Here is a 56,085-nt window from a genome sequence, read left to right as displayed (position 1 = left end):
ATCGCCAAGAATTTCGCAATTAACAGGGATGCCCGGTGGCGGCAATAGCGGGCGTGACAATGTAACCAATGCCATTGCCAAGGCTGATAAACTGCGCAGTCTGTATTACGAAAAGTTTGGCGCGCTGGTAGGGTTGCAGATGGATATTGAAAAGGCCATCGAATCGCTGCCTGCAGAAGACCAGATGATGCTGAGAATGCATTATTTCAGCAACTACACGTGGGAAGAAGTGGCTGTACGCATGGGAATCAACTGGCGCAGCGTGCACCGCCGTCATGCAGCCATCTTGGAAAGGCTGGCGCATGATGAAGAAGAAAAGAAAGAAACTGAACCTGAAAATCAATGACTGCTGCGGCATGCAGCCAAGGTGTGCATTTAATAAGCAAGGCGTTTTAGGGATTTACTGCCCATGCTGTAAAAGATTTGAGCTGGCGAGAGACGGGGAATTTTTCCTTGAAATAGTTCAGAGATGGAATGAAAAATTGTAAAAATATATGTTGTGACATTGTTTGACAGTATCCGCTGATGATATAATTATAATAAGCGGAGAAGAAAACAAGAGACGCAAGGGAGTAAAGCCCTGCTGCTGTAATGGCGGTGGGGCTTTTACTATGCCATGGAAAGGGAGGCGCACAGTGATAAGTAAAAATGCAATATTTTTAATAATAGCTGCTGTGCTTGCCTTTGCCTGCGGTTTCGCTCTGCACGGCGTTCTGCATACCTGCCCGGTGGCTGACACAAAAGTAGTTACCCAGGTTGAATACCGGGACAAGGTGAAAACGGAAATCGCTTATGTGCCTAAAGAAACTGTTATCTACAAGTCTGCTGACGGCAGCACTAAAAGCGAACCGGAAAAAACGGATATTGACGTGAAGCTCAATAAGCCGGTGCTGAATGTTAAGGTTAATGACAAGGCCTTCGTTGTGGCCAAAGCAGAGAATGAACAGTACCTGTTTGACAAGAATAAACTGACGCTGACGCAGACCAGCAGTACGGATCTTAATATAAAGATACCGGTAGTGGATAAAACGCGGCGCTGGGGCATTGGTGCTGGCATCTCTAAAGATGGCGCGGTAGGCGTTATTAACTTCCCGCTGAAAGGTAATGCTGGTGGTTGGGTAGCCGGCAGAGCTGATAACGTCATGGGTGGCGTTATGGTAAGATTTTAAAGATACCCGGGTGCAGGGGCAAGGTTCCCGAATGGGAGTAGATGCAAGTTGCGAATAGGACATTGCAAATATTCGCAGCGCAGCATAGCTGGCGTCAAGAATCCCTTTACCCCCTGCTTTTATATGCGTAGGTGAGCCGAGTAGCGAAGGCAGCGGACTGTAAATCCGTGACGTAAGATACAACGCTGGTGCAATTCCAGCCCTACGCACCAATAAGAATAACGAAAAGCCTGCGGGCGAAGTAGTGAGGGGCAGAAGCTGCGGTGACTGCCCTTATATATTTTCTGCCTTTGCCGGGCGTGGGTTTTTGTAAATTTTTACCACGCCGGAATAGAACACCTTCTTTCCGGACGCAAGGACACCGCACTGCAATGCGGCGCGTCCGGCAAGGGTAGAAGAAATTAGAGGTTTATCATGGAGCACAGTAAAAAGTATAGGTTAATAGCTAATAAGCTGATACGCACTTTGCCGGAATTCGCTGATATAAAGGCTGCTAAGGTGAAAATAGCCTACTTATCCAGCCTGGAAGAAAAGAAGCGCAATAAGCGGACGATATTTGCTGACTGCAACTTAGTGAGCGACCGCTACAGCTGGTGCTGCCCCTATGATTTTTTTATTGTGGTTTATGAACCGAATGTAGTTGGCTTTAGCGAAAAGCAGCTGGAAACATTGCTGAGGCATGAGCTGCATCATGTGGGGATTGATTTTGAGAAAGACGAAACAGGCTTCTATATTGTGCCGCATGATGTGGAAGAATTTTGGGATATTATTGATGATGTGGGATTAAGGTGGTGTGAGATGGATGCCAAGAGGGATGAACCCAAAAAGTCGGGCTAATTTAATATCGAACTCCGATAGAACTCCGAAAGAGCGAAAAGAGCTAGCTGAAAAAATGGGGCAGGCATCCGGTGAAGCACGCCGCCGCTTGAAGTCGTTCCGCGAGCTGGACGCTGACTTCACGACCGACGATGAGCGCAAGGAGATGCTGGACGCGCTGAAGCTGAAGGCTAAGCGTGGCAACATCAAGGCTTTTGAAATTTATCGCGATACCGTAGGCCTAAAGCCTAAAGAAAATGTGGAAATCTCCGGTGAGCTTGCCAATCCGTTCGCAGGGCTGACGGATGCAGAACTGAAAAAGCTGGCTGGTATGGATGGATAAGCAGCTGATAACATTGGGAGCAAAGATAGAACTTGCAAGACGCAGGTTCTTTTTTTACGCCCAGCTGAAGAACCCGGACTTCTACCGGAGCGACCGCAAGTACCTGCAGGAGCTGTGCGATGCCTTGCAATGGTTCTTGACCTCAGATAAGAAGATACTTGTACTGAACATGCCTCCGCGTCATGGCAAAAGCTACACGGCCAGCAATTTCGTGGAATGGGCGCTGGGCAGGGATAACACCTTGCAGGTTATGATTGGCTCTTATAACGAAACACTGTCGACGCGCTTCAGTAAGAACGTGCGTGACAGCATCAGCGAGGCTAAGGCGGATATTTATAAGCCGGTCTATAGTGATGTGTTCCCCGCCACCAAAATTAAGCGTGGCGACGGCGCTATGAACCTGTGGAGCCTCGAAGGACAGCAGACAAGTTACCTTGCTACATCGCCAACCGGTACAGCGACAGGCTTTGGCTGCAGGCTGATGATCATAGACGATTTAATCAAGAATGCGGAAGAAGCCTATAACGAAAATGTCAAAGAAAAGCACTGGGACTGGTTCACCAATACCATGCTGTCACGTGGCGAGGGCGATTATAAAATCATCGTCATTATGACGCGTTGGGCTAGTGATGATTTGGCAGGCAAGGTGCTGGAATATTATCCGGCAGAAAAAATCGTGCATATCAACATGAAGGCAGTGCAGGATGACGGCAGCATGCTGTGTGATGGCGTGCTGGATGCTGAAAGCTGCATGGAGAAGAAGCAGCTTATGGGGCTTGATATATGGAGTGCCAACTACCAGCAGGAGCCGATAGACATCAAGGGCAGGCTGTACAGTAGCTTCAAGACCTATGATGGCGCGCTGCCTGCCTTCAAGCAGATTCGTGCTTATACGGATACGGCTGATACAGGTGCCGATTACCTTTGCTGCATCATTTATGGGCGCACCTTTGCGGATGAAGCGTATGTGCTTGACGTTTTATACACGAAGGAGCCTATGGAGGTTACTGAACCGGCAACGGCGAGGGCACTGGAACGCAACAGCACGAATGTGGCACGCTTCGAAAGCAACAATGGCGGGCGTGGTTTTGCCAGGAACGTGAAGAAGCTGCTGCATAGCAACCATACAACCATTGAAACCTTTACGCAGCACAAGAACAAGGCTGCAAGAATCTTGTCTAATGCTACGTGGTGTATGGAGCATATTTATTTCCCAAGCGATTGGAAGAACCGCTGGCCGGAGTTTTATGCAGCACTGAGCAAGTACCAGAAGGAAGGCAAGAACACACACGATGATGCTCCGGATGCTTTGACCGGCGTGTGTGAGGACATCGTGGAGGTGGCAAGGCCTAAACCGATGCGCGTCAACTATTAAGAGAGGTGAAAAAATGCGTAATGATAAACATGGATTATACAAAATGCTGGAAGATGGCTATGAAGGCTGCGGAGGCTTTCTTGACGGCAGCTATTTAACCCAGCACCCGCGTGAGGATGCAGGAAAGTACGGCATGAGGCGCGAGCTGGCGTACTACCTTAACTATCTGGCACCCTGCGTTAATGCTCATGTAGCGCCAATCTTCAAAACACTGGCTGTGCGTGACTGGAGCGGCGCAGGCTCGGAGCTGTGGGAAACCTTCAGCAAGGACGTTGACTTCTTGGGCACCAGCATCCAGAACCTTATGAAGCAGGCTGCCTGCAGTGCGAAGCTGCAAGGCGTCGCTTATATCGTTATGGATAAGGCGCAGGGCGATGCTGAGGATATGCGCGTGGCAGACCTGGAAGCGGACCGCAATAACCTGCCTTATGCTTTTGTAGTGAATCTTAATGCCGTAAAGGAAATCTGTCAGGATAAGCTGGGACGTATCACAAAGTTTGTTTTTATGGAGCCTGATGCATACCAGGAACAGACGATGGCGACACGAACACTGACGGCAGAAGGCTGGGAGCTTATCGACAGCAAAGGCAAGCACAGCGGAACCTGGAATCTTGGGCGCGTGCCGGTTGTTCCTTTGGTTAGCAAAGTGAGGAATAGTCACAATCCTTTCCCGCCTAGTGAATTCCTTAGCATAGCAAAAACAAATCTTGCTATCTACAATATGTGCAGCTGGTTGGCTGACATCTTAGTCAATCAGACCTTCAGCGTTCTGTGTTACCCTTCGAGTGACCCAGACAGTATCAACATCGGCACCAATAATGCCTTGGGATATCCTCCGGAGAGCAGCCACGCGCCTGCGTTTATCGCTCCGCCTGATGGTCCTGCAACGGTGCTGGCAGCGCAGATTGCTACACTGCAGCAGGAGATTTACCGCATGGCCGTTGTTGTCAACGTAACAGGCTCCAGCAAGCAGCAGAGCGGGCAGGCGAAAGCGTGGGATTATGAGGCAACCAATCAGATTCTATCCGATTTTGCAGACCTCGTGGAAGCAGCGGAAGAGAATCTGGCAAGGCTGTTCAGTATCTGGACCGGCGTGCCGCTGGAATACAGTGTGAACTACCCGAATGACTTCAAAATCAGTGAGGTTGAGCAGGAGCTTGCTAATGCTGAAATTGCTAAAGGCTTGAACTTTGGCGATGAATTTAACATGGAAGTATTCAAGCGCGTTCTTACCAGCTATCTGCCGGAGCTTAAGGTTGATGACTTTGACGCGCTGGTGAAGACCTACGAAGAGCACTTGGAGCAGGAAAAGCTGGATTATAGCCATGCTTTTGGTGATAATGGCGGTGGCGATGATGACGACGACGGACAGGCTGGCGCAGCTGATTAAGAAACTGAATAAAAGCTGGCGTAAGGATGCTAAAAAAGCAGTAGCTTACTTACAAAGGCTGATTGCTAGTGGCATGAAGTTTGAAGAGGCACTGGATAATGTGCAGCGCCACTATGGTAAGCTGTTTACGCTACCAGAACTGAAGCCTGCGCTTGTAGAGGCTGCAGCTTATGCTTATGGTATTGTTCCGACTATGCTGACTAAAGCGCAAGTAGAAAGCATGGGTGAAGAGCTGGCCGATAAGTGGGATGAAAGCGGCATGACGCTGTCTGAAAAGCTGCATGGCGTAGGCGTGAAGATGCGCGGTGCTATTGTAAGCACCCTGCAGGAACAGATGCGCCGGAACAAGACCTGGACTGAGGCTGCAAGGGCGTTGTATGACGGTTATGGCGAAGATGGTCGGAACGTATATAACGGTGGCAAGGATATTATCAGCAGGCAGGACCTGCCAAAGTATCTGCAGAAGGTAAGGGAGGCTACAGGCAACGACCTGCAGGCATTGGCTGAACAAAGGCAGGCCATTGACAACATCAATCGTCTGGCTAAAAATGGCGCACCTAACAAGGCGCTGCAGGCAGCCTATAATAAATTGCTGGAAGCAGTGCAGAAAGGCAATGAAAAGGCTATTGAAAAGGCCGTGGAAGTTGCTGTCAATGAAAAATCCCGCTATGTAGCCGAACGTATCACCCGAACTGAGATGGCGAGGGCATGGGCTGATGGCTTTATAGCTAAGATGAAAACAGACGCTGATATTGTGGCTGTGAAATTCAAATTAAGCAGCCGTCACCCTGTTTTCGACATCTGCGACATGTACGCCAAAGCTGATATGTATGGCTTAGGTGCAGGCATATATCCCAAGGATAAGCTGCCGCCTTTACCGGTACACCCGCATTGCTTATGCCGGTATGTGGAAGTCATTGAAGGTGAAGTTGATATGCAGCAGCAACGCGACCAGGTGCGGGGAGCTGGCGACAAATGGCTGAATAGCTTGCCAGAGTCACGCAGGGCGCAGGTGCTGGGGCGTAAAGGCTTAAAGGCGTGGGAAGACGGTGAAGACTGGCGTGCGACATGTACGCCAAAGCTGATATGTATGGCTTAGGTGCAGGTATATATCCCAAGGATAAGCTGCCGCCTTTGCCGGTACACCCACATTGCTTATGCCGGTACGTGGAAGTCATTGAAGGCGAAGTTGATATGCAGCAGCAACGCGATCAGGTGCGGGAAGCTGGCGACAAATGGCTGAATAGCTTGCCGGAGTCACGCAGGGCGCAGGTGCTTGGGCGTAAGGGCTTGAAGGCGTGGGAAGATGGTGAAGACTGGCGCAAGTATATGCGTGGGTATGCTGGGCTGCGGGAAGCAAAGAACAGGCTGCAAATGTACAAACCTGTAGAACTGAGCGAGAAGGCTAAAGCCGATAAATATCAATCGCCACAAGGAACTATCAAAGAATTTCAAACTAGAAAAGTTGAAAATGCTACTTATGACATTCATGTTTCAGAAAATGTCAACTTGAAACCTAAGATGTTGGCAGAAGTCAACAGACAGATAAATAAGTGCATTGATTTGCTAGGTGTTCGAAACAAAGAAGCGTTACCGAAAATAGTAATAGCAAGTAATGATGACTTGAATGACGCGTTAGGTTCTTATGTGGCCTGTGAAAATAAACTGTATATAAATTCTGAGACTCTTCATCGAAAGGCCTATGAAAAGTATCTTGCTACGCTGAAAAACCCTGCTTCAAGAAATCCTTTGATGACAATGCTACATGAAATGATACATTGGCAGGATGCAAGAAAATATGTTGCTAAATTTGGAGAAATAACCCAACAGGACGAATATATGGCACATATAATAGAAAAACATAGGAGTTTTGTAGACAAATTAGTGCAAAAGAGGTATAATTTTGCTGAGATAAGTGACTATGCATCGAGAATGTACATAGGCGGTAGATATGATGAGGTAATGACTGAATATAGGGTTAAGAAATTATTAGGGTGACTAGTATGAAATTGGAATTTAGTGATGAAGTAGAAAAATTATTTGAGGAGATTTCGCCGTATGTTGTGGGATGCGGTAAGTTGTCGGATGACGCGCCAGCTGATATAAAAGATAAAATGCAAAGGTATAAAGAATTGATAGCGGATGCAGCCTGCTATTGATTTACCTTTAAAGAGCAGTCGTCTAATAAAGAATATCGATATTAAGCAGTTATTCGGGATTAAGCAGTTATTCGGGCAATCCGAACAGCTGCTTTTTTGTTAGACTAATTTAACATCGTTAATCAAGCACGTGTAACAGCGTGCTTTTTTATTGCCCAGGAGAGGGCACAATATAGGGCGGAGGCCCATTATGGAGGTATCAGAACAATGGAAATGAAACAGGTTTACGAAGCACTGGAAAAAGTTGAGAACGGTGCTGACCTCATCGCTGATATCAAGGGCGAAATTAACACTCTCAACAACGAAGCTAAGAAGCACCGCACGGCAGGAGAGCAGAGTGCGACAAAGCTTAAAAGCATCTTGGAGGCTATTGGTTTGGCAGATGGCGACGATGTGGTAGACAAAGCCAAAGGACTTAAGACTACATTAGACCAATTTGCCCAGGGCGGCAAAAAGCCTGATGAGGTCGCAAAGCAGATTGCTGACTTAACCGCACAGGTTGGCAAGGTCACTAAGCAGCTGGCTGATATGACCGAAACCGCGAAGGCAGAAAAGACCAAGCGTCTTGACGGCATGAAGATGGCTAAGGCTGTTGAGCTGCTGACCAAGGGCAACGCTGCGAGCCCGCAGAACATGGCTAAGCTGCTGGAAGGTAGTATCGTTGTCAAAGACGATGAAAGCCTTGCCTATACCGGTACTGATGGTAAAGAAATCAGCCTGGAAGATGGTGTTAACGGCTGGCTGAAGGAGAACAGCTGGGCAGTTAAGGCTAATGGTGCAGGCGGTGGCGGCAGCAATGGCGGTGGCAGCGGTACTGATGATCCGTTCCTCAGTGGCTTTAATTCTTAATGACGAAAGAGAGGAATTTTTATTATGGCTATTAACTATGCAGACAAATATAGCGCAAAAATTGATGAGCGCTTCAAGACCGGTGCGCTGACCGCTCCGGCAATCAACAACGATTATGATTTTACCGGTGTGCAGACTGTAAAGGTTTACTCTATCCCTACCGCAGGCATGAATGACTACACTTCTACCGGTGCAAACCGTTATGGTACCCCGGCAGAGCTGGAGGATTCCGTACAGGAGCTGACTTTGACTAAGGACCGTTCCTTCACCTTCACCATCGACAAGAGCAACTATCAGGATACCGGTATGCTGAAAGAAGCCGGTGCAGCATTACAGCGCCAGATTGACGAGGTAATCATTCCGGAGCTGGATATTTATCGTCTTGCACAAATCGCTGCAGGCGCTAAGAACAGCGCAACCGCTGCAGTTACCAAGGCTAACGCTTACAGCGCCTTCCTCGACGGCACCGAGAAGCTGACCGACGAGAAAGCACCTTTAGGCAATCGTATTGCTTATGTGGCTGCTTCTTACTTCAAGCTGCTGAAACAGGATGAATCCTTCATCAAGGCTTCTGATCTGGCACAAAACATGTTGGTAAAAGGTCAGGTAGGTATGGTTGACGGTATTCCTATTATCGTGGTGCCTGCATCCTACATGCCGGCGAAAACCGCATTTATCATTACCAATCCTATCGCCTGCTGCGCTCCTGTTAAGCTGGCAGATTATAAGATTCATGACAACCCGCCTGGCATCAACGGCTGGTTAGTTGAAGGTCGTGTGCGCTATGATGCATTCGTTCTGGAAAATAAGAAAGGTGCTATCTACGTACATAAGACTGCTGCAGAATAATGAAAAGCGTAGAGATTACGCGCGAATTTGAAAAGCTGGTGCGTGCTTTCGAGGCCGCACCGATCCAAACGCGCGACATGGTACGCAGACAGGTGAAGATGGCCGTCAGAGATGTCAGGGAATATGCACGTGACCATCATCGTTTCGTTACCAGAAGCGGTATGACTGAAAAAAGCATTATGAGCGAAGTGAAGGAGAACCAAGGTACTGTTTATCTTGGAAGCAGCACAGCTGTATTCCAACATGAAGGCACTAAGGCGCATTTGATACTGCCACGCAGTAAAAAGGTGCTGCGCTTTGCCATAAACAAAAGCTTTGTCTTCAGTAAGCGTGTGCGTCACCCCGGCATAAAGGCGGACCATTTTCTTTATACGGCAGCTGATGTTATGCAGCCTGTTATTGTCAGCAGATTTGCCAAGGCTTTAGACAGTCTGCTGGGAGGTTTATAATGGATTACATTGATTTTGGAGATATACAGGACGCGGTGCTGGATTGCAAATATGAGGATATTGTCTATGGCAATGAAATCATAAACAGCCTGGCAAGCAGGCTGAAGGTAACCGATATTCCCGAGCCTGTACCCTACATAGTCAAGCGCTTGGGCGTTGTGGCAGCCTGCTATAACAGATGCCTGCTGCAGACCGGCACAGACCCTACGACTGTATTTAACGGCGCTGGCGGTGTAGAAAACAGCGACATATACGCACAGAAGCTGAAGCTGTACAAGGCTGAGATGGAACGCCTTATGGCAAGTCTTACAGCTGCTGATTTCGGCGTCACCGGAGGGCAGGGGCGAGCTAGTATTCCTCTGTATCGTTCATGAGCAGGCGTACTGAAATTACAGATGTTATCATGGGACTTTTGCAGGACCAGATACCGGAAGTGCATTGGAGCAGCCTTGTTACCGGTGCCAGCCGTGGCAATAAGCTGGAAGGCACTGTGAGCTGTGACCGTATCACCTATGTGGAGATGACTAAGAGCGGGCGCAAGGGCGTACTGACATACAGCATCTACCTGCTGGATACGGCAAGCATTGAAGGCGTCGATGCCTTGGCTGATAAGCTGGATGCCTTGCTGACGCATTATCACGATTTAGGTGGCTGGTGCATTGACAGCCAAGTGAAAGAAATCGTTTTTGGCGTGGCGCAGGGCAAGGCTGATGCAGGCATGGCGCTGATTACCTATGAAGTTTATTTTGATTGTTAGGAGGAACAGATATGAGTGAATATACTTTCCCAACCCGCACCGATGCGACCAGCACTGCGACTGCGGGCAAAGATTATTTGATTTACCTGAATACCGGCACTACCGAAGCAGCGCCGACCTGGACTCTGCTGGGTGGCCAGCGCAGCGGTGATTTGAACCGTGAGGCTGATGAGATTGATGCTTCCCACAAGACTTCCGGTGGTTGGAAATCTACCCTGCCAGGTTTGCGCAGCTGGTCTATCGACCTTGAAACCGTTTACCTTGCGGGTGATACCGGTGCCAAGTTCTTGGAGGCTGCTTTTTTGGCAGGCAAGCAGGTGCATGTTAAATTTGAATATCCGGATAAGAGCTTTGTTACCGGTTGGGGCTCTATTACTGAATGCTCTCTGAGCACTCCGCATGATGATGTTGCTACTCTTAAAGGCACCATCAGCGGCGATGGTCCCCTCAGCGAACAGAGCAAGGGCTGATTCTTAAAATAAGGCTGGCACTTAGCTGGCCTTTTTCTTATATGGAGGATAACAAATGAAAAAGATTGACATTAAGGCTTTTGGTGAAGGTCAGCAGATTTGGTTTAACATCGGCCGCCTGCGCCGTGTAGAGGACATGTTGAAATGTCCGATTGGCGAGGTGCTGCAGGACGCTGACAAGCTGAGCCTGAAAAATCTGCTGGTACTGCTGAGCGTAGGCATGAGCCAGAACGGCAATAAGACTGAACAGTATTATGCTGAAAAGATTGACGAGGCCATGGAAAACGGTTACAGCATTGCCGATATCCAGCTGCCTGTTGTGAAGGCTGTGGCTGCCAGCGGTATTTTAGGCGTGGGAGCTTATTATCAGCTGTTCCCGGACGAACTGACCGATGAGCAGAAGGCTGATATTGAATACGAAAAAAACTAATTAGCGAGGGCGGTGGCTGCGTATCTATGCGGACTTGGTACAATGCAGCCAAACCCCTTGCTTTTGGTGAATTAAGGCTTAAACCTTGGGAGCTGGACAGGCTTTCGGTGTTTGAGTTTAACGATATGGTCGATGCATGTAATGAAATAAGAATGGCAAAGCGGTGGGAAACGGCTTACTGGGTAGCCAACATCATTTCCCCGCATCTCCGCAAGCCTGCCAAAGCAGGTACACTGATGCGACCGTTCCTGAAGCAGAAGACCAAAGAAGAGCAGGCAAGGGAGCGGGAACGCTTCTATGCTGATTTTGAGCGTCAGAGGAAGGAGGCAGGCAATGGCAAATAAAGAAATATCCGTCAAAATTACAGCGGATAGCAAACAGGCTGAGCAAGGCTTCAGCAGAACTGCAGCAGCAGTAGAAGCTGCAGGCGATGCTGCCGACAGAATGTCCGCAAAAATGAGCAAATCGACAGCTATTCTTACCGATATTGCCAAAATGTTTCAGCAGCTGAATTCTGACGTGAAAGCAATGCGCAAGAGTCTGGACAGTATCGACAGCAAGAATGTCCGGCGTGTAGGTGATGATCTGGAAACTGTCAGCAAGCAGTCCAAAAAGGCAACCAGCGGAATAAAAGGCTTTGCTGATAAATGCAACAAGATGAGTGGAGCGCTTAGCGCTATTGCTGCAGTGCAGTTAGGCAGCGTCTTCACCGGGATGGCGGGCGGTATCCTTAATATGGGCATAGCGTCTGTACAGGCTGCAGCACAGATGCGTCAGTATGAGATTGCCTTCCAGACCATGCTGAAATCTGCTGAGGCTGGCACGCAAATGCTGAGGGATTTACAGCAGTTTGCTGCAGAAACACCCTTCGACGTACCCGGTGTTGTAAGCGCAGGTCAGCAGCTGATGGCGTTCGGTTTTAAAGCTGAAGAGATTATCCCTATGCTTACCAACCTAGGCGATGCAGCCAGCGGTTTAGGTTTAGGCACGGAAGGCGTTAGCCGTCTTGCATACGCATTAGGGCAGATGCAGACTAGCGGCAAGCTCAATGCGCAGGACATGATGCAGCTTACCAGCGCAGGTATTTCGGCATGGGATATGCTGGCGCAGGCTGCAGGCAAAACAGTAGCTGAAATGAAGGACCTTTGCTCTAAAGGCGCTATTGACTCTAAAGCGGCAGTGCAGACCATTGTAGCAGGCATGAACGATCAGTTCGGCGGTATGATGGCCAAGACTTCGGACGAAGTTGCCGGTCTTCTGGCTAACATCGAAGAAACTGCCGGCAACACTTCCGCTGCTGTAGGCAAATATCTGACGGAAGCCTTTAACATTAAGGGTATCTTAAAGGATGTGTCTGACAGACTGGGAGAGTTTCAGCAGAAGATGCAGACGGCGACAGAGCAGGGCAAGAGCTTGCGAGACGTTATAAAAGAGTGCGTGCCTGCTCCTGTTATCGCTGCAATAGGTGCATTTGCTGCAGTGCTTGTTGTTGTATCGGTTGCAGCCGTAGCGACGTTAGGCGCGGTGCTGGGACTTTCTGCAGGTATTGTGGCTGCTGGTGCTGCAATCGGCGCTGCTATTGCGCTGATAATCACCTATTGGGATGATTTGGCTAATGCGGTAAAGGCAGCTGTGCAGGGTATACTTGATGCCGTTATTATCATCGGTACTGCTGTTACAGAAGCTATTCTGGGCGTTGTACGGTGGATTCTTGATACGATAGGCGATATGTGGGCAGATATTACAGGTGACCATAATAATTGGTTTAACGATTTTGCCGATATGCTTGGTGATGCCATGGATGCAGTGGAAGATTTCGCCAGAAAGGCTATAGCTTGGTTTGATAAAGTTTTTGCAGCAAAGCAAAGAGCAACAGCTACAGAAAGTTCGGCTGATGATGGTCATGGTGGTGCCGGTGGCAGCTATGGTGATGATTCTTCTGCTGAAAAGCCTGAAAAACGACCTGCGACACCAAAAAGGCCGCTTATAATCCCAAGCAGAGATACCAATGTAGCTAGAACAGGTGGCAATGGCCGAAATGAGAATTTTGCACTGAAAGCTCTGCAGAAAGAAAATAAGATTAATCAAGAAAGGCGCAAAATTGAAAATGAGTACGTACGCTTAAAATTAAAAAAGGAAAAAGATTTGTTTGAAGCTCAAAATGCTATTGCAAAAAAGTATGGCACTGACGCTCAAAAATATCAGATTCAGCTCAAAGAAATTGAGTTCAACAAAAAGCAGGAGCTGCAGGAAGAGGAACTGGCCTACACGGAACAGATGCTTGCTGCTGAAAATGCACTTAAGGAAGCACAGCTGCGTGGCGCGTCTCAGAAAGAATTGGACATACTCAAAGAGAAGCTGGCCTTGCTTAAGAAGACTCACCAATATACGATTGATAATATCAATCAGTCCGCTGCTGTTAATACTGAAAGTGCTAAATTTGATTATAGCAATAAGCAAATCAGCTGGAAGGCTGATTACAATGCTTCTGACGCCGTCGGGAAGATGACTATGAAGAATGACAAGTGGAAGGAAGAAGCTACTGAGTCTGTGACAAATAGTCCTTTTCTGGACGATAAACTGAAATTGGAAGCACTGACTGCAATCAATCAGAAGTACGATGAGCAACAGCAGAAAATCAATACCATCAGCAAGATTCAGCAGACCAGCAATCAGCTGGCAAAGGATTTTTCCGGCGCTATAACTGACTGGATTACCGGGGCTAAGAGCTTCGGCGATGCTATGAAAAGCGTCCTGCAGCAGCTTATCTCCCAGCTTATCCAGGCAGCTCTTTACGCAACCATTGTAGCTGCCTGCACTGGCGGTGGTGGTGGCTTTGCTGCGCGTTGGAAGGGTGCTTTCGGCAAAGTCTTTGCTTCAGGTGGTTCTGTCGCTGGTCCCGGTACCGGTACGAGTGATAGTGTTCCGGCAATGCTCTCTAATGGCGAATATGTCCTGAATGCTCAGGCTGTAGACCGTTTGGGCGTACCGTTCCTTAATGGCCTGAATACGGGACGTTTGAGAGGCTTTGCCAGCGGCGGGCTTGTCGGTTCCGGCGGTGCTTATAACCGTCCTGCCAGCGTTGGTTCCTCCAGCAGCTCTACGAGCAACAGCATCACTCTTAACGTATCAGCGTTGGATGCATCCAGCTTTGCTGACTTTTTGGCGCGCGGAGGCATGCAGGTTCTAAAGCAGGCAACATTAGACGACAACCGCAACTTCAACGCGGCGTTTGATACTTTTTAAGGAGGATGCATATGGCTGAAAGAATATTTCCTCTTGACAGCGGTGAAACAGCATGGAGCAGTACACTGCAGCAGGCGTGGGAGGTCACACAGACAGAAACCGCCAGCGGCAGGCGTAGGGCTATTTGTAGCCAGCTGTATCCTAAACTATCTTTTAATGTGAGCTTTACAGCTTTAGACGATAAGAATCTGTCGCTACTAATTGGCTTTTATGCGAAATGCAAGGGTACTCTTTTACCCTTCTTTTACAAGGATTATGGCGCGCGCGTCGAGCTGCAGGAGCTTAGTAGGGATGAAAGCGGTAAATATCAGCTGTTTATTAAAAATGGCGGCTATGTACTGCCTTGCGAAAAGGCTGATAATGTAAGTGTTTATATTGATGATAACGAGACTGTAGATTTCAAATTAGACGGGGACATGCTGACAGTGCCAGCTGCGACGGCAAAAAGCGTTGTTATGGCAAGCTTTGACTATTATTGGCGTGTACGCTTCTCAGATACGCTTTCTGTCACTCAGAATTTTGAGAATGTAAACAACGTTAACTTGAAATTGGTTACAGTGAGGTGATGAAGATGAAAAACTGTACGTTAGCCCTTGCTCAACACCTGAATACAGATAATGAATTTGTCTGCTGTGATTTGTTTACGCTAAAGTTGGCGAATGGCAGTATTTACCGTACTGCCGAATTTGACAAGGACATCAGCTTTAACGGCAAATTATACAAGGCTGACCGCTTTATTATGAAACGCGAGCAGACGAAAAGTTCTGGCGCGCCTTCAGTTGAAACCTTGAGCGTGACGCTGAATACTGACCGCCTGCATGATGATAAGGTTGATGGCAAATATCTGCTGCAGGCAGTGCATGATGGCACGCTGGATGATGCTTATCTGACGCTTGGACGCGCCTTTCTGGACGCGGAGACAGGAGCTGTCTTAGGTGTGCTGGAGCTTTTCACAGGCCGATGCGAGATATCGTCTTGCGGCGGCATCAGCTGCAAGCTGTCAGTAAAGAGCGAGACTGTTGGGCTAAATGCGTCTGTGCCCTTGCGCACCTTTGCGCCGCAGAACGTCTACCAAGAGGCGGACGGGGTGGTCAGCACGGCTAGCAAAGACACTTACACATGTATGATTCCACTCAAACCATCGAAGAATGTGCTGGTGAAGATATGAATAAACTCCTTGATTTAGCAAAAACCTATATAGGCACGCCGCATATCAATGGTGGTGACGTGAAGGGCGCAGGGCTTGACTGCTGCACCCTGGTGACAAATTTTTATGCTGAGTTGGGGCATAAGAAAATAAAGGTCGAATTTGGTTACAGTGCAGACTGGTATTGCCAAAAAGGCTGTAAGGAACTGCTCTTGCCTTATTTAGAAAAGCATTTTGTGCGCACTAAGTGCTTGATGCCTGGCTATTTGCTCAGCTACCGTTGGGGACACAGTAAATATGCACATCTTGCTATCTATTTAGGCAAAGGCATGCTGCTGCATTGTGACGCTGATGATGGTACGACCATTACCAATATTGATGATCCGAAATTTACTGACGCCCTTGGTAAAAGCAGAATAACAGGATTTTGGAGGCCTAAACATGGGGTTATTTAAAAAGACAAGCTTTACAAGCCGCTCAAATAAAATAGATGCTTTTCAAAGTACAGTCTGTGAGTTCGGAACTCCGGTTCCGCTGCTTTTTGGTACATGTAAGGTTTCACCGAATCTGATTTGTTACCAAGATTTTACGACTAAAGAAAAGCGCGTGACGCAGAAAAGCGGCAAGTCCAAAAGTACAACAATCACTTATCTTTACTATGTTTATGCAGAGCTGGCTTTAGGCGAAGGCGTAATCAAGGACGTAAGCAAGGTATGGGTAGGCGATACAGCATATAATTCTTTAGCAGCACTTAACGCCAACGGCCGTAACGAAGGCGCGGGATTATCGTTGAATCGCGGTGATAATAATGCACCAACAACGTATATGTCTACAAACCATCCTGAGATAGCTACAGGATATACTGATCTTGCTTATCTTTATGGAAAAATCTTCTTGGGAGAAGACAGCGCTTCCATGCCGTCCTATAGTTTTGAAGTCAAGGGAACGCTTATAGACAGTAATGACGGGACTGATGCCAATCCGGCCGGAGTTATTAAGAGCATATTAGGAAGCATTGGCCTTGGCGATTATGTTGATATCCTGAGCTTAAAAAATTATGCCAGCTATTGTAAAAATGCTGACCTGCTTATCAGCACTTATAATGACGCTTTCTCCAATCAGAAAAAAGCGCAGGAAGTCATTGCTGAGCTGTTGGAGCTGACGAATACCTACATGTTCTGGAGCGTGGACAGGTTTAAATTTGTTCCGCGCGACGATATTCCACGCGGAACGTGGAAGCCGAATACAGAGATTATCTATGATATTGATGCTGATGAACTGATTAGCCAGGGCGGTGCCCCTGTTGTTTTCAAGCGTAAGGACAGTACGGAGATATACAACTATGTTACTGTTAATTTCCTGAACCGCGCTAATGACTATGAAGAGGAGAGCGTGAGCTTCCAGGACATCGCAAGCATCAAAACTTATGGTGTGCGGAGCGTGAGCTATGATGCGAAATGGCTGCACACGAAGGAACGCGCTCTGAAGTACGCACAAATGAAAACGCGCCTTGCGCAGACGGAATGCAACCAATATACGCTGAAGCTGCCTTGGAAGTATTGTCGCCTTGAGCCCGGTGACCTTATCCGCATCACAGATGATGCGATTGGCATTAAAGGACAGGTTGCAATGGTCAGCGAGGTTACAGAAGCAAACAACGGCTTGATAACAGTTACTGCCCTGCAGCGTGCTCCTGGTGATTACAGCGAGGCTAAGTATAAGGTAGACAATAAATACCAATACCAGGACTTCAACGTGAATCCAGGCAACACTGCAACGCCGCTCTTCATTATCCCTCCTTCTGACCTGGTGGCGAGCAGCAGCGGCTGCGAGCTATGGATAGCCTTGCATGGCGACAGCGAAGATTGGGGCGGCTGTGACGTTTATGTATCAACCAATGACGGTGATTACAGCTACAACGGCACGCATGGCGTGAGCAGCGTTTATGGCTGGCTGGTATCTGATTTGTCTTATGACGGAGATAGTGTTGATATAGAGCTGGACAACCCTCGTGCCGTAGAGCTTTTAACTGGCAGCGCTCAGGATGCTAAAGATGGCAATACGCTGATTTGGATAAACGGCGAGTGCATGAGCTACAGCCTTGCAACGTTGCAAGGCTCAAATATTTATACTCTGAGCGGCCTTGTTCGAGCACAATGTGGCACCAAACAGGGCGAACATTACTATGATGACGACGTTGCTATACTTGACGGCAATATTTACGCTGTGTCTTTGCCTAAATCATATATCGGTAAAACACTGTATTTTAAGTTCCCAGCGTTTAACGCCTTCAAGGCAAACGGCCAAGATTTAGCTGACGTTGACTGCTATACGTGCGTTGTTGGGGTGGGCGATTTGCCTAACTGCACAAACATTATGGCTTACAACAAGTATCGTGATGTTGATGGTGTTATTGTGTACCATGACATTATTGTGGAGTGGCAACCACCGGCAGGATTGGAAAACTATCAACAGGCGCAGGTGTGGTACAAGGCATCTACGGAAAGCAAGTGGCAATATGGCGGGCAAGGGTATAACAAGGCTACATTGCCTCAGGTTGACATTGGCGTGACATACGATATTGCCGTATGTACGCAGGATGTGTTTGGAAATATAGAAACGCCTGACAGCAGCGCCCAAACAAGTATTCTGGTGGCGCTCTCAACAGAAATACCAAATACTCCGGAAAACATCAGCATTGCCATAGGCGATTATTTTACAGTTAAATGGGATGAAGTTCGTAATGCTGACATCAAGTATTACGAAGTCCGGTTAGATAATCAAGCTGGCGTTGATAACAGTAACTTTATCGCTCGCGTGAGCGATGCCAGTTGCACGACTAACGCTGTACAGGAGCGCAAAGGAAGTGTGTATGTTTTTGCTGTAAGTGCTTATGGCAAGGTTTCTGCCCCGGCTAAAGCAGATTACAGCTTTGAAGCACAGAAAGTACCTGAAATAATTGTCGATGCGAGATTCCAAGGCCTGGAATGCCATGTGAACAGTATCCCGGCTAACTGCATTGGTGTTCATTGGTATATATCAGGAACGCAATATACTTACGATGAAAAAACCAGTAATCTTAGCTTTTTCAAATCGTTGAGTGCCGGTGTATATGATGTAAAGGCCTGCTATTATGACTATTTTGGCAATGGACCATTTAGCGGACAGATTATGTCGAGTGTGAAAGCTACTATTGATAACAGCCTTTTGGCTGCAGAGGCAATAAGCACTGATAAGCTTGACGCAGCAACGAAAAAGGCGCTTGAAGATGCCAAAGAAGCAGCAAAACTTAACGGCAACGTCTACACGAAGACTGAGACTGATAATCAGATTAGCAATACAATGGCTAATTTTAAAAATGGCGAATTGAAATCGTATGCTACAATCACCCAGATGAACGATGCCATAAGCCTGGCAGTCAAAGATGTTGATGTTGACGGCAACACTGTGCTGACAAAAATCAATCTTGCTGATGGTACGATACTACTTGATGGCAAGTACATTCATATCACTGGTAATACTAAAGTTGATGGCAGCATAATTACAAATGATATGCTGGCTGGTGGTATCACCGCTGATAAGATTATGGTTAATAGCCTGTCAGCCATCTGTGCGACCATCGGCACGCTGCGTACTGCTACGAGCGGTGCACGCACGGAAATCCAAGATAACTTAATTGAGGTTTACGACAGTAATAATGTGCTGCGCGTAAAAATGGGGGTATGGTAAAATGCCGCAAGGAATAGAGATATATAAAGGTGGCAGTCCGACGATAAGCGTTACCACGTCGCTTTGCCGTGTGTTGGGCAAAGTTGATTTGACCGACTCTCAAGGGGCTATTGTCTGTGAAGATAGCAGGCTATGGGCTTATGTATATCGCATATCTAGCGGCGGTTCCTACCCGGTTAAAATTACAATTAATGGTAATACGATTAATTGGATATATCTGGAGGATGCTATTTATGGAGCAGGCACAAACAAATACGCAAAGGGGATGAGGCTTGTTTATGGCAGTTACTAAATACATCGAAGTCAGAAACAATGATAACATTGTTACGATTGACGATAATTATCAAAACCTTGTGCGTGATGGCAAAAGCTTTAGAGTTAGAAAATATAAAAAATGTAATTCGAGATCAGAATTTGTCCCTAGCAACAACGAGATATATCAGTATTTTAAAGATGAAAACCATTGGGACATATTAATTACATTTGACGTTGATGAGAGCATAAACGAGATATTGGCTTTCAGTGCGCCTGCAGATGAGCTTGTTAAATTCTTTCCGCTACGGATACGAGACAGATATATGATTAATATAATCGTGCCGCTTGACGCAAACTATGGCGACAGTGAGTCAAGTTTACAGGTGTATTTGGGAAGAATCAGCTTTGCAAAATATAACAATCGCGATTTAACTGCTCCGGAACACGGCGCAGGTTTGATGATTTATAACAAAGACGGCAAGCCTATATTTAGTTCAGAAGAACAGTATCTGCGTGTGCTACATTATTATTTTAAATGCACCGAAAAATTGCATGATGCACAACAGGTTTTTGAAAATACTATCTTGGATTTTGATGAAGGAATAAAAATTGCACCGTTCTCAGCCTGCAATTTTTGGCGGTACACGCCACAGGTTACAATAAATTACAGGCTCTATATCACATTTTTGTCAATGACATCAATCAAAATCAGTGTGCATGCCTATGGTGGCTTTTTCAACCAAGGCGAATTCGGCATATCTGGAGCCATAGAGGTAACAACATCGTTTATGGTTATCGGGTAATTTGGGAGGAGGTGATATAGATGTTTTCGGTTCAGGATAACAACATTGCAATGATTAGAGGAGATAGCGGTATTTTTAAAATTGATGTCACTGATGTAGCAGGCAATGCAGTAGCGTTGGATGACAACGATGTATTGACGTTCACTTTGCGCAGAGCAACACGCAGTCCGACTATTGTTCTTCAGAAAACTATTACGGACGGCATGTTAACAATTCATCCGGCAGACACGGAGAAAATGGAGTTTGGCATGTATGCATATGATGTTGAGCTTAAACGTATCAACGGCTTCGTTGATACGATTATCCCGCCACATAAATTTCAGCTTTTGGAAGAGGTGACATACTGATGAAGCTTATCGGTACATTAACCTTGGCTAAAGCTGCTGTGCTGCAGGGTGAACTTGTATCAAACGCTGCTGTCCTACATGGAACACTTAGTGCAGTGCGTGAAGGATTTGGGGGCTCGCCGTATACCGGTGATTATGTTGCTCGCTCCCGAATCAACGATGATTATCTGTTGCCGACGGCCGAACGCTATCTGCAGCGGGATATTACAGTAAAAAAGATACCTTATTACGAGACCAGCAATTTATCAGATGGTCTTACTGTGTATATTGGAGAGGAGATTGAAATCAATGGCTAACAAAAATATTTCTAAGGTTGTGTATGGTGGCAAAACCCTTATCGACTTGACAGCAGATACCGTTACGGCAGATAAAGTCTTAAAGGGCTATACTACCCACGATAAGAGTGGCGCACCCATTACCGGTACCTGTACATTTAATGCTGACACCAGCGACGCTACTGCAGCTGTGGCGGAAATTCTTACCGGAAAAACTGCTTACGTAAATGGCGTCAAACTGACCGGTACCATGAAAAATAACGGTGCTGTTACTGGCACTATCAGCACCAAGGGCGAGTCCTACACTATTCCCGTCGGTTACCATGACGGCTCTGGCAAGGTTGCTATCAGCTCCACCGAGCAGGCTAAGATTATTGCCACCAACATCAGAAGCGGTGTTAAAATTTTGGGCGTAACCGGTACCATGAGCGGCACCGAGGGCGCTAAGGCCGAATCCAAAACTGCGACTCCGTCTACTTCTCAGCAAACCATTTTGCCGGACAGCACAAAAGGGTTTAATTACATCTCCCAAGTCGTTGTTGAGGCGATTCCTTACAACGAAAGTGATAACCCTCAGGGCGGCGTTACTGTAACAATCGGTTAAGGAGATTACTTATGGCAGTGAACAAAGTTGTATACAATGGTGCAACGCTGGTCGATTTGACCAGCGACACTGTCACTGCCGACAATTTGGCGGCAGGAGTTAAAGCTACAGGTGCTGATGGCAACCCCGTTGTTGGGTTACTTCCTATGGTTACTATTGATGCAGAATTGTCTGATGCTAGTGAAAATCCAGTACAGAATAAAGTGATTAATGCTGCTTTTTCGGGATTGGGGACTAAAATGAAATATGGCTTCCAATCTCTTTCTGAGTGCATACCTGAAAAATTAACTGATTTGGAAAATGATGCGGACTATGCGACAAATGACATGTTACTTACTAAAATAAATTCGCTAGCTAAGGTAGCAACTAGTGGCAACTATGATGATTTAATAAACAAGCCCCATAAAGTATCACATATAATGATGGGGCAGACAGTACAGGGTGGTGTTATTCCTATCCCTCAAGGAGCTAACCGCGAAAATTGCTATTATGCGGTATGGATATCCGACTTAAACCAAGAATTAAAGAATGTTACACGGATTGTATGTAAGGTTAATCAAGGCTCTGGAAGAGTAATTTGCCGCGCAACTATTGAGGATGCTGAAGGAAATGTGACAGACTATAATCCTACTGTTAACTATTTATGCATAGTATATGAATAAAGGAGTAAAGATGTATTATATTTTTAACGAAAAAGGTGAAATAGTAAGTACCAGTACTGCGGCCCCAGATTTGATTGATTTGGCTACTAGAACAGAAGTAGCTGTTGAATCTGCGATAGATTACGATTTGAATGAGATTTGCTTGAAGGATGGCAGCATTACTCTTAAACCTATTGATATTGAAACAGTTAAGCAACGCAAAATCCTCATGCTCAAACAACGACGTGATAAAGCTGAAGTTGCTCCCGTTGCCTACAATGGAAATACTTATGACTACGACAGCAAGGCTCGTGAACGCATAGCGGCTGCAATCGTTGCTTTAGACCTGCAGGGTGAGGACGCGAATATTGCTTGGACTACTGCTGACAACCAGGATGCCATTGTAACTGCTGCGGACCTGCGTGCTATCGTAGCAGCGGTCGCCGTACGCTCCAATCTCCTGCATATTGCTTACCGCAAGGCAAAGGCGCAGGTGGAAGCTGCAGGCACAGCGGAAGAAGCCGATGCTGTTACATTAGAATTATAGGAGGTAAAGAGATGGATTTCTTAGCTTTACGTATGGCCGTTTATAACGCGGCGCACACTTTGACTCATGGTTTCACCTATAAATCGGTGATTGGAGCTATTTTGGCCGTCTTGCTGCACAAACACGCGGTGCTGTTTATGGTTTTTACCGCGTTGGTATTTTTGGACTGCTTCACTCGCTGGATGAGCCTGTCATACAAACGCCTGCAGAGCATGGGTCAGACTCCGTCTGTAATGCAGATTATAGGCGGCATTGAGGCAGCACGTGCGGAAGGATTGATTTCCTCGGAAGTGATGAAGCATCGCTTTGTTGGCAAGGTCATCGTGTACATCCTTTGTGTGCTTGCCGCTGTGCTGGTAGATTTGGCGATGATTACGCTGCATCAGCCTGTATGGGCTGTCCCATTGGTGGCAGGGTATCTGGTAATCACGGAGCTGCTGTCTATTTGCGAGAACCTCAATGACGCTGGTATTGAGGCAGTGCAAGGTCTTGTTAATGTTATCAAAAAGAGAAGAGGTTGATTGTTATGGCTATGTTATCTGCTCATTTTTCTGAGTCCGAATTTGCTTGCAAGCATTGCGGCGAGCTGCCTGCTTATGGCATTAGCTCTGCATTGCTGACTGGTCTGGAACGCTTGCGTGCACGCTTAGGTCGTCCCATAAACATCACCAGCGGCTATCGTTGCCCGGTACACAATGCCAATGTAGGCGGTGTGTCTAACTCTCAGCATGTCGCTGGTACTGCTGCAGATATCTATGTTGAGGGCGTATCTACACGCGAGCTGGCCCGCATCTGTAAGCAGATTTTTGATGGTGTTGGTACTTATGTATCGCAGGGTTTTGTGCACGTCGACATGCGTGCTGGCGGCTCCGTGCCGGGCTATTATCTGTGGGAGGGCTAAGATGTGGAAAAAATATTTCGCAGTTACTGCAGCTACATTGTGCTTGCTGTTGCTTGCCTCTGCATCGGAGGCATCATCGGCTACAACTTACACGATGACGGCGGCGGAAATGTCAGCACTCGACAACAGGTTGAGTCTGCTGCTGCAGCAAACCAAGAGCACCAGGCAAGCGCTGGCAGAATCACAAGCAGCGCTGAACGAGTCGAGAGCAGAATTGAGCAAGCTCAAGACGGAATCAATAAAGCTGCAGATAGAGCTGCAAGCTCAGAGCAGCTTATTGGAGAGTGCCAACAAATCCTTGCAGGCATCCGCGCGCGAGGAGAAGCGCGTTAAAAGACAGCGGCTGCTTTGGCAGATTATTGCCGGCGGTGTAGTTGTAGTTTTAGTCAAGGAAAAGCTGTAACAAAAAGCCGGGGCAGGAAAAAACAAGGGAACGTCGAATTTATTATTAATAGCTTATTAAGTAATGTTCGATTTGAATAGCTTGAACAATGGGTACATTGTGGCCGTTTTGTGTCCGCTGACAAAATGTACCCTAAAGCGATTTAATTACAATAGATGTAGCTTAGTTGCTTCAATCCCTTATTTAAGGCAGTTTTCAACTAATATAAATGAAATCTTATGGCTGTAAAATACCTATGATGAAGCTAGTTCTATTGACTAGCCATGTGGAGTCAGTAGTATTGATGACTAAGGTACAGAAGTAAATATAAAAAAGGCTTAAAATAAAGCATTTTCGGGTATTCGATAACTTCATGTGAGTTGAACGGATGCCCGATTTTTACTTTGTAGGAACATAACAAGTGCAGAAATCCGAGGTTTGAGTTGACAGATGGCAATGTAGTCCATTACGGATACATTGAGAAATTCATCGAGTCCCTAGGTTAGAAATATAACATCCGTGAAATTGCCTATGACCGTTGGGGTGCTGTGCAGATGGTACAAATTCCTGTGCATATTGAATTGGGGAACATTTCAATGTGATTTGTTAAGAAAATGTTCCCTAATTCATATTGAATATTGGGGAGCATTGTACTATAATAATTATACAATTTGTTCCCCAAAGGAGGAAATGCTATGGCAGTACAATATCAAGATATACAGGAATTACTAAGAAGTCGAGCTGACCTTCATGTAAGACTGAATCTGATGCCTTATGATGGGACACCTGAAATTAAAGAGCGTGGAGATGGGAAATATCTTTATGTCAGAAAGCGTGTGGCAGGTAAACAGACATCGACTTATGTAGGCGCATATACAGAAGAATTATATAATCTGCTTCTTCGTAACGCGAGAGAAGCCAGAGAAATCAGAAAAGAACTTCGTAGTATAGAAAAGCAGCTTGCTGCCGCCGGATATTCGGAAGATGAACTTTCTTCTGATGTGATAAACAATATTGCATTTGCACGAGCAAATATGAAAATGAATATCTATGATCAGGCTGTTTTGGAGGGTGTTGCTACATCGTTCCCACAGACAGAAGAAATCATAGAAAACGGAAAAGTATCTGGTATGACAGCTACTGATGTTCAAAAGATTTTGAACTTAAAACACGCATGGGAGTTTATCCTCGACCGTGATGTGGTTGCCAGTCTTTCCGACTACTATATGCTCAGTCACATTGCAAGGCTTGTTAATGAAGGTTTCTTTGCCGAGGGTGGCCGTATTCGTGGCGTGCCAGTCACGATTGGTGGTTCATCCTATGTTCCGCCGTTGCCTAATGAGTTGGAGGTAAAAGACAGAATCCGCGAGATTGCCGAAGAAAATGATGAGGCTATCAATGTTGCTATCAAACTGTGTTTGTATTGTATGAAAACGCAAGTATTCCTGGATGGTAATAAACGAGCATCTGTAATTTTCGCAAATCATTATCTGATTGCACACGGTGGAGGTTTTCTGGTAATTCCCGAAAAGGAAGTGCCGCAGTTCAAGCAGTTGCTTGTAAAATATTATGAGGGTAAAGATATTTCTGTTATCGCCACTTTCATGAAGGAACGCTGTTGGAAAACGATGTAAATCAAATAAGAATCCTATCTTGGGGAGCATATTCTGTTATTTGTGATGAAATTTGCTCCCCATATTAGGGTTGATGGATTGAAAGAGGGTTTAATGCCTGTCACACCACATATTCTTATGACGCAAGGAAGATGTAGTGAAGATGCCGATAAGTATTTTCTTTCACATATTTCAGATGATGCGGTAATGAAATAATTAGAACCAATGCTAATGAGTTTGTAATTCATTTTGACACGGTTCAGTCAAGTGAAAGCACGTAGATATATTCCCGCAAACGGCTCAAACACGAAAAAGGCTATGGAATTGTTCCCATAAACGGCAAAACAGCCAAGTAATTCAGCCTATCGTATCGTTTTATGTTGAGTGCGTCACCCTGCTCACTAGGAGCTGAGCGACGCGGTGAGCAGCCGGTGCGCGCCATGCGATAGCCGTCCAAGAATGCGAGCGTGAGCGAAGCAAGATTGGGGACGGCGAACCGCTGAAACTGTAGTGATCTTAAACCGCATGAATACGGCATTTTAAGGGTTTTGCAAGGGTGAAAAACGGCAGTGGCCGCCAGTTTTGAATGGCTTGCGAGCTGAATTCGTAATCTAAAACATCCCCTACATAAGCATAGGCTTGTGCAGGGGATGTTTATAATTTACACTCTTTATTTTTCAAAGGTGCCTTTGACAAGCGCTTCGCCTGCTGCCACCATAATCTGACCTTTGGCAATTACAGTATCTACGTCATAGGTGTCACTGTAAATAATCAGGTCAGCATCACTGTCAGGCTGCAGGCAGCCCTTTTGCGGATACAAGCCGTTGGCCTGCGCCGGATTGCTGCTGACAACCTTTGCCACAACCTCCGTGGGAATGCCTGCAAGCAGAGCATCCTTAACCTCCTCCTGGAAGGAATCAGGCGATACAGCAAGCTGCTTTTGGCTGCCATCGGGAAGCGTTACGCTCATGCAGCCGTTAGCATCTGAGCTCATGGTGATTCTATCCAGTGGCACGCCTTCTTCGTAAAGAATCTTGATGGCGTCACTGGGCTTGACGCAGGCAGGGAAGCCATCCTGCTCCCTGATGCCGGAGGTGATATCCACATAACCGCCTAAGCGGGCAAACTCCTTGGCCTGCTCAAAAAGATGGAAAGCGCGGTTGACGTGGGTGGGGATAAAATGACGGGCGGGGATTTCTGTTTCCTTGACAATTGTCAGCAGAACATCCATGCCACGCTTGCCTACGCCCATGTGGAACTGCACAACGCCGGCCTTGCCGGAAAGCATACCGCCCAGGCGAGCCTGCGTAAGCACCTTTTCCAGCTCTTCGCGCGTAGGCTGCGAGCTTCTGTGGTCAGATAAGGCAACCTCGCCGATGCCAAGGCATTCGTTAATCAGGATGATGTCGCGGCGCACATCACCGGTCATGTTATGCAGGGGGATTTCGTAGGAGCCGGTGAGCATGTACGCGGTGATGCCTTCATGCGTCAGGCCTCTGGCCTTCGCCAGCAAGCTTTCGTTGTGTCTGGAGGTGCCGTCTGTACCCAAAACGCCTACTACGGTTGTAATGCCAACCTTCGTCAGCTCGCTGAGGTTGATTTCCGGCGTGCGGCTGTAGGGACCGGATTCACCGCCGCCGCCGATGATGTGTACGTGCTGGTCAACATAACCGGGGACTACCTTGCGCTTTTGGGCGTCAAGGATTTGGCAGTCTAAGCCTTGCGGTGCTGCAAGCTGTTGGCCTATTTTGGCGATTTTGTCATTGATGATCAGGATGTCGACGATTCCGAGGGGGTGCGGAGCGTAGACGTCCGCGTTTTTAATGAGTAAGCATTTCATGTGAGGATTCTCCTTTTCTGAAAAATTATTTATGCTTTAATTATACACTGAATTGTTGAAAATGGTATATGAGAAAAGGAAGCTTTATGGAATTTAATGGTATCATATAGCTAATAAATAGCTGAAACGCTTGCGGAATCCTGATAACGTATAAGAATCCAATAATTATTTCATAAAATTCCCCCCTCTCCCTACCCGAATTCACGCTTTCGGGTGGGGCGCTTTGCTTATTTTCACGCTACAATATAATCAGAAAACAACTGCCCGTAACGCAGATGGCAGGAATAGGAGGGATGGATATGCAAAAGAAATTATTCTTAAGCGCAGCGCTTGGTTTGGCAATGTTTGCCAACACTGCCTTTGCCGAGGTCAACACAGCTTATTTGGCCAACGAGCTCAGGTCTTATCCCGGATGGCCGCTGGAGGTATATTGCAACGCAACAGATGTGAATGTCAGAACGCAGCCTAACACTGATAGTGAAGTTCTTACTATGCTGCAAAAGGGAGATAAATTTTATGTAAGCAGAGTTGTGGACGTAGTAAACAGTGAATACACATGGCTTCTTGGTACTACTGAAAAGGGTCATGTTGGCTTTATGGCAAGCAAATATCTTGATTTAACACCGAAAGCTGCCAGCGCAGCAGGACGCTTTAATGCTGCCCTGGAAGCAGATTGGATTATGGAGCCTGAAATTTTTGCTTCAGGTGCCTATTACCCGGGGCCTGTGGAGCAGAATACGGATGATACTATCTCCTATGCCGATAAGAAGCTGCAGGTCGGACCGCGCTTGTTCTATATAGATTCGTCAAAAAACAGAGTTAGTGAGGTGAAAATCAATAAGCTTCATGGCATGATGGCAGGCTATGCTGTCGGCCAGCTGCTTAATACTGACAGCCAGATTCGTTTGGACGGTTACCTGAAAATGAACGGCTGGGAGTATGATTATATGAGCAGAGGCCGTTCTGATACGCATCATATGATCGGCTGGGTAAAATATGCCTATAACGCAAGGGGGCAAAAATTCCTGCACAAGAGCTTTTATGTGAAATTGGATTCTAAAGAGGTGATTTCGGAAATTATTTACTGCGAGCATGACGTTCATTAAGCAAAGTAAAGGACAAAGCAATTTTTTGCTAAAGCATCTTTTGACAGGAGGTGGCGTAATGAAGCGGAAGCTGTTTAAGAGCATGTGTCTGGCAATGCTTCTGGTGGCGTTTGCCGGCTACGGTGCGAAGGAAAATACCGTATTACCGCAGATGAATTTGCCTAAGGCGGAGGCCGCTGCCAAAGCAGCGCCGGTCTATGAGCAGGAATATACGAAGGTTGTAGACAGCGTTTATGAATTTATCGCTGACGGTATGAGTGATAACCTGCCGGAGCAGGGAAAAACAGGCATCTGCGAGGTGCGGGATTTCGCCAAGCGGGAGGCGGCCCTGCAGCAGCTTGGCTACACGCTGCAGGATATCAGCGGCGACGGTGTTCCGGAGCTGCTTATCGGTTGGATTAGCCAAAAACGCGGCGCGGGGCATTACGGTAAGGAGATTTATGCGATTTACACCTTTGCGGACGACAGAGTGAAATACGTTGCGGAGGGCTGGAGCCGCAGCAGTCTGCAGCTTATGGCAAATGACAATCTGGTGACACGAGGCGGCACCGGCATTTCGCATCAGGTGCTTGCTGTGGAGCATTTGCAGCCTGACGGCAACCTCGGATGCTATGAGCTTTATTTTACCTGGCCAAAGGATGACGGCCTTGGCGTTTACCGCAACATGAACTGTAGAAGTGAGGCAGATGCTGCGCAGGAAACAGATATGACTGTGGAAGAGTTCAATGAAATGAGGTCTGAATACGCTAATAACAGTGTTGAAATTGAATATTTGCCGTTGAAGGACTTCAAAAAGCAGGGCTTTAAGGGTCTGATGAGGCAGTATCTTTCTGCAGGAAGGTGAATAGAAGCGCTGATGTGCAGAGCCTGAAATATTATGGCAGTCGGAATTTAACCGGCTACCGTTTTTTTGAGGTGAAATAAACAGCGATATATAGTATAATATACATAACTGTAACTGATATACGCTTATACCGGCTTTATATCAAATATTTTTATGAGGTGAATTAATAATGAGCAATGAATTAACCGGACGTAATGTAGGAAAAACCTGTCGCGTACACTATAAAGGTACCTTTAATGACGGCAAGCAATTTGATTCTTCTTATGATCGTGGCGAGCCGTTGGAATTTGTTTGCGGCGCAGGCCAGATGATCAAAGGCTTTGATGCAGCTGTTGCAGACCTGGAGGTTGGCGCTGAAGTTGACATCCATCTGCTGCCGGCAGAAGCATATGGCGAGGCTGACCCGAAGGCTATCTTCACCATGCCGATTGCCCAGCTGCCGGGTTCCGAAAACCTGACCGTTGGCCAGAGAGTTTACCTGCAGAACCAATTTGGTCAGCCCGTACCTGTACTGGTAACCGAAAAGGATGATACCAATATTACCTTTGATGCTAACCATGAAATGGCCGGTAAGGAACTGAACTTCCATATTGAGCTGGTAGAGGTAAAATAAAGCTTCAGTCTTGTTTGCGATAAAATATTACTTGCTCTTATAGTCTATGGAACTTGCTATATGAATATGTTATAATAACTTATGTACAATAGCATATTATAGGTACAACTAATATTTGGGAGTGTATATTTTGGATTATAAAATTGTTATGCCCAGTGGTATTGTTTTTGACTTCAGCAACATGGTTGGAGCGGGCAGACTGCAAGCGCAGGAAGTGGAGCAGGCACTGCAGCAGCAGGGAGCCGCAGCCGAAAAGGCTGTGTGCGAGCTGCGCCGTACCGGTTTTTCCAAGAATCATTTATCTAAGGATGGCACGCCGGAGCATGTTTACTTTCCACGCATGCCATATATTGCTGACGGCAACCCCAATACGGAGCAGTCGATTATTAAGCTGATGCGCTACAGCAAGCATCTGCGCAGCAAGGATGTCGTAATCTTTTTGGGCGTTGGCGGCTCCTACCTGGGCAATAAGGTGCTGTTTGATGCCTTTGGCGGTTATCATTGGAATACCAGTGCAACGCTGCGCCAAGGCCAGCCCTGCATTTATTTTTCCGGCAACAATCTTGACCCGGTGGACTGCAATTCACTGCTGTTCAAGATGCGCCGTATGGCTGGAGTAAGTGCGCAAGCAGGCAAGAAGCTAAAGATTATGCTGGTGCCGATTTCCAAATCCGGTACTACGCTGGAAACAATTTCTGCTTTTACGTATTTCTATGCTAATCTGTCTCAAAACGCAGATATCGACCTTGACTGCACGGTAGTTACTGATTTAAAGGCTCCGGTGGAAAATGCGCCGCTTTTGCAGCTGGCGGAAAAATTTGGCTGGGAGCGCTTTGACATCAAGGAGGGCATTGGCGGACGCTTCTGCATTATGACTGACCCGGGACTCGTAACGATGGCCGCTCTTGGCGGTGATATCGAGGAGTTTTTGCGCGGTGCGCGTGATATGGATATCTATTGCCAGCAGGCGGAGCTTGCGGAAAACCCGGCGCTGCTCAACGCTTTACTGAAATTCATGGCCTATGAGCGAGGACGCGATATAGAAGTGTTCATGCCGTACAGCATGCGCTTGAAATCGTTGAGCGAATGGTATGTGCAGCTGCTGGCGGAATCGCTTGGCAAGCGCCGTAACCGTGAGGGTGCAACTGTTTACTACGGCAGAACGCCGATTGTTGCTGTCGGCACAACGGATATGCATGCACAGACACAGCAGCATCAGGACGGTCGTCTGAATAAGGTGGTGCAGTTCCTGGAGGTTGCCAATCCTGAGGTTGAGGCAGTTTTGCACAATCCCTTTGCCGATGTACCATTCTTCGATAAGTACGAGGGAATGGATATGGCGAAGGCTCTTAAAGCGGCGCTGAATGCCAATGAAGCGGCGCTGACGGGTGATAACCGTTATAATGCGCGCTTTACACTGCCGAAGCTGAATGAGTATTATCTTGGTCAGCTGATGTACTTTTTGATGCTGACGATTGCCTACGAGGGCGAGCTGGCGGATGTGGATGCATTTGACCAGCCCGGCGTTGAGGTATATAAGAAATTAATGAAGGCTCAGCTGTAAATTTTAAAAGAAAAAATTAGACGTTGTGTGCTTGAAAAAGCACGCAACGTCTTTTTGCTTTGTATTGAATTCACCGTTTGCCTGTAAACAGCAGCTTTGCCGTACTGCATTTTGCAAATGCCTTCGACAGCAGGATGCTGAGGGCCAGCGAGCAGAGCACCAGCAGCACGTAGGAAAGGGCTACCTTTTTAACGGTCATGATGATGCCGAAATGGTTATAGGCGCTGCTGAGCCAGTCCAAGAGCAGCGGATGCACAAAGTAGATGAGCATAGAATAAGCGGAAAGGATGCTGATGGCCTTGTAGATTAAAGTGGTTATAGAACCCCTCTCAGTCACCTTGCGGTGACAGCTCCCCGACGCTAAGACCCAGCTTGTCGTGAGCTTGCGCGGCGACAAGCTGTTGGTCGTGCTAATGTCGCTTGCGACGACAAGGGGAGCCTCTGTATGCGATGCTGCTTGAGGGATAGATTGCAGTGCATTGGGAGCCTCTGTATATGCTTTTGCCTGCGCTCTGCGCTCCAGCCAGTCCAGTGCCAGGCAGAAGAAGAGCAGCGAGCCTACAGTGTAGCAGAGTCCCTGCGGGCTGAGCTGGTGATAGGTGTTGGCCAGATCAATTAGCGTATAGCCTTTGACAGTAACTGCTTCGTAACAGCTTTGTACGTCCCAGGCCACGCTTGCAGCAAAAATTACGCATACCATGGTGCTGTATCTGCGCAGAAGGGCGATGAATTTTTCCCAATAGCAGGCTGCCAGGCCGCCGCTTATAAAAATAAGCAGATAATGCAAGGGAAGATAGTTGAGGCGATAATCAAAGAAATTTTTAGCCAAGACGCTCCAACCCGCTGTGTTCAAGCCCGGATGCGTTGTCCACCAGTTAAATACAAGCTGGAAAATGAATAAAAGCACTAGCATAAACGGTATACTTTGATGTATAATTATACGCAGAAGCCGGCGCCAGAGCGGATAGCTTGCATAAAACCATAGCAGGATAACCATAAAATACAAATGGTAGCAGCCCAGGCCGAAGAATAAAACATAGGCCACATGCAGCGGATTCCAGCTGACGAAGCCCGGTGGCAGAATCAGCCAGAAGTAAAGCATGTAAAAAAGCGACCAGCTGAGATAGGGCAGGCCTGCTCCCCGCAAACGCTTCTTCATAAAGTCGATATAGTTCAGCCGGCTGCCGCTTAAAAGGCCTTTATCCGTACAGGCAAGGCCGTAGCCGGAGATAAAGAAAAAGGAGGGGACACTGTAACGGCTTAAAATCTCCAGTAATAAGTAAAGAGTAAAGTTGTTGGGGGCAAGTGCCAGGCTGCCGATATGAATACCGATGACGCCCAGCATGCAGATGCCACGCAGATTATCTATAATGGTGTTTCGCATAAGTACCTCGCTAATTTTTAATCTTCTTTATTATACTATAAGTAAAAAAATCCTGCCAAGATTTTACCTCGAAATATTTGACGTATTCTTCATTAAGGTGTAAAATATATACAATCAATTTGCACCTTTAAATTGGTCCTGTGAGACTGCAAGGTATAAGTTATTATGAAACCTAAGGCCTTTTTGCACCATCATGGGACGAGAAGGCCTTTTATTATGCAATTTTATTATAAAAAACAGGAGGTAAAGCTAATGGCTAAATCAAATGTATCTCTGGGTGGCAGAGATATACTGGATCTGGAAAGCCTCAGCGTTGAGGAAATCGAGCTGGTTTTGAAAACCGCTGAGGAAATGAAGAAGATTATGAAGAGGGATATCAAAAAGGTGCCCTCACTGCGCGGTAAATCTATCATCAATCTGTTCTATGAGCCCAGTACACGTACCCGTACATCCTTCGAGCTGGCAGGCAAATATCTGGGTGCCGATGTAGTAAACATCACTACATCCTCCTCCAGTGTTGTCAAAGGTGAATGCCTGCGCGACACCATCCTGACTGTACAATCCATGGCTTGTGATGCGATTGTTATGCGTCACCCCATTGAAGGCGCTGCAGCATATGCTGCTAAGGTTGCAGACCCTGTAATCATCAACGCCGGCGATGGCGCACACGCACATCCTTCTCAAGGCTTCCTGGATATGTTTACTATCCGTGAGCAGGGCAAAAACCTGAAGGGCTTGAAAATGGCAATTATCGGCGATATTCTCTACAGCCGTGTTGCCCGCACCAATATTGCTGCCTGGACCAAAATGGGCGCTGATGTACACGTTGCAGGTCCTATGACTCTGCTGCCGCACGACATCGCTTCTCTTGGCGTTACAGTACACAAACGCGTTGAAGAAGCAATCGAAGGCGCTGACGTAATCGATATCCTGCGTATTCAGCTGGAGCGTCAGCAAAAGGGCCTGTTCCCGTCTCCGCGTGAATATGCACGTATCTTCGGTATTAACGAAAACCGCCTGAAGCTGGCTAAGCCTGACGTAACCGTGCTGCATCCAGGCCCGATGAACCGTGGTCTGGAAATCTCCTGGGAGGTTGGTTACTGCGATAACGCCGCAATCCGTACTGAGGTACAAAACGGCGTAGCTGTACGTATGGCACTCTTATTCTTGACTTTGACAGGAGGTAAACACATTGAAAACATTGATTAAAAACGGCAGGGTAGTAGACCCCAGCCAAAAATTAGATGCTGTAATGGATATCCTCGTTGAGGATGGCAAAATCAAAGCTTTGGGCAAGGATATTGCCGAAGCAGCTGACGAGGTTTTTGATGCAACCGGCCTCGTAGTAACTCCTGGTCTGATTGACGTACATACTCATATGCGTGAGCCCGGCCTGGAAGCTAAGGAAGATATTATCAGCGGTACCAAGGCTGCTGCTGCCGGCGGTGTAACCACCGTTGCCTGCATGCCTAATACCAAGCCTGTTATTGATACCTCCATCGTAGTAAGCGGTATTAAAGAACGCGCTCGCGAGGAAAGCTACGCTAACGTTGAAGTTATCGGTGCAATCAGCAAGGGCGAAAAGGGCGAAGAGCTGGCAGAGATGGGCGACATGGCAGAAAAAGGCGCTATGGGCTTCTCCGATGACGGCCACTATGTAAAGAGCTCCCGCCTGATGGTGCTGGCTGCCAAATATGTAACTGCTTTCGACAAACCTTTGCTGTGCCATGCAATTGATCCTGAGCTGGATTCCGAAGGCTACATGCATGAAGGCGCTGTTTCCGCACGTATCGGCGTACCGGGCGTACCGGCAATCAGCGAGGATATCGCTGTTGCACGTGACTGCATCATCGCTGAATACACCGGCGCACATGTACACATCTGCCACGTTGCCTCCAAGGGTGCTATCGACATCATCCGCCAGGCTAAAAAACGCGGCGTGAATGTTACCAGCGAAGTAACCGTACATCATCTGACTCTGACTGATGAGGCTTGCGCAGATTACAATTCCGCAACCCGCGTTAACCCGCCGCTGCGCAGTGCAGACCATGTACAGGCTATGCGTGAGGCTGTTTTAGACGGCACTGTTGACGCAATCGTTACCGACCACTCCCCTCATGCTCCGGAAGAAAAGGATGTTGAATTCCGTTATGCTCCGAACGGCTTCTGCGGTCTGGAAACCTCTCTGGCAGTAATGCTGACTGACTTATATCATACCCATGTATTCGACCTGAATACTATTATCAGCAAAATGAGCTGCGAGCCTGCTAAGCTGTTCAAGCTTGCCGGTGGTACTCTGAAAGAAGGCAGCGTTGCTGATATCACTATTATGGACCTGAATAAAAAATGGACTGTTGACAGCTCCAAATTCTATACCCGCGGCAAATTCACCCCGTACGAAGGTAAGGCTTGCACCGGCAAGGCTGTTGCCACTATGCTGCACGGTAATTTTGTAATGAGGGATGGTGTAGTATGCACGAAAAAGTGAGAAAAGGAAAATTAGTTTTAAAAGACGGCAGCGTTTTTGAAGGCACTCTGTATGGTGGCAAACGCAATGCTGTAGGTGAGGTTGTATTCACCACCGGCATGAGCGGTTACCAGGAGACCTTGACCGACCCGTCCTTTTGCGGTCAGATTGTAGTAATGACCTATCCGCTGGTAGGCAACTATGGCTGCAACCCGCTGTTTAACCAAGGCAAGAAATGCTTCTTCCAGGGCTTCGTTATCGGCGAGCTGTGCGATTGCCCCAGCAACTGGCGCAATGAGCAGAGCCTGGAGGACTTTCTGACTGAACAGGATATCCCGACCTTAGCAGGTGTAGATACACGTGCTATCACCCGTAAAATCCGTAATCACGGCGTACTGCAGGGCGTAATCGTTCCGGCAGAAATGCCTGAGGAGGAAGTACAGAAGCTGCTGGCTTTACCGGCAGTACACAACCAGGTTGAGGAGGTTACCACTCCCGAGGTTTACACCATGGGTGAGGGCAAGCTGCATGTAGCTGTTATGGACTTCGGTATTAAACGCAATATCCTGAAATCCATTGAAGCCTTTGGCTGCCGCCTGACAGTATTCCCTGCTTCCGCTACCGCAGAAGAGGTGCTGGCATGTGATCCGGACGGTATCTTCCTGTCCAACGGCCCCGGCGACCCGAAGGATTTGCCTGAGGTTATTGAAAACATTAAGAAATTAATCGGCAAAAAACCGATTTTCGGTATCTGCCTCGGTCATCAGCTCATGGCTTTGGCTAACGGCGCTGATACTTATAAAATGAAATTCGGCCATCGCGGTATTAACCAACCGGTAAAATACCTGGCAACCGGCCGCATCTACATCAGCGCCCAAAATCACGGCTATGCTGTAGATGAAAAATCTCTGGAAGGCAAGGGCATCAACATCAGCCACATTTCTATGAACGACGGTACTATCGAAGGCCTGGAATACACCAAGCATCCTACCTTTACCGTTCAATATCATCCGGAAGCCTGCCCTGGCCCTGGTGATCATGATTATTTGTTTAAACATTTTGTTGATATGATGGAGGGTCGTTAATTATGCCGAAACTTAAAGATATTAAAAAGGTTCTCGTTATCGGCTCCGGCCCTATTATTATCGGTCAGGCAGCAGAGTTTGACTATGCAGGCACCCAGGCTTGCCGTGCTCTGAAGGAGGAAGGCCTGGAGGTTGTACTGGTAAACAGTAACCCTGCAACCATTATGACTGATGTGCATGTGGCTGACCGTGTATATGTTGAACCTATCAGCATTGAATTCATTGAAAAAATTATCAAACGTGAGCGTCCTGATTCCCTGCTGGCAACACTTGGCGGTCAGGTTGGCCTGAACATGGCTATGAAGCTGGACGAGCAGGGTATCCTGAGCAAATACAACGTTCGTCTGCTGGGCACTCAGATCAGCGCTATCAAACGTGGCGAAGACCGCGAAATGTTCAAGGAAACTATGGAGAAAATCCATCAGCCGATTCCTGAAAGCACTATCGTAGAAACCATTGAAGCTGCTTGCGACTTCGGCAAGGAAATCGGTTATCCGCTGATTGTCCGTCCTGCTTATACCCTCGGTGGTACCGGCGGCGGCATTGCTGAAAACGAGGAAGAGCTGATTGACATCGTGCAAAAGGGCCTGGGCTACAGCCCTATCGGTCAATGCCTGATTGAACGCAGCATCGCCGGCTGGAAGGAAATCGAATTCGAGGTAATCCGTGACGCTGCTGACAACTGCATTACCGTCTGCTCCATGGAAAACGTGGACCCTGTTGGCGTACACACCGGCGATTCCATCGTTGTGGCTCCGGCACAGACTCTGAGCGATAAAGAAGTACAGCTGCTGCGTCAGGCTTCTATCGATATCGTGCGTGAGCTGGGCGTAGTTGGTGGCTGTAACGTACAGCTGGCTCTCGACCCGTACTCCGAAAACTACTATGTAATCGAAGTTAACCCGCGTGTAAGCCGTTCTTCAGCACTGGCTTCCAAAGCTACCGGTTATCCGATTGCTAAGGTTACCAGCAAAATTGCTGTCGGCTACAACCTGGACGAAATCGAAAACGCTGTTACCAAAAAGACTAAGGCTTGCTTCGAGCCTACCATTGACTATATCGTACTGAAATTTCCGCGTTGGCCGTTCGATAAATTCGTAACTGCTGACCGCACCCTGGGCACTCAGATGAAGGCTACCGGTGAGGTTATGGCAATTGAGCGCAGCTTTGAAGCTTCTATGCTGAAAGCAGTTCGCTGCCTGGAAATCGGCCTCAATCATCTGGAAATGCCTGAGCTGAAGGCTTTGAGCGATGAAGAAATTCATGACCGCATCAAACGCATTGATGACGAGCGCTGCTTCGTTGTTGCTGAGGCTATCCGCCGCGGCATTACTCTGGAAGAGATTCACGATATCACCAAGATTGACCTGTGGTTCCTCTCCAAAATCCAAAACATCATTAAAATGGAAAAAGCTCTGGAAACTCACGAGCTGACTCCGAGCCTGCTGCGTAAGGCTAAGAGAATGGGCTTTGCCGATGCTGTTATCGGTAAACGCGTAGGCAAGACTGAGTTTGAAATCCGTGATATGCGTAAGGCTAACGGCATTCTGCCGACCTACAAAATGGTTGATACCTGCGCTGCGGAATTTGAAGCTGCAACCCCGTACTACTATTCCTGCTACGAAACCGAGGATGAGGTTGAAGTAAGCGACAGAAAGAGAGTAGTTGTACTCGGCTCCGGTCCTATCCGTATCGGTCAGGGCGTAGAATTTGACTACTGCTCCGTACACTGCGTATGGGCGTTGAAGGAAATGGGTTATGAAACCATTATCATCAACAACAACCCGGAAACCGTTTCCACTGACTTCGATATTTCCGATAAACTGTACTTTGAGCCGCTGACTGTTGAGGATGTTCTCAACGTTATCGACAAAGAAAAACCGGAAGGCGTTATTGTTCAATTCGGTGGTCAGACCGCTATCAACCTGGCAGGTCCGCTCTCCCGCGCAGGCGTGAAGATTCTGGGCTCCTCAGTTGACAGCATCGACCGCGCTGAGGACCGTGAACGTTTCGATGAGCTGCTGACAAGCTGCAATATCCCGCGTCCGCAGGGCCACACCGTATTTGATACCGAGGGTGCGCTGGTTGCTGCACACAATGTTGGCTATCCGACTATGGTTCGTCCTTCCTACGTACTGGGCGGCCGTGCTATGGAAATCGTTTATAACGATGACGAGCTGCGCAACTACATGACCTACGCTGTTAAGGCTTCTCACGAGCATCCGGTACTGGTTGACCATTACCTGCAGGGCACTGAGGTAGAGGTTGACGCTATCTGCGACGGCAAGGAAGTATTAATCCCCGGCATTATGGAACATGTTGAACGTGCAGGCGTACACAGTGGTGACTCCATCGCCGTATATCCGCCGCGCAGCCTGAGCGAGAGTGTTATCCGCACCATTATCGAATACACCAATAAAATGGCTCTGGGTCTGGAAGTTAAGGGCATGATTAACATTCAGTACATCGTTCGTGACGAGCATGTCTATGTAATCGAGGTTAACCCGCGTTCCTCCAGAACCGTACCGTTCCTGAGCAAGATTACCGGCATCTCCATGGTAGACGTTGCTACCAGATGCGCAATGGGCATGAGCCTCAAAGAGCAGGGACTGCAAGCAGGCCTGCGCTTCTTCCCGGACTACTATGCTGTTAAAGCTCCTGTATTCAGCTTCAATAAGATGAGCAACGTAGATATCACCCTTGGACCTGAAATGAAATCCACCGGTGAGGTTATGGCCTGCGACTACCAGTACAGCCGTGCGCTGTATAAGGCCTGCATCGCTTCCGGTATCAATGTACCGCACGAGGGTGCAATCCTGATTACTGTTGCTGATATGGATAAGCCTGAGGCAGTTGCTATTGCCCGCGGCTTTGAAGAACTGGGCTATACTGTTATCGCAACCGACGGGACTGCGGAATATCTGCAGCAATACGGTGTAACTGTTGAGGTTGCTACCAAAGTAAGTGAAGGTCATCCGAACCTGATTGATGATATCAAGAGCGGCCGCATCGGCATGGTTATCAACACCACCAACCACGGCCGTGACGCTGAACGTGACGGCTTCAAAATCCGCCGTTCTACTGTAGAGCATGCAATTGCCTGCCTGACCTCTATGGATACTGCACGCGAGCTGCTGAACGTTATGAGCGCAATGCGTCGTCGCAGCGTTGTACGCGTTACCGCTCTGCAGGACCTGACCTGGGAGGATTGATTATGTCTAAAACTATTGCGAGTGCCAAGGTAATTGGTCAACGAGTTTTAAATAGTACGACAAAATTAATAAATGTTTATGCACCGGAAATCGCTGCCGAAGCTGTCCCCGGACAGTTCGTCAACGTGAAGGTGTGCAAGAATACTGCTCCGTTGCTGCGCCGTCCCTTCGGCGTAGCAGGAGTTAACAAGGCTGAGGGAACTATCACCATGATCTATCGTATCATCGGTGAAGCAACCCATATCCTGGCTGACGTTTGCAGCGGCGACGAGCTGAGCATCGTCGGCCCGTTGGGACACGGCTTTGATATGAGCGCCAAAAAACCGCTGCTGGTTGGCGGCGGTCTGGGTTTGGCTCCGCTGCTGTTTTTGGCAGAGGGCTTCGGTGAGGGCACTACTGATATCCTGATGGGCGGCCGCAGTGCCGAGGAATTGTTCTGGACCAAGCTTTATGAAAGCCTCAGCAAAAATATTTACCTGACCACCGACGACGGCAGTGTCGGCACTAAGGGTACCGTAATGGCCCTGCTGCCGCAGCTGTTGAAAGAGGGTGGCTATGACTGCGTATACGTTTGCGGTCCTGTACCGATGATGCGCGCAGTTGCCAACGCCTGCTTAGAAGCCGGCGTAAAATGTCAGGTATCTCTGGAAAAATATATGGCCTGCGGTCTGGGTGCGTGCCTGTCCTGTGCCTGCGAAGGCATCGGCAAGCGCATCAAGGTCTGCAAGGACGGCCCGGTGTTCTGGGCAGAGGAGGTAGGAGAATGGTAAAAGCATTGTATGATGGCCGTCTGGCAGTTGATATTGCCGGCGTGAAGATGGCTACTCCTGTTACTACCGGCTCCGGCACCTTTGGCTTTGGCCTGGAATTTACCGATTTTCTCGACCTGGAAAAGGTTGGCGCTGTTACCGTAAAGGGTACATCTCTGGAGCCTGCAGCAGGCAACAAGGGGCAGCGTGCGGTAGAAACCCCGTCCGGTATGCTGAACTGCATCGGTCTGGAAAACCCTGGCAGCGAGTACTTCTTGGAGCACACGCTGCCTGAGCTGAAAAAATATAATGTGCCTGTGATTGTCAACATCTACGGCCATACCCCCGAGGAATACGGCGCTGTTGCCAAAAAGCTGGATGTAGACGGTGTTGATGCAGTAGAAATCAACATCTCCTGCCCGAACGTCAAAGAGGGCGGCATTGTTTTCGGCACTGTGCCGGAGGCAGCTGCTGAGGTTGTACGTGCTGTTAAGGCCAACACCGGCAAAATGGTTATCGCCAAGCTTTCTCCGAACGTAACTGATATTGTGGTGATGGCGAAGGCTGTAGAAGCAGCAGGTGCGGATGCAATTTCCATGATTAACACGCTGCTCGGTACCAAGATTGATATTGAGCGTCAGCGTCCTGTGCTCGGCAATGTAACCGGCGGCCTCAGCGGTCCTGCTGTACGTCCGGTAGCAGTGCGCCTGGTTTACCAGGTAGCACAGGCTGTGCATATCCCCATCATCGGCATGGGCGGCATCATGTGTGCTGAGGATGCAATTGAGTTCATGCTGGCAGGCGCAAGCGCGGTAGCAGTTGGCACCGCAAACTTTGTACAGCCTGATATCGCTGAAACCATTGCTCATGGTATGCTGGCATATCTGGACAGACATAACGCGCAGAATATTTCCGAAATTGTCGGCTTGGCATTACCTGAAGGTAAAAAAAGCATGCCGTTGTATAACGACGCTGTATAACGACGATTTATAACGTTATTCTCCGGCGTTCTGAAAAAAATATATTTGATAGGGAGATTTTCTCATGCAACATGATGATAGATTAATAGTCGCACTCGACTTTCCTACCTTGGAGCAGGCTAAGGCTTGCGTTGTCGAATTGGGTGACGCAGTAAGCTACTACAAGGTTGGCATGGAGCTTTATTATGCAGTAGGCAGCGAAATAATCCGCTTCTTAAAGGAACAGGGCAAGCATGTTTTCCTGGACCTCAAGCTGCAGGATATTCCTAACACTGTTGCTCATGCACTTACCGTACTCAGCGATTTGGGTGCAGACATGATGAACGTTCATGCTGTCGGCGGCAAAAAGATGATGGCAGAGGCTGTTAAGGCTGTGCATGAGGCTGCTGAGGCAGCAGGCCGTCCGGCACCGAAGCTGATTGCTGTAACCATTCTTACCAGCATGGACGATGAACAGTTTGCTGATTTAAATTATAAAAATACCATTGCCGAGCAAGTTATCAGCCTGGCTAAGCTGGCGAAGGAAGCAGGCATGGACGGCGTTGTTGCTTCTCCTAAGGAGGCTGCGGCTATCCGTGAGGCTTGTGGCCCCGAGTTCCTGATTGTTACCCCGGGCGTGCGTCCTGCGGGCAGCTCTCTGGATGACCAGAAGCGCGTAGCAACACCGGCAGGCGCTTTGCAAAACGGCAGCAGTCACATCGTAGTAGGCAGACCTATTACTAAAGCTGAAGCAAGACAAGCAGCAGCATTGGCAATTGTAGAAGAGATTAAAGGAGTGTAAGCAAATGGCAGTTTTAGAAGAAAAAGATGTTATGAAAATGCTCGAGGAAACCGAAGCAGTTCTCCATGGTCACTTTTTGCTGACCAGCGGTCTGCACAGCCCTATGTATGTTGAAAAATTCAACGTACTGCAGCATCCTAAATATACCGAGCGCCTGTGCCAGGAAATCGCACGTCGTTATGAAAACGACAATATTGAACTGGTAGTTGGCCCGATGACCGGCGGTATCCTGCTGGCTCACGAGGTTGGCAAGGCTCTTGGCACCCGTGCTATCTTCACCGAGCGTGAAAACGGCAAAATGACTCTGCGTCGTGGCTTCCAAATTCCGGCAGGCACCCGCGTACTGGTTGTTGAAGACATCGTAACTACCGGCGGCAGCGTTAAAGAGGTTATGGAAGTAGTTAAAGAGCATGGCGGCGAGCTCGTAGGCGTTGGCCTGCTGGTTGACCGCAGCGGCGGCAAGGTAGACTTCGGCGTTCGCACCGAGGCTCTGCTGCACCTGAACGTAGAAACCTTTGATCCGGCAACCTGCCCGCTGTGCGCTAAAGGCGTACCGTTCACCAAACGTGGCAGAACTGGTAAATAAGCTCCAATTTGTCACGAGCTTTGCAAAGTGAGAAATAGTTGAGCCCGCTATCCTCGCTTGCGACCGAATAGGGAGCAAGAAAGAGGACAAGTAAGCTCTGACGAAAATCTTTGCGAAGTGAGAAATTGTTGGCCGCGCTATCCTCGCTTGCGACCGAACAGGGAGCAAGAAAGAGGATAAATGAGACACCCGATTTGTCACGAGCTTTGCGAAGTGAGAAACTGAATGTCGAATTATCCTCGAAGAGGACAAGTAAGCTAATCTAACCTAAATTTCACAGGCACCTGTTTATCAGCAAATGATAGGCAGGTGTTTTTTTGCGCATTTTTTGCTATTTAATATGCTCTTAACATCGGCATAATACTTCCTTAACAATGATATATTATACTAGCATCATAAACCACGAACACTACTGATAAGGCGCAGAACTTATCGGAAATAAATTTTTTCACGATGGTTGAAGGAGGAAATATATTATGAAATTGAAAAAAGTCGCATGTTTAGGTCTGGCAGCTATGGTAGCACTCGGTGCTTTGGGCTGCGGCAGTGATAACAAGGCTGCAGATAACAAAGCAGGCAGCAAGGTTACCGGCAGTGTAACCGGCAGCGGTTCTTCCGCACTTCTGCCGTTGGCAAAGGATGCAGCAAGCAAATTCAAAGCTATTAACCCGGATGTTTCCATCACCCTTAACGGTGGCGGCAGCGGCACCGGTCTGAAACAGGTTGCGGACGGCAGCGTTAACATCGGTAACTCTGACGTACCGGCAGAAAGCAAATTGAAACCCGAAGTTGCCAAAGGACTTGTAGACCACAAGGTTTGCGTAGTTACCATGGCTCCGGTTATCAACAAAGACCTGGCAGCTAAAGTAAAAAGCCTGACCAAGGCTCAGCTGACTGACATCTTCACCGCTAAGGTAACCAACTGGAAACAGGTTGGCGGCCCGGATGAACCTATCGTTCTGATTACCCGTCCTGCTACCAGCGGTACCCGCGCTCTCTTCCAGGAGTTCGCTCTGGGCGGTGCTAAAGAAGCAACCAACAAATCTTTGGAAACTGATGACTCAGGCACTCTGCTGCAAAGCGTAAAGGATAACAAAGGTGCTATCGGTTATGTTGCTCTGTCCTACCTCGTAAATAACAAGGACGTTGCAACCGTAGCAATCGACGGCGTAGAGCCTACTTTGGATAACACCTACAGCGGTAAATATCCTGTATGGGGTTATGAGCACATGTATACTAAAGGCGAAGCTACTGGCGCTGTAAAAGCATTCCTGGACTTCATCCTCTCTGCTGATTATGGCAAGGAAATTGAAAAGCAGGGGTATGGTGTTACTGCTAAGATGCAGGTTAAACGCTAAAATGGACTTCGGCTAAGGCGCATCTGCGTCAATCCCAAAACAATTATTACGCTTCCATCTAAACGAGAAGCAGGAAGACAGCATACGCCAAGAGATGCGTCTTCCCGATCTTCTCATCCCCTTTAGAATAAATATCGAGGCTGTGCCGGGCAGGAGCTGGTAAGTTATCAGCTGCGAGCCTCTGCATAGCCTTTAGTTTTACGAAAGAAATATTCACGAGTTACATCAGAGGAGAATAGTTTATGCAACAGGTTACAACAAATGCTTATAGGCAGGATGCGTTGTGGCGCTACATTATTACCGGCTGCGGCCTGGCGCTCATTGTTCTGACGCTGTCTATCGGCGCTTTCCTGTGCTACAAGGGCGTAGGCACGTTTACTACCTACAACCACAGTATTGCAGAGTTTCTTTTTTCGGCAGATTGGGCGCCGAGTGACAGCGCTGAGGGCGGCGGCAAGGTTGGTGCAGCCATATTCATCTTCGGTTCTGTTATTACCTGCGCATTGGCACTGGCGATTGCTGCACCGTTCAGCTTGGCAACCGCAATTTTTATGACGGAGATTTCGCCGGAGCTGGGCAAGCGCTTTGTCCAACCGGCTGTGGAGATTTTTGTAGGTATTCCTTCCGTAGTTTATGGCTGGATTGGCCTGACAATTTTGGTACCGCTGATTAAAAACATTTTTAACCTGCGCTTCGGCTTTTCCGTATTGGCTGCAGGTATTGTGCTGGCGGTCATGATTTTCCCGACCATCACCAGTCTGGCGGCAGATGCACTGCGCAGCATTCCTAAAAGCTACCGCGCTGCTTCCTATGGTCTTGGCGCAACCCGTTGGCAGACTATTGCTAATGTGGTAGTGCCTGCGGCAGTTACCGGCCTGATGACGGCAGTTATCCTGGGCCTGGCGCGTGCCTTCGGCGAAGCGTTGGCTGTAGCGATGGTTATCGGCAAGATGCGTGCCTTTCCGGGCTCGCTGCTTGCTCCAACCAACAATCTGACGGCGGCGATTGCGGCAGATATGGGCGGTGCAATGGAGGGCAGCGAATACAACATTGCTTTGTGGACGATGGCGTTGCTGCTGTTTATCATCTCCCTTGCCTGCATTTTTGCCATCCACTTTTTAACTGCTAAAGGAGGGAAGCAGGCATGAATGACAGTATAGCGCGTGCAAAGCTTGTTGATAAGCTGATGACAGCTGTGTTTTATTGCGTAGCAGGCTTCTTTATCCTGCTGCTCGTGGCTTTTGCCCTGTACGTTATCATTAACGGCTTCAAGGATTTCAGCTGGAGCCTGATATCCTTTGAGGGCAGCGGCATCGGTAATTTGTTCTTCAACACTATTTATCTGGTTTTCCTATCGCTGCTGGTGAGCGTGCCTCTGGGAGTCGCTGCCGGCATTTATATGGCGGAATACGCTAAGCAGGGCAAGTTCACCAAGTTCCTGCGCATGTGTATCGAAACGATGTCTTCACTGCCGTCTATCGTTGTCGGCCTGTTCGGTTACCTGGTATTTATCGTAATGACTGGCTCACAGTGGAACCTGTTCAGCGGTGCGCTGGCAGTTTCTATCCTCAGTATTCCGCTGATTATGACGGTCACAGAGGATGCCTTCAAATCGCTGCCGCAGGGCTATAAGCGCGGTAGCCTGGCCATGGGCGCAACTCTGTGGCAGACTATTTACAAGGTGCTGCTGCCTGCGTGCCTGCCGCGTATTATGACCGGCGTTATCCTGGCTGCAGGCCGTGGCTTCGGTGAAGCGGCAGCTCTCTTGTATACCGCAGGCATGAGCACCGATATCAACTGGAACAGCTGGAACCTGCTGTCTCCGTCCTGCCCGCTGAACCTCTTCCGTCCCGGTGAAACGCTGGCACTGCATATCTGGGCATCGCGTACCGAGGCGCTGGCAGCTAATGCGGCGCAGATGGCCAACCTTTCTTCAGCAATATTAATGCTGCTTGTGCTGTCCTTTAGCTTGGGCGCACGTTACCTGAGCACTTATTTAGACACAAAAACCGGAGGTAGCAGAAAATGACGAATGATAATGCTGCAACTAAATTATTAGTGCAGGACCTGGATTTGTATTATGGCAAATTCCAGGCGTTGAAAAAAATAAATCTTGATATTAAGGAAAAGGAAATTACCGCACTTATCGGCCCTTCCGGCTGCGGCAAATCCACCTTTTTGAAAACACTGAACAGAATGAACGACCTGGAAGAGGGCGTGCGCATTGAAGGCAGCATTGCACTGTATGGCAAGGATATTTTTGCGGAGATTGACCCCATCAGCCTGCGTCACCGTGTTGGTATGGTCTTTCAGCAGCCTAACCCCTTCCCGAAAAGCATTTATGATAACGTTGCTTACGGTCCGCGTATCCATGGCGTGACGAAAAAGAGCGAGCTGGACGAGATTGTAGAGCGCAGTCTGCTTCAGGCTGCCATCTGGGACGAGCTGAAGGACAGACTGAATAAGAGTGCGCTGGGCCTTAGCGGTGGCCAGCAGCAGCGCCTATGCATTGCACGTACCCTGGCCGTGCAGCCGGAGGTTATCCTCATGGACGAGCCTACCAGTGCGCTGGACCCGATTTCTACGATGAAGATTGAGGATTTGGCATTGGAGCTGAAGAAGGATTACACCATCGTTATTGTTACGCATAATATGCAGCAGGCTGCACGTATTTCTGACAAAACAGCCTTCTTCCTTTTGGGCGAGCTGATTGAGTTCAACGAAACGAAGCAGCTGTTTGCTAATCCGTCTAATCCTAAGACAGAAGAGTATATTACCGGCAGATTCGGTTGATGCAAGGAGAGGCGTGTAAATGCGATACTGAAAGGCTCTCCTAGGGGACAAAGTAAGGTATACTGTAGAAATGCTAATAAGTGCAGTTCCATCTCAGTCGCCCTGTGGGCGCCAGCTCCCCCCAAAGGGGAGCCTCTCATGTATCGCTGCTTACTTTGAATTTAAATTTGTTGAGAAAGGAACAATAAAATGACACGTAACAAATTCAACGAGGAGCTGAAGCAACTGCTCAACAGTGTGCGCGTGATGGGCGTAAATCTGGAGGATACACTGGATAAGGTTATCGCCAACCTGGAGCAGAAGGATGCAGCCTTGGCACAGCAGATAATCAGCGATGATGATAATTTTGACAACAGCGAGGTCAATATCGAAAAGCAATGCCTGGAGCTGGTGCTGACACAAACTCCGGTAGCAACCGACTGGCGCGAAATTGCCAGTTGCCTGAAGCTGGTGGGCGATATGGAGCGCATTGCCGACCATTGCAGTGATATCAGCCAATATACCTTGAAGCTGATTGAAAAGGATCCTGTGCCGCTGCCGGATAATTTTATGGCTATGCTGCAGGTTATGCGCCAGATGGTGTACGACAGCATCAGCGCCATCAGCGAAAATGATTTGGAGCTGGCCAATAAGGTTATTGCTACCGATGATAAGGTAGACAATTACTTTGCCGAAATGCGTCAGCATCTGACCACTGTAATGCAGCAAAAACCGCAATACGTACCCCAATATGTTGACTATCTGATGATTGCCAAATATGCGGAGCGCATTGCCGACCATTCCACGAATATCGCTCAATGGGTAATGTTTGTGGTAAAGAACGAACTGAAAAACTGAGCTTTGCATGCCAATCACGGCCTCCGCAGCAATGCGGGGTTTTTTTCTTTATTTCAGTAGTTGTCATAGCATTGGCAGCAGGCATCACTTTGCAGACTTGTTTTCTATATTCGTTGATTTGTGTTATAATAAAGTGTTAGAGTATTTACGTTCCGGACAGCTTCGTAAAATATTGCAGGCTGTGGCTGTCACGATTCAGAAACTAAGATTTTAGAGCAAATTCAGGAGGGACGCAATGCATATTGATAGACGATTAGAAACTATTGCCAACCTGGTGCCGCAGGGCTGTGTGCTGGCGGACATCGGTACAGACCACGCGTATTTGCCGGTGTGGCTGCTGGAAAAGCAAAGAATTTCCCGGGCAATTGCCGGTGATATTGCCGCAGGCCCCTGCCAGGCTGCGCGCACTACCGTGGCACAGTTTGGCCAGCATGAGCATGTAGATGTTCGTCAGGGCAGCGGCCTGAAGGTGCTGAGCCCCGGTGAAGCAGACTGCATTGCTATTGCCGGCATGGGTGCTTCTACCATTATCAGCATTCTGGAGGACGATATGGAGTTAGCACAGAGCGCAGAGCTTTTGGTGCTGCAGCCGATGGCAGGCGCTGCATCACTGCGCGCGTGGCTGTGCAGCCACGGCTGGCAGCTTGCTGCCGAGGAGCTGGTGGATGATGCTCCGCATTTTTACGAGATTATCGCCGCTAAGCGCGGCTCTGCGCCTGCCTACAGCACGGCAGAGTGCGCTGTAGGACCGCTGCTGCTGGCGCAGAAGCATCCGCTACTGGGTAAACAGCTGGAACGCCAGCTTGCTAGTTGCAGACAGCTGCTGGAGAACATGGGACGCAGCGAGCGCGCACGCGCGAGCGAAAAGTATAAGGAAATCGAAGCGTTGAAAGCAGAACTGGAGGTGCTGCAAAATGGCAAGCGTAGTGACAGTAAATGATATCATCAACCTGCTGGAGGAGATGGCGCCGCCGGAGCTGGCAGAATCCTGGGACAATGTCGGCTTGATGCTGGGCAGGCGCAATAAGCCTGTGCGCAAGCTGCTGTTGGCGCTGGATATGACACAGGAAACCGTAACGCAGGCCTTGACGAAGAAGGCTGATATGCTGATTACGCATCATCCGGCAATTTTTCACAAGCTGGGCAATGTGACGGACGCTGACTGGCAGCAGGAGCTTTTGCTGCAGCTGGCAGAAAACGGTGTTGCTGTTTACAGCGCGCACACTAATCTGGATTGCGTAGCGAATGGTGTCAACAGCGTGCTTGCCAAAAGATTGCGTTTGCTGGAGCCTGACGTACTGGATACAGTAAGCGGACTGGGACGCATTGGCGAGCTGGAAAAGCCGGCTAAGCTGCAGAATTTTGCACTCTTTGTCAAAAAGGCTTTGCAGGCTGATTATCTTACCATAGGCGATGCGGGACGCAAGGTTAAGCGTGTTGCCGTCTGCGGCGGTGCAGGTGCCGATTTGATCGGGCTGGCGTTGGCGCAGGGGGCGGACACGCTGGTGACGGGTGATGTGAAGTATCACGAGGCACAGCAGGCTGTCTTCAGCGGTCTGAACATTATCGATGCAGGCCATCAGCCGACGGAGCTGCCGGTGTTGGACGATTTGGCTGACAGATTATCGTTGCGCTTTACGGAAAAGCATTGGGACGTGGCAATTCAGGTAGCACGCGAAACACTGCTGCTGAAGCATATATAGAAAACAGGTGATGAAAAAATGATTAAGGATTTTAAGGCCGGCACTAAGGTATGCCAGGCAGTTTTAGTAAGAGTACAGAAGGTTGGTAATTCCTCTAACGGCGGCGTATTTGCCCGTGGTATGCTGGAGGATAACAGCGGACGCATTACTTTTATCTGCTTTGATGCAGTGCTGGTAGACAAGCTGCGTGAGCTGGAGGGCCCGACAGCCTTTATGATGGGCGGTAACGTTGACATCAACAAATTCAATAACGATATGACGCTGCAGGTTATAATCCAGCGTCTGGAAAACCTGCTGCCGCAGGACGATATCAGCAATCTGCTGCCACATGGTGATTTTGATGTAGAGGCTTATAAAACTAAGCTTGCCAATTATATCAAGGCAGTGCGCACTCCCGGGCTGCGTATGCTGCTGGAGACTATCTTCAGCGGTGCTACCTATGAGCGCTTTGTGACCAATCCCGCAGGCATGCGCATGCATCACGCTTATCTGGGCGGTCTGCTGCAGCATTCTATTGATGTTACCGGCCTGGCAGTAGCCATGGCGGAGCAGATTGAAGGCGTAGACAAGGACCTTGTTATTGCTGGCGCTCTTTTGCATGACATTGGCAAAATCCGTGAGATTTCTGCGGAAATCGGCTTCCCCTATACCAGTGAGGGACGTTTGCTCGGACACATTACCATGAGCTGCATGATGGTGCAGGAGGCAGCTGCCAAGCTGCGTTTGCCGTCCTCTCGTTTGGAGCAGCTGCAGCACATTCTGCTGTCTCACCATGGCGATAACGAAAAGGGTTCTCCGGTAGCCTGCTCTACACGTGAGGCCTTTGTTGTGCATTACGCCGACGAAATTAACGCCGTAATGAACCAGTTTGACGTGCATGACGGTAAAAGTGCTTGGGAATTCAACCGTATGCTGGGACGTAATATTCTGGTAGACAAGCTGTGAACAGCCGAATAATCCGCGAGACCGTGCTGAGCCTGCACGGTCTGAAGATAAAGCTTCAGTTTAAACTGGTCAAAAATATTACGCTGCGTATCAAAGAGAATGGCGACATCTTTCTCACTGCTCCTGTAGGGATGAGCGTAAGCGAGGTGCAGCGATTCTTAGAGAGCAGGGAGCAATGGCTGCGCCAAAAGCTGCAGCTGGTGCTGCAGGCGCAGCAAAAGCAGGATAAGAAGTACAGCATGGGCGAGCTTCCCTTTGACGGGCAGCATGTGTGGCTGTGGGGCAGGCGTTTGCCGGCGCACTTTTTGCTTAGCAGCAAAAAGCATGGTACCTATGAGGTGCAGGCTGACGCTGTCTGCTTTTATTATCGCAGCGAGCTGAGCGAGAAAGCTAGGTGCGCCTTTGTAGAATACTTCTATAAGCAGGAGTTAGCTGGCAGAGGAGAGCAGCTGCTGCAGGCATGGGAAAAGAAAATGGGCGTGCGTCATACAGGGCTTAAGGTGCATCGTATGAAAACGCGCTGGGGCTCCTGCAACGTGCGCACAGGCAGCATTAATCTGAATACGCTGCTGGCCTGCTGGCCGCAGGAGTGTCTGGAATATATCGTGGTGCATGAGCTGGCGCATTTGCACGAGGCTAATCATTCACCGCGCTTTCACGCGATTGTCGAACGCTATCTGCCCGAGTGGCGTGAGCGCAAAAAATTGCTGGCAGCCTTCAAGCCGCTTTAATAGCTGTCTTAAAACAAAAATTATAAGCATTTTCTGTGACAAATAATGCATTCGCGTTTACGTTTATGATAAAAGCAGTATATATATGTAAATCTTTTGTGAAAGCATACTAAGAAAGCAAGTATTTGTGCTATAATTATAGTAACATCTTGTAGGACTATGCCGTTTGCTCTGATAAATAAACGGTACGAGTCAGCTTAAAGGCAGGAGTGATGATTATGGCAAAACAGAAAATATTAATTGCTGATGATGAAGCGCAGATTCGCGAAATCTTGCGCATATATTTTGAGAAGGAAGGCTTTGAGGTTATTGAAGCCGAAGACGGTGCTGCCGCAATTTTGAAGGTGCAGTCCGAAAAACCGGATATTCTGCTGCTGGATATTATGATGCCAGTTCTCGACGGTATTGAGGTTTGCAAGCAGGTACGCAAGATGTCGGACCTGCCCATTATCATGGTTACGGCCAAGGATGATGATGATGACCGTATTGCCGGTCTGGAAATCGGCGCTGATGACTATATCACCAAGCCGTTCAATTCGCGTGAGGTAGTAGCCCGCGTGAAGGCTGTGCTGCGCCGTGCAGGCACGCAGGAGAAGAAAGGCGAGGTATCGCGCATCACCTATCCTGGCTTGATTATCGATATGGACCAATATCAGGTAACTGCATTTGGCAATAAAATGACCTTTACAACTAAGGAAATGGAGCTTTTGTGGTGCCTGGCATCTAACCCTGGCAAGGCCTTTAGCCGTAACCAGCTGCTGGAAACCATCTGGGGCTATTCCTATTATGGCGATACCCGTACTGTTGATACGCACATCAAGCGCATCAGACAGAAGCTGAACATTCCGCCTGATTCCAAATGGGATATTACGACTATCTGGGGTGTAGGCTACAAATTTGAGCTAAAGGACAACTAAATTATGAAAAAATCCCTAAGCACACGCTTGATGTATAGTTTTATGACTATCATAATTATCGTCGTTGTGGGGATTACAGCAGGCATATCGTACCTGATTGCTGACTACTTTTTCCAGATTAAGGAGCAGGAGCTGGCGGAAAAGGGAGATGAGATGGGGGAAACGATTGAAGCCTTCATCCGTCTGCAGGACCGCGATATGCTTAACCGTTATATTTTAGCTGTAGATAAGCTGGTTGGCGCACGCATCTGGCTGTTTGATGATAATTACGAGCTTTTGGCGGCCTCTAATTATGAAAATGTAAAGGAGACCGGGGAAGATTCTTCGCTGAAGTATTTTCTCAAGTACGGCGCCCCCTCGCGGCAGGAGCTGCAGGAGAGCGTCAGAAAACTTGATCAGGATATAAAGAGCAGTAAATTATCGTATCGCATTAAGGTGATACTGAATGATGTTTATGCCGGGAAGTCCTTCAAATCGCAGATTTATCATCCGTATTACAAGGAGCAGGTGATCCTGGTTGGTGTTCCGTATACCTTTGGTAACGGGCACACAGGCGCTATTTTGATGATTGAGCCCTTGAGCGGTTTCGAAAAATTCTTGCGAAATGTTTACATTTATATTATGATTGTAGGTATCGTTGCCATTATTTTCAGTTTGTTTCTGGTTAAGCGCCTCTCAGGTCTCATTATCCGGCCGGTGCTGGATATGAAGGACAATGCGCAGGCTATGGCTTCGGGAGATTATTCCCACAGGCTGCAGGTGCATGGCGATGATGAAATTGCCGAGCTGGGAAATGCACTCAATTCTTTAGGCAAGGATTTGGGTGATTACATTGCCAAGATGGAGCGGACGGAAAAAATCCGCCGTGATTTTGTGGCTAATGTATCGCATGAGCTGCGGACACCGATTACAATTATCCGTGGCTACAATGAGGCAATCTGTGATGGTATGGTAACGGATCCTGATCTGATTCAGCGTTACCGTGGCCTGATAAATGAAGAAACAGTCCGTCTGGAGCGCATGGTACGCGAGCTGCTGGATATCAGCAGGCTGGAGTCCAGCGACCCGCTGACTGTAAGCAACATGGATGAGCTGCCGCTGGCCGGTATCATCCGTAATGTCGCCGAAAAATTATCGGTGCGCTGCGTGAAGAATAATGTTACAATTAGTGTTCATGCAGACGATAATATCAAAATTTTGGGCGATGGAGACCAAATGGTACAGTTAATTATGATTTTGTGCGATAATGCCTTGAAATATTCGCCAGAAAATGGTACTGTATCAGTAGGTGCGAATAAGCTTGACGATGGTAGCGTGCTTGTAACAGTTGCTGACCAGGGCAAGGGCATCCCGGAGGAGGATATTCCGTTTATCTGGGAACGCTTTTACAAGGTGGAAAAATCGCATTGCCGCAGTGTTCCGGGAACGGGACTGGGGCTTGCTATTGCCAAAGAAATTATTCGCGTACACGGCGCCAGTGCCGAGGTTATCAGCAAATGTGGTTCTGGTACCACGTTTGAAATAAAATTTCCAAAGGATAAGGTAGTATGATTTTAAAGTATGTTTGCCCCGATTACAGAGTAAAAAGTTTATTTGACATTTCCGCAAAATGGCTGAAGCGCAATGGCTACACCAAAATTGTTGTTGATATTGACAATACCCTGCTGCCGCGCGACAAGAACCTGGTAGGCCCTCGTGCTATGACCTGGATTCGTCAGCTGCATCAGATGGGTATCAATGTGGCATTGATTTCCAATAATGGTGGTGACCGCATTAAGGGTATCACCCGTCAGACTGGTCTTGGCACCATTATGCGTGCTGCTAAGCCTTTGCCGATGGCTTACAAGCAGATTACTAAAGCTATGGGCGGCGGTAAGATTCTTTTTATTGGTGATCAGCTGTTGACCGACGTTTTAGGCGCTAAGGTTGCCGGTCATCCTGTAGTCTTTGTTGAATCCTTAGGCGGTAAGGAGCATTTCATTACCCGTTGCACCCGCAAGCTGGAGAAATTCTTCCTTGGTCGTCTGAACAGCAATAATATGATGCCTAAGGAGCGCGTATTATGAAAATAGCCCTGCTGCAGCTGGAGGTTCTGGAAAAGAATAAGGCGGCCAATGTGGCCCATGGTATGCAGCTGGCAGCGGATGCTGCCAAGGAGCATGATTTACTGGTGCTGCCCGAGGTGTGGACAACAGGCTATAGCCTCGGACACCTGGAGCAGGATGCTGAACCGCAGGCTTCACCTGTGCTGGCGCAGCTCGCGGAGCTGGCGCGTAGCGAGCAGTGTGCAATCCTCGCAGGCTCGGTACCGATGCGTCATGCTGACGGCAAGGTTTATAACACCTCTGCGGCTATCAATAAAAACGGTGAAATCGTCAATCTTTATGATAAGGTACATCTTTTCGGCCTTTTCCATGAAGAGGATTTCTTTGCTCCCGGCAATAATTTTCAAGCCTTTACATTAGATGGTCTGTGCTGCGGCTCGACTATCTGTTACGATTTACGTTTCCCTGAGCTTTTCCGTCATCTGGCTTTGCAGGGGGCACAGCTCATTTTCTGCCCGGCTGAGTGGCCGGAGGCGCGTGGAGATATCTGGCGCTTGCTGGCGCAGGCACGTGCTGCGGAAAACCACACCTTTGTGGTGGCAGTTAATTGTGCGGGCAGCTTTAAGGGTGCGCCGTTTTACGGTCATTCGATGGTGGTTGCGCCCAGCGGCAGGATTCTTGCTGAGGCAGGGATGCAGGAGGAGGTTGTTTCCTGCGAAATCAATCTGGCAGATGTTGCGAGGGTACGCAGCAGGCTTAATGCTTTAGCTGATGTACGCAAGGAGCTGATTCAATAGTGAATTACCGAAATTTGCTGGCCGGCCTGGCGGCCGGTCTGCTTTTCTATGCCCAGACAGGAGCGGAGCTTGCTCTGGCTTCCGTGCCTAAGGATGCGCCGAAGGATATCAAATATATTCTTGGCTTTTACTATGGCAACGGCGAAAATATTCTTATCCGTGAGAATAACGGCCGTCTGGAGCTGTTGTACCGCACTGCATTGGAGGACAAGTCCTTTGCTGCGGCTAATCTTTATCCGCTCAGCAAGGTGCATTTTGATTCCTACACTTTGCAGGAATCAGGACCGATGAGCAATACCGAAGCAGGTGTCCGCTTTGAGCGTGATCCTGATGGCTACGGTATTTCCTGCCGCGTCGGCGGTAATATCTACAAACGTTATTTTTTTTGTACGAAATCCCCCCAGCCGTTATTTTTTAGGTACGACTGCGGGCGAAAGGGCGAAGCCCTTCCGTCTGGAGGAGCGTAGTGCCGAGGATTGGACCAAGCTGCGTGCGGAGGCTGCTAAAGCAACCGTTCCTGCTGCTTTGGCAGCAGGTGAGCAGGCACAGCTGGTGGACGCTGCAACTGTTGCCGGTGTTAAGGTTAATTCTGTCTACGCAGGCAGTGACAACCTTTTCGGTGCGCCGCTTTATACTACGCCTAAGCTCTTTGTTTCTAAAGAGGCTGCAGCTGCCTTAGGTAAGGTGCAGCAGCGTCTGGCACCTTACGGCTACGGCCTGGTGCTGTGGGATGCGTACCGCCCCTGGTCGGTGAGTAAGCTGGCTAATCTGGCTTTGCCTGAGGGCAAGAAGGATATGCTGGAGGATCCGGAGGTTAAGGGAAGCGTGCATAATACCGGTAATGCTGTTGATGTGGGCTTGTATAGCCTTGATAGCGGCGAGGAGCTGGATATGGGCTGCGGCTTTGATGAGCCGTCGCTGCGCCAGTACGCCAGCTATGCTGGCGGTACGTCGCGTGAGCGCTATTTGCGCAGCCTGCTGCGTGAGGAGATGGAGCTGCAGGGGTTCAAGGGGATTGAGATGGAGTGGTGGCATTTTGAATACGGCGACTGCTCTAAGTTTGCCCATTTGAATGTAGCTAATTAGTGTTTAGTAATTAGTGATTAGTAGTAGCGTCGCAAGCGGTATACCGTTCCGCTCAGAGAAATTTTCCGTCAATCGCTTGCTGGGTTAAGTTTTCCTGAGAGGTTTGCAGAAGCGAG

62 protein-coding genes, 1 tRNA gene and 1 pseudogene (1 of these 64 running past the window's edge) are annotated in these 56,085 nt (G+C 48.3%); 62 read left to right on the top strand and 2 right to left on the bottom strand.

All coding sequences use genetic code 11. The features are described 5' to 3' along the window. The 35 genes from BN587_RS02765 to BN587_RS11705 form a co-directional block, all read left to right on the top strand. Positions 1-346, top strand: the 3' portion of a protein-coding gene (locus BN587_RS02765; RefSeq protein ID WP_021719624.1) for a sigma factor-like helix-turn-helix DNA-binding protein. Its footprint begins 95 nt before the window's first position; the window shows 346 of its 441 coding nt (coding positions 96-441); its start codon lies off the left edge, out of view; it ends in the stop codon at positions 344-346. Between the two features lie 289 nt (positions 347-635). Continuing rightward, a complete protein-coding gene (locus BN587_RS02760; RefSeq protein WP_021719623.1) occupies positions 636-1,169 on the top strand; it encodes a hypothetical protein in 534 nt (177 codons plus the stop codon). A gap of 125 nt (positions 1,170-1,294) precedes the next feature. Beyond that, a tRNA-Tyr gene (locus BN587_RS02755) sits at positions 1,295-1,381 on the top strand. Between the two features lie 202 nt (positions 1,382-1,583). Continuing rightward, on the top strand, positions 1,584-2,006 hold the full coding sequence (locus BN587_RS02750; protein WP_021719622.1) for a putative metallopeptidase: 423 nt from the start codon (positions 1,584-1,586) through the stop codon (positions 2,004-2,006). A 55-nt stretch (positions 2,007-2,061) separates the two neighbouring features. Then, positions 2,062-2,328: a hypothetical protein gene (locus BN587_RS02745; protein ID WP_044484038.1), complete on the top strand. Its 267-nt coding sequence runs from the start codon at positions 2,062-2,064 to the stop codon at positions 2,326-2,328. Then, positions 2,321-3,703, top strand: coding sequence for a phage terminase large subunit (gene terL / locus BN587_RS02740; RefSeq protein ID WP_021719620.1), 1,383 nt, complete (start codon positions 2,321-2,323; stop codon positions 3,701-3,703). The genes BN587_RS02745 and terL overlap by 8 nt, the downstream gene beginning before the upstream one ends. 13 nt (positions 3,704-3,716) lie before the next feature. Continuing rightward, a complete protein-coding gene (locus BN587_RS02735; RefSeq protein ID WP_021719619.1) occupies positions 3,717-5,093 on the top strand; it encodes a hypothetical protein in 1,377 nt (458 codons plus the stop codon). Next, positions 5,029-6,192, top strand: coding sequence for a hypothetical protein (locus tag BN587_RS02730; RefSeq protein WP_303684790.1), 1,164 nt, complete (start codon positions 5,029-5,031; stop codon positions 6,190-6,192). The genes BN587_RS02735 and BN587_RS02730 overlap by 65 nt, the downstream gene beginning before the upstream one ends. Further along, entirely contained in the window at positions 6,162-7,091 is a 930-nt protein-coding gene (locus BN587_RS02725) for a hypothetical protein (RefSeq protein ID WP_021719617.1), read from the top strand. The genes BN587_RS02730 and BN587_RS02725 overlap by 31 nt, the downstream gene beginning before the upstream one ends. 5 nt (positions 7,092-7,096) lie before the next feature. After that, positions 7,097-7,252: a hypothetical protein gene (locus BN587_RS11710; RefSeq protein ID WP_021719616.1), complete on the top strand. Its 156-nt coding sequence runs from the start codon at positions 7,097-7,099 to the stop codon at positions 7,250-7,252. 207 nt (positions 7,253-7,459) lie between these two features. Continuing rightward, positions 7,460-8,101 carry a hypothetical protein gene (locus BN587_RS02720; protein WP_021719615.1) on the top strand — a complete coding sequence of 214 codons (642 nt, stop codon included), beginning with the start codon at positions 7,460-7,462 and terminating at the stop codon, positions 8,099-8,101. Positions 8,102-8,125: 24 nt separating this feature from the next. Then, a complete protein-coding gene (locus BN587_RS02715) occupies positions 8,126-8,950 on the top strand; it encodes a N4-gp56 family major capsid protein (RefSeq protein ID WP_021719614.1) in 825 nt (274 codons plus the stop codon). Continuing rightward, entirely contained in the window at positions 8,950-9,399 is a 450-nt protein-coding gene (locus BN587_RS02710; protein WP_021719613.1) for a hypothetical protein, read from the top strand. Before BN587_RS02715 ends, BN587_RS02710 begins: the two co-directional genes overlap by 1 nt. Next, the gene (locus BN587_RS11315) at positions 9,399-9,773 is read left to right on the top strand and encodes a hypothetical protein (RefSeq protein ID WP_021719612.1); all 375 of its coding nucleotides are present in this window, start codon (positions 9,399-9,401) and stop codon (positions 9,771-9,773) included. The genes BN587_RS02710 and BN587_RS11315 overlap by 1 nt, the downstream gene beginning before the upstream one ends. After that, entirely contained in the window at positions 9,770-10,156 is a 387-nt protein-coding gene (locus BN587_RS02700; protein WP_021719611.1) for a hypothetical protein, read from the top strand. The genes BN587_RS11315 and BN587_RS02700 overlap by 4 nt, the downstream gene beginning before the upstream one ends. Positions 10,157-10,167: 11 nt before the next feature. Next, positions 10,168-10,626 (top strand): phage tail tube protein, encoded by a 459-nt coding sequence (locus BN587_RS02695; RefSeq protein WP_021719610.1) that lies wholly within the window; start codon positions 10,168-10,170, stop codon positions 10,624-10,626. A gap of 55 nt (positions 10,627-10,681) precedes the next feature. Then, the gene (locus BN587_RS02690; RefSeq protein ID WP_021719609.1) at positions 10,682-11,056 is read left to right on the top strand and encodes a hypothetical protein; all 375 of its coding nucleotides are present in this window, start codon (positions 10,682-10,684) and stop codon (positions 11,054-11,056) included. Positions 11,057-11,082: 26 nt separating this feature from the next. Beyond that, a complete protein-coding gene (locus BN587_RS02685; protein WP_021719608.1) occupies positions 11,083-11,400 on the top strand; it encodes a hypothetical protein in 318 nt (105 codons plus the stop codon). Next, the gene (locus tag BN587_RS02680) at positions 11,390-14,302 is read left to right on the top strand and encodes a tape measure protein (protein WP_021719607.1); all 2,913 of its coding nucleotides are present in this window, start codon (positions 11,390-11,392) and stop codon (positions 14,300-14,302) included. The genes BN587_RS02685 and BN587_RS02680 overlap by 11 nt, the downstream gene beginning before the upstream one ends. 11 nt (positions 14,303-14,313) lie before the next feature. After that, on the top strand, positions 14,314-14,868 hold the full coding sequence (locus tag BN587_RS02675) for a DUF2460 domain-containing protein (protein ID WP_021719606.1): 555 nt from the start codon (positions 14,314-14,316) through the stop codon (positions 14,866-14,868). Between the two features lie 5 nt (positions 14,869-14,873). Further along, positions 14,874-15,470 carry a baseplate hub domain-containing protein gene (locus tag BN587_RS02670; protein WP_021719605.1) on the top strand — a complete coding sequence of 199 codons (597 nt, stop codon included), beginning with the start codon at positions 14,874-14,876 and terminating at the stop codon, positions 15,468-15,470. Further along, positions 15,467-15,904, top strand: coding sequence for an NlpC/P60 family protein (locus BN587_RS02665; RefSeq protein ID WP_021719604.1), 438 nt, complete (start codon positions 15,467-15,469; stop codon positions 15,902-15,904). Before BN587_RS02670 ends, BN587_RS02665 begins: the two co-directional genes overlap by 4 nt. Beyond that, positions 15,891-19,178 (top strand): phage tail protein, encoded by a 3,288-nt coding sequence (locus BN587_RS02660; protein ID WP_021719603.1) that lies wholly within the window; start codon positions 15,891-15,893, stop codon positions 19,176-19,178. Before BN587_RS02665 ends, BN587_RS02660 begins: the two co-directional genes overlap by 14 nt. Before the next feature lies 1 nt (position 19,179). Continuing rightward, positions 19,180-19,470 carry a hypothetical protein gene (locus BN587_RS02655; protein WP_021719602.1) on the top strand — a complete coding sequence of 97 codons (291 nt, stop codon included), beginning with the start codon at positions 19,180-19,182 and terminating at the stop codon, positions 19,468-19,470. Next, on the top strand, positions 19,457-20,236 hold the full coding sequence (locus tag BN587_RS02650; RefSeq protein WP_021719601.1) for a hypothetical protein: 780 nt from the start codon (positions 19,457-19,459) through the stop codon (positions 20,234-20,236). The genes BN587_RS02655 and BN587_RS02650 overlap by 14 nt, the downstream gene beginning before the upstream one ends. Positions 20,237-20,256: 20 nt before the next feature. Beyond that, positions 20,257-20,583, top strand: coding sequence for a hypothetical protein (locus BN587_RS02645; RefSeq protein ID WP_021719600.1), 327 nt, complete (start codon positions 20,257-20,259; stop codon positions 20,581-20,583). Then, on the top strand, positions 20,583-20,879 hold the full coding sequence (locus BN587_RS02640; protein ID WP_021719599.1) for a hypothetical protein: 297 nt from the start codon (positions 20,583-20,585) through the stop codon (positions 20,877-20,879). The genes BN587_RS02645 and BN587_RS02640 overlap by 1 nt, the downstream gene beginning before the upstream one ends. Then, a complete protein-coding gene (locus BN587_RS02635) occupies positions 20,872-21,462 on the top strand; it encodes a hypothetical protein (protein WP_021719598.1) in 591 nt (196 codons plus the stop codon). The genes BN587_RS02640 and BN587_RS02635 overlap by 8 nt, the downstream gene beginning before the upstream one ends. Positions 21,463-21,473: 11 nt before the next feature. Next, the gene (locus BN587_RS02630; RefSeq protein ID WP_021719597.1) at positions 21,474-22,124 is read left to right on the top strand and encodes a hypothetical protein; all 651 of its coding nucleotides are present in this window, start codon (positions 21,474-21,476) and stop codon (positions 22,122-22,124) included. Positions 22,125-22,134: 10 nt separating this feature from the next. Next, entirely contained in the window at positions 22,135-22,650 is a 516-nt protein-coding gene (locus BN587_RS02625; protein ID WP_021719596.1) for a DUF4376 domain-containing protein, read from the top strand. A gap of 11 nt (positions 22,651-22,661) precedes the next feature. Beyond that, positions 22,662-23,171, top strand: coding sequence for a phage holin family protein (locus BN587_RS02620; protein ID WP_021719595.1), 510 nt, complete (start codon positions 22,662-22,664; stop codon positions 23,169-23,171). Positions 23,172-23,176: 5 nt separating this feature from the next. Next, entirely contained in the window at positions 23,177-23,551 is a 375-nt protein-coding gene (locus BN587_RS02615) for a YcbK family protein (protein WP_021719594.1), read from the top strand. Position 23,552: 1 nt separating this feature from the next. Beyond that, positions 23,553-23,954 carry a hypothetical protein gene (locus BN587_RS02610; RefSeq protein WP_021719593.1) on the top strand — a complete coding sequence of 134 codons (402 nt, stop codon included), beginning with the start codon at positions 23,553-23,555 and terminating at the stop codon, positions 23,952-23,954. Between the two features lie 674 nt (positions 23,955-24,628). Next, positions 24,629-25,567 (top strand): Fic family protein, encoded by a 939-nt coding sequence (locus BN587_RS02605; protein WP_021719592.1) that lies wholly within the window; start codon positions 24,629-24,631, stop codon positions 25,565-25,567. Positions 25,568-25,609: 42 nt separating this feature from the next. Continuing rightward, on the top strand, positions 25,610-25,762 hold the full coding sequence (locus BN587_RS11705; RefSeq protein WP_303684789.1) for a hypothetical protein: 153 nt from the start codon (positions 25,610-25,612) through the stop codon (positions 25,760-25,762). 454 nt (positions 25,763-26,216) lie between these two features. Here the strand turns inward: BN587_RS11705 and iadA are convergent, their stop codons facing one another. Continuing rightward, on the bottom strand, positions 26,217-27,386 hold the full coding sequence (iadA, locus tag BN587_RS02600; RefSeq protein WP_021719591.1) for a beta-aspartyl-peptidase: 1,170 nt from the start codon (positions 27,384-27,386) through the stop codon (positions 26,217-26,219). A gap of 299 nt (positions 27,387-27,685) precedes the next feature. On the opposite strand from iadA, the gene BN587_RS02595 reads away from it, so the two are divergent. From BN587_RS02595 to BN587_RS02580, 4 genes and pseudogenes are all read left to right on the top strand, one after another. After that, positions 27,686-28,492 carry an SH3 domain-containing protein gene (locus BN587_RS02595; protein WP_021719590.1) on the top strand — a complete coding sequence of 269 codons (807 nt, stop codon included), beginning with the start codon at positions 27,686-27,688 and terminating at the stop codon, positions 28,490-28,492. A gap of 58 nt (positions 28,493-28,550) precedes the next feature. Beyond that, positions 28,551-29,336, top strand: coding sequence for a hypothetical protein (locus tag BN587_RS02590; protein ID WP_021719589.1), 786 nt, complete (start codon positions 28,551-28,553; stop codon positions 29,334-29,336). Between the two features lie 181 nt (positions 29,337-29,517). Further along, positions 29,518-29,949: pseudogene (locus BN587_RS02585) on the top strand (FKBP-type peptidyl-prolyl cis-trans isomerase); the annotation flags it as partial. 148 nt (positions 29,950-30,097) lie between these two features. Continuing rightward, on the top strand, positions 30,098-31,513 hold the full coding sequence (locus tag BN587_RS02580) for a hypothetical protein (protein WP_044484064.1): 1,416 nt from the start codon (positions 30,098-30,100) through the stop codon (positions 31,511-31,513). Positions 31,514-31,583: 70 nt separating this feature from the next. On the opposite strand, the gene BN587_RS11310 is transcribed toward BN587_RS02580, so the two are convergent. Continuing rightward, positions 31,584-32,897: an acyltransferase gene (locus tag BN587_RS11310; protein WP_021719587.1), complete on the bottom strand. Its 1,314-nt coding sequence runs from the start codon at positions 32,895-32,897 to the stop codon at positions 31,584-31,586. Positions 32,898-33,149: 252 nt separating this feature from the next. Between BN587_RS11310 and BN587_RS02570 the strand changes: the two genes are divergently transcribed. From BN587_RS02570 to BN587_RS02460, 23 genes are all read left to right on the top strand, one after another. Next, positions 33,150-34,106 carry an aspartate carbamoyltransferase catalytic subunit gene (locus tag BN587_RS02570; protein WP_021719586.1) on the top strand — a complete coding sequence of 319 codons (957 nt, stop codon included), beginning with the start codon at positions 33,150-33,152 and terminating at the stop codon, positions 34,104-34,106. Next, a complete protein-coding gene (locus tag BN587_RS02565) occupies positions 34,090-35,385 on the top strand; it encodes a dihydroorotase (protein ID WP_021719585.1) in 1,296 nt (431 codons plus the stop codon). The genes BN587_RS02570 and BN587_RS02565 overlap by 17 nt, the downstream gene beginning before the upstream one ends. Beyond that, the gene (locus BN587_RS02560) at positions 35,370-36,449 is read left to right on the top strand and encodes a carbamoyl phosphate synthase small subunit (protein WP_021719584.1); all 1,080 of its coding nucleotides are present in this window, start codon (positions 35,370-35,372) and stop codon (positions 36,447-36,449) included. Before BN587_RS02565 ends, BN587_RS02560 begins: the two co-directional genes overlap by 16 nt. A gap of 2 nt (positions 36,450-36,451) precedes the next feature. Continuing rightward, positions 36,452-39,661 carry a carbamoyl-phosphate synthase large subunit gene (gene carB / locus BN587_RS02555; protein WP_021719583.1) on the top strand — a complete coding sequence of 1,070 codons (3,210 nt, stop codon included), beginning with the start codon at positions 36,452-36,454 and terminating at the stop codon, positions 39,659-39,661. A 2-nt stretch (positions 39,662-39,663) separates the two neighbouring features. Continuing rightward, positions 39,664-40,431 (top strand): dihydroorotate dehydrogenase electron transfer subunit, encoded by a 768-nt coding sequence (locus BN587_RS02550; RefSeq protein ID WP_021719582.1) that lies wholly within the window; start codon positions 39,664-39,666, stop codon positions 40,429-40,431. Next, the gene (locus BN587_RS02545) at positions 40,425-41,390 is read left to right on the top strand and encodes a dihydroorotate dehydrogenase (protein ID WP_021719581.1); all 966 of its coding nucleotides are present in this window, start codon (positions 40,425-40,427) and stop codon (positions 41,388-41,390) included. The genes BN587_RS02550 and BN587_RS02545 overlap by 7 nt, the downstream gene beginning before the upstream one ends. 64 nt (positions 41,391-41,454) lie before the next feature. After that, complete coding sequence (pyrF, locus tag BN587_RS02540) at positions 41,455-42,171, top strand: orotidine-5'-phosphate decarboxylase (protein WP_021719580.1); 717 nt, start codon at positions 41,455-41,457, stop codon at positions 42,169-42,171. A gap of 4 nt (positions 42,172-42,175) precedes the next feature. After that, complete coding sequence (pyrE, locus tag BN587_RS02535) at positions 42,176-42,757, top strand: orotate phosphoribosyltransferase (protein ID WP_021719579.1); 582 nt, start codon at positions 42,176-42,178, stop codon at positions 42,755-42,757. A 476-nt stretch (positions 42,758-43,233) separates the two neighbouring features. Beyond that, on the top strand, positions 43,234-44,115 hold the full coding sequence (locus BN587_RS02530; protein ID WP_021719578.1) for a phosphate ABC transporter substrate-binding protein: 882 nt from the start codon (positions 43,234-43,236) through the stop codon (positions 44,113-44,115). 242 nt (positions 44,116-44,357) lie between these two features. Then, positions 44,358-45,263: a phosphate ABC transporter permease subunit PstC gene (gene pstC / locus BN587_RS02525; protein ID WP_021719577.1), complete on the top strand. Its 906-nt coding sequence runs from the start codon at positions 44,358-44,360 to the stop codon at positions 45,261-45,263. Then, entirely contained in the window at positions 45,260-46,144 is an 885-nt protein-coding gene (gene pstA / locus BN587_RS02520; protein ID WP_021719576.1) for a phosphate ABC transporter permease PstA, read from the top strand. The genes pstC and pstA overlap by 4 nt, the downstream gene beginning before the upstream one ends. Continuing rightward, entirely contained in the window at positions 46,141-46,908 is a 768-nt protein-coding gene (gene pstB, locus BN587_RS02515; protein WP_021719575.1) for a phosphate ABC transporter ATP-binding protein PstB, read from the top strand. Before pstA ends, pstB begins: the two co-directional genes overlap by 4 nt. 189 nt (positions 46,909-47,097) lie before the next feature. Further along, positions 47,098-47,745: a phosphate signaling complex protein PhoU gene (gene phoU / locus BN587_RS02510; RefSeq protein WP_021719574.1), complete on the top strand. Its 648-nt coding sequence runs from the start codon at positions 47,098-47,100 to the stop codon at positions 47,743-47,745. Between the two features lie 235 nt (positions 47,746-47,980). After that, entirely contained in the window at positions 47,981-48,685 is a 705-nt protein-coding gene (locus BN587_RS02505; protein ID WP_021719573.1) for a tRNA (adenine(22)-N(1))-methyltransferase, read from the top strand. Next, complete coding sequence (locus tag BN587_RS02500; RefSeq protein ID WP_021719572.1) at positions 48,660-49,448, top strand: Nif3-like dinuclear metal center hexameric protein; 789 nt, start codon at positions 48,660-48,662, stop codon at positions 49,446-49,448. Before BN587_RS02505 ends, BN587_RS02500 begins: the two co-directional genes overlap by 26 nt. Positions 49,449-49,466: 18 nt before the next feature. Continuing rightward, positions 49,467-50,393: a 3'-5' exoribonuclease YhaM family protein gene (locus BN587_RS02495; protein ID WP_021719571.1), complete on the top strand. Its 927-nt coding sequence runs from the start codon at positions 49,467-49,469 to the stop codon at positions 50,391-50,393. Continuing rightward, positions 50,390-51,124, top strand: a complete 735-nt coding sequence (locus tag BN587_RS11305) for a M48 family metallopeptidase (RefSeq protein WP_021719570.1) — start codon at positions 50,390-50,392, stop codon at positions 51,122-51,124. Before BN587_RS02495 ends, BN587_RS11305 begins: the two co-directional genes overlap by 4 nt. Positions 51,125-51,336: 212 nt before the next feature. After that, positions 51,337-52,041, top strand: coding sequence for a response regulator transcription factor (locus BN587_RS02485; RefSeq protein WP_366517731.1), 705 nt, complete (start codon positions 51,337-51,339; stop codon positions 52,039-52,041). A 42-nt stretch (positions 52,042-52,083) separates the two neighbouring features. After that, positions 52,084-53,592: a sensor histidine kinase gene (locus BN587_RS02480; protein WP_049897148.1), complete on the top strand. Its 1,509-nt coding sequence runs from the start codon at positions 52,084-52,086 to the stop codon at positions 53,590-53,592. Further along, a complete protein-coding gene (locus tag BN587_RS02475) occupies positions 53,589-54,107 on the top strand; it encodes a YqeG family HAD IIIA-type phosphatase (RefSeq protein ID WP_021719567.1) in 519 nt (172 codons plus the stop codon). Before BN587_RS02480 ends, BN587_RS02475 begins: the two co-directional genes overlap by 4 nt. Next, the gene (locus BN587_RS02470) at positions 54,104-54,883 is read left to right on the top strand and encodes a carbon-nitrogen family hydrolase (RefSeq protein ID WP_021719566.1); all 780 of its coding nucleotides are present in this window, start codon (positions 54,104-54,106) and stop codon (positions 54,881-54,883) included. Before BN587_RS02475 ends, BN587_RS02470 begins: the two co-directional genes overlap by 4 nt. Next, positions 54,883-55,350 carry a hypothetical protein gene (locus BN587_RS11300; RefSeq protein WP_049897147.1) on the top strand — a complete coding sequence of 156 codons (468 nt, stop codon included), beginning with the start codon at positions 54,883-54,885 and terminating at the stop codon, positions 55,348-55,350. Before BN587_RS02470 ends, BN587_RS11300 begins: the two co-directional genes overlap by 1 nt. Before the next feature lie 85 nt (positions 55,351-55,435). Further along, a complete protein-coding gene (locus tag BN587_RS02460; RefSeq protein WP_303684801.1) occupies positions 55,436-55,969 on the top strand; it encodes a M15 family metallopeptidase in 534 nt (177 codons plus the stop codon). The last annotated feature ends 116 nt before the right edge of the window (positions 55,970-56,085 follow it).

The organism is Phascolarctobacterium succinatutens CAG:287, from assembly GCF_000434895.1.
In the GTDB taxonomy this organism is placed as follows: Bacteria; Bacillota; Negativicutes; order Acidaminococcales; family Acidaminococcaceae; genus Phascolarctobacterium_A; species Phascolarctobacterium_A succinatutens_A.
Note: the sequence above shows the minus strand (reverse complement) of the source record. Positions and strands in the feature narration are given on the sequence as shown.

Excerpts from the sequence above, each read along its gene's own strand:
- BN587_RS02750 (WP_021719622.1), top strand. The coding sequence starts at position 1,584 with ATGGAGCACAGTAAAAAGTATAGGTTAATAGCTAATAAGCTGATACGC.
- BN587_RS02745 (WP_044484038.1), top strand. The coding sequence starts at position 2,062 with ATGGGGCAGGCATCCGGTGAAGCACGCCGCCGCTTGAAGTCGTTCCGC.
- terL (WP_021719620.1), top strand. The coding sequence starts at position 2,321 with ATGGATAAGCAGCTGATAACATTGGGAGCAAAGATAGAACTTGCAAGA.
- BN587_RS02735 (WP_021719619.1), top strand. The coding sequence starts at position 3,717 with ATGCGTAATGATAAACATGGATTATACAAAATGCTGGAAGATGGCTAT.
- BN587_RS02730 (WP_303684790.1), top strand. The coding sequence starts at position 5,029 with ATGCTTTTGGTGATAATGGCGGTGGCGATGATGACGACGACGGACAGG.
- BN587_RS02725 (WP_021719617.1), top strand. The coding sequence starts at position 6,162 with ATGTACGCCAAAGCTGATATGTATGGCTTAGGTGCAGGTATATATCCC.
- BN587_RS11710 (WP_021719616.1), top strand. The coding sequence starts at position 7,097 with ATGAAATTGGAATTTAGTGATGAAGTAGAAAAATTATTTGAGGAGATT.
- BN587_RS02720 (WP_021719615.1), top strand. The coding sequence starts at position 7,460 with ATGGAAATGAAACAGGTTTACGAAGCACTGGAAAAAGTTGAGAACGGT.
- BN587_RS02715 (WP_021719614.1), top strand. The coding sequence starts at position 8,126 with ATGGCTATTAACTATGCAGACAAATATAGCGCAAAAATTGATGAGCGC.
- BN587_RS02710 (WP_021719613.1), top strand. The coding sequence starts at position 8,950 with ATGAAAAGCGTAGAGATTACGCGCGAATTTGAAAAGCTGGTGCGTGCT.
- BN587_RS11315 (WP_021719612.1), top strand. The coding sequence starts at position 9,399 with ATGGATTACATTGATTTTGGAGATATACAGGACGCGGTGCTGGATTGC.
- BN587_RS02700 (WP_021719611.1), top strand. The coding sequence starts at position 9,770 with ATGAGCAGGCGTACTGAAATTACAGATGTTATCATGGGACTTTTGCAG.
- BN587_RS02695 (WP_021719610.1), top strand. The coding sequence starts at position 10,168 with ATGAGTGAATATACTTTCCCAACCCGCACCGATGCGACCAGCACTGCG.
- BN587_RS02690 (WP_021719609.1), top strand. The coding sequence starts at position 10,682 with ATGAAAAAGATTGACATTAAGGCTTTTGGTGAAGGTCAGCAGATTTGG.
- BN587_RS02685 (WP_021719608.1), top strand. The coding sequence starts at position 11,083 with ATGCGGACTTGGTACAATGCAGCCAAACCCCTTGCTTTTGGTGAATTA.
- BN587_RS02680 (WP_021719607.1), top strand. The coding sequence starts at position 11,390 with ATGGCAAATAAAGAAATATCCGTCAAAATTACAGCGGATAGCAAACAG.
- BN587_RS02675 (WP_021719606.1), top strand. The coding sequence starts at position 14,314 with ATGGCTGAAAGAATATTTCCTCTTGACAGCGGTGAAACAGCATGGAGC.
- BN587_RS02670 (WP_021719605.1), top strand. The coding sequence starts at position 14,874 with ATGAAAAACTGTACGTTAGCCCTTGCTCAACACCTGAATACAGATAAT.
- BN587_RS02665 (WP_021719604.1), top strand. The coding sequence starts at position 15,467 with ATGAATAAACTCCTTGATTTAGCAAAAACCTATATAGGCACGCCGCAT.
- BN587_RS02660 (WP_021719603.1), top strand. The coding sequence starts at position 15,891 with ATGGGGTTATTTAAAAAGACAAGCTTTACAAGCCGCTCAAATAAAATA.
- BN587_RS02655 (WP_021719602.1), top strand. The coding sequence starts at position 19,180 with ATGCCGCAAGGAATAGAGATATATAAAGGTGGCAGTCCGACGATAAGC.
- BN587_RS02650 (WP_021719601.1), top strand. The coding sequence starts at position 19,457 with ATGGCAGTTACTAAATACATCGAAGTCAGAAACAATGATAACATTGTT.
- BN587_RS02645 (WP_021719600.1), top strand. The coding sequence starts at position 20,257 with ATGTTTTCGGTTCAGGATAACAACATTGCAATGATTAGAGGAGATAGC.
- BN587_RS02640 (WP_021719599.1), top strand. The coding sequence starts at position 20,583 with ATGAAGCTTATCGGTACATTAACCTTGGCTAAAGCTGCTGTGCTGCAG.
- BN587_RS02635 (WP_021719598.1), top strand. The coding sequence starts at position 20,872 with ATGGCTAACAAAAATATTTCTAAGGTTGTGTATGGTGGCAAAACCCTT.
- BN587_RS02630 (WP_021719597.1), top strand. The coding sequence starts at position 21,474 with ATGGCAGTGAACAAAGTTGTATACAATGGTGCAACGCTGGTCGATTTG.
- BN587_RS02625 (WP_021719596.1), top strand. The coding sequence starts at position 22,135 with ATGTATTATATTTTTAACGAAAAAGGTGAAATAGTAAGTACCAGTACT.
- BN587_RS02620 (WP_021719595.1), top strand. The coding sequence starts at position 22,662 with ATGGATTTCTTAGCTTTACGTATGGCCGTTTATAACGCGGCGCACACT.
- BN587_RS02615 (WP_021719594.1), top strand. The coding sequence starts at position 23,177 with ATGGCTATGTTATCTGCTCATTTTTCTGAGTCCGAATTTGCTTGCAAG.
- BN587_RS02610 (WP_021719593.1), top strand. The coding sequence starts at position 23,553 with ATGTGGAAAAAATATTTCGCAGTTACTGCAGCTACATTGTGCTTGCTG.
- BN587_RS02605 (WP_021719592.1), top strand. The coding sequence starts at position 24,629 with ATGGCAGTACAATATCAAGATATACAGGAATTACTAAGAAGTCGAGCT.
- iadA (WP_021719591.1), bottom strand. The coding sequence starts at position 27,386 with ATGAAATGCTTACTCATTAAAAACGCGGACGTCTACGCTCCGCACCCC.
- BN587_RS02595 (WP_021719590.1), top strand. The coding sequence starts at position 27,686 with ATGCAAAAGAAATTATTCTTAAGCGCAGCGCTTGGTTTGGCAATGTTT.
- BN587_RS02590 (WP_021719589.1), top strand. The coding sequence starts at position 28,551 with ATGAAGCGGAAGCTGTTTAAGAGCATGTGTCTGGCAATGCTTCTGGTG.
- BN587_RS02580 (WP_044484064.1), top strand. The coding sequence starts at position 30,098 with ATGCCCAGTGGTATTGTTTTTGACTTCAGCAACATGGTTGGAGCGGGC.
- BN587_RS11310 (WP_021719587.1), bottom strand. The coding sequence starts at position 32,897 with ATGCGAAACACCATTATAGATAATCTGCGTGGCATCTGCATGCTGGGC.
- BN587_RS02570 (WP_021719586.1), top strand. The coding sequence starts at position 33,150 with ATGGCTAAATCAAATGTATCTCTGGGTGGCAGAGATATACTGGATCTG.
- BN587_RS02560 (WP_021719584.1), top strand. The coding sequence starts at position 35,370 with ATGCACGAAAAAGTGAGAAAAGGAAAATTAGTTTTAAAAGACGGCAGC.
- carB (WP_021719583.1), top strand. The coding sequence starts at position 36,452 with ATGCCGAAACTTAAAGATATTAAAAAGGTTCTCGTTATCGGCTCCGGC.
- BN587_RS02550 (WP_021719582.1), top strand. The coding sequence starts at position 39,664 with ATGTCTAAAACTATTGCGAGTGCCAAGGTAATTGGTCAACGAGTTTTA.
- BN587_RS02545 (WP_021719581.1), top strand. The coding sequence starts at position 40,425 with ATGGTAAAAGCATTGTATGATGGCCGTCTGGCAGTTGATATTGCCGGC.
- pyrF (WP_021719580.1), top strand. The coding sequence starts at position 41,455 with ATGCAACATGATGATAGATTAATAGTCGCACTCGACTTTCCTACCTTG.
- pyrE (WP_021719579.1), top strand. The coding sequence starts at position 42,176 with ATGGCAGTTTTAGAAGAAAAAGATGTTATGAAAATGCTCGAGGAAACC.
- BN587_RS02530 (WP_021719578.1), top strand. The coding sequence starts at position 43,234 with ATGAAATTGAAAAAAGTCGCATGTTTAGGTCTGGCAGCTATGGTAGCA.
- pstC (WP_021719577.1), top strand. The coding sequence starts at position 44,358 with ATGCAACAGGTTACAACAAATGCTTATAGGCAGGATGCGTTGTGGCGC.
- pstA (WP_021719576.1), top strand. The coding sequence starts at position 45,260 with ATGAATGACAGTATAGCGCGTGCAAAGCTTGTTGATAAGCTGATGACA.
- pstB (WP_021719575.1), top strand. The coding sequence starts at position 46,141 with ATGACGAATGATAATGCTGCAACTAAATTATTAGTGCAGGACCTGGAT.
- phoU (WP_021719574.1), top strand. The coding sequence starts at position 47,098 with ATGACACGTAACAAATTCAACGAGGAGCTGAAGCAACTGCTCAACAGT.
- BN587_RS02505 (WP_021719573.1), top strand. The coding sequence starts at position 47,981 with ATGCATATTGATAGACGATTAGAAACTATTGCCAACCTGGTGCCGCAG.
- BN587_RS02500 (WP_021719572.1), top strand. The coding sequence starts at position 48,660 with ATGGCAAGCGTAGTGACAGTAAATGATATCATCAACCTGCTGGAGGAG.
- BN587_RS02495 (WP_021719571.1), top strand. The coding sequence starts at position 49,467 with ATGATTAAGGATTTTAAGGCCGGCACTAAGGTATGCCAGGCAGTTTTA.
- BN587_RS02485 (WP_366517731.1), top strand. The coding sequence starts at position 51,337 with ATGATTATGGCAAAACAGAAAATATTAATTGCTGATGATGAAGCGCAG.
- BN587_RS02480 (WP_049897148.1), top strand. The coding sequence starts at position 52,084 with ATGACTATCATAATTATCGTCGTTGTGGGGATTACAGCAGGCATATCG.
- BN587_RS02475 (WP_021719567.1), top strand. The coding sequence starts at position 53,589 with ATGATTTTAAAGTATGTTTGCCCCGATTACAGAGTAAAAAGTTTATTT.
- BN587_RS02470 (WP_021719566.1), top strand. The coding sequence starts at position 54,104 with ATGAAAATAGCCCTGCTGCAGCTGGAGGTTCTGGAAAAGAATAAGGCG.